The 57671-nt window shown below is 43.3% G+C and carries 54 protein-coding genes (1 of these 54 only partly in view); 12 read left to right on the top strand and 42 right to left on the bottom strand.

Going from position 1 to position 57671, the window contains the following annotated elements:
- Positions 1–215 precede the first annotated feature (215 nt).
- From UQ64_RS04590 to UQ64_RS04580, 3 genes are all read right to left on the bottom strand, one after another.
- Positions 216–1109 carry a polysaccharide deacetylase family protein gene (locus UQ64_RS04590; protein WP_060622322.1) on the bottom strand — a complete coding sequence of 298 codons (894 nt, stop codon included), beginning with the start codon at positions 1107–1109 and terminating at the stop codon, positions 216–218.
- A 126-nt stretch (positions 1110–1235) separates the two neighbouring features.
- Positions 1236–1829 carry an LOG family protein gene (locus UQ64_RS04585; RefSeq protein ID WP_060622321.1) on the bottom strand — a complete coding sequence of 198 codons (594 nt, stop codon included), beginning with the start codon at positions 1827–1829 and terminating at the stop codon, positions 1236–1238.
- Positions 1830–1917: 88 nt separating this feature from the next.
- A complete protein-coding gene (locus UQ64_RS04580; RefSeq protein WP_209445711.1) occupies positions 1918–3417 on the bottom strand; it encodes a stalk domain-containing protein in 1500 nt (499 codons plus the stop codon).
- A 249-nt stretch (positions 3418–3666) separates the two neighbouring features.
- Between UQ64_RS04580 and UQ64_RS04575 the strand changes: the two genes are divergently transcribed.
- Positions 3667–4338 (top strand): tetratricopeptide repeat protein, encoded by a 672-nt coding sequence (locus tag UQ64_RS04575; RefSeq protein WP_060622319.1) that lies wholly within the window; start codon positions 3667–3669, stop codon positions 4336–4338.
- Positions 4339–4434: 96 nt separating this feature from the next.
- Here UQ64_RS04575 and UQ64_RS04570 read toward each other — a convergent pair whose 3' ends face one another.
- The 8 genes from UQ64_RS04570 to UQ64_RS04540 form a co-directional block, all read right to left on the bottom strand.
- Positions 4435–5823 carry a lytic polysaccharide monooxygenase gene (locus UQ64_RS04570; RefSeq protein ID WP_082650988.1) on the bottom strand — a complete coding sequence of 463 codons (1389 nt, stop codon included), beginning with the start codon at positions 5821–5823 and terminating at the stop codon, positions 4435–4437.
- A gap of 299 nt (positions 5824–6122) precedes the next feature.
- Positions 6123–9284: an MMPL family transporter gene (locus tag UQ64_RS04565; RefSeq protein WP_060622317.1), complete on the bottom strand. Its 3162-nt coding sequence runs from the start codon at positions 9282–9284 to the stop codon at positions 6123–6125.
- Positions 9281–9736 carry a MarR family winged helix-turn-helix transcriptional regulator gene (locus UQ64_RS04560; RefSeq protein WP_060622316.1) on the bottom strand — a complete coding sequence of 152 codons (456 nt, stop codon included), beginning with the start codon at positions 9734–9736 and terminating at the stop codon, positions 9281–9283. Before UQ64_RS04560 ends, UQ64_RS04565 begins: the two co-directional genes overlap by 4 nt.
- Before the next feature lie 173 nt (positions 9737–9909).
- Positions 9910–10350: a GNAT family N-acetyltransferase gene (locus tag UQ64_RS04555; protein ID WP_060622315.1), complete on the bottom strand. Its 441-nt coding sequence runs from the start codon at positions 10348–10350 to the stop codon at positions 9910–9912.
- Between the two features lie 3 nt (positions 10351–10353).
- A complete protein-coding gene (locus UQ64_RS04550) occupies positions 10354–10833 on the bottom strand; it encodes a VanZ family protein (RefSeq protein WP_060622314.1) in 480 nt (159 codons plus the stop codon).
- The gene (gene rpiA / locus UQ64_RS04545) at positions 10830–11510 is read right to left on the bottom strand and encodes a ribose-5-phosphate isomerase RpiA (RefSeq protein ID WP_156417450.1); all 681 of its coding nucleotides are present in this window, start codon (positions 11508–11510) and stop codon (positions 10830–10832) included. Before rpiA ends, UQ64_RS04550 begins: the two co-directional genes overlap by 4 nt.
- A gap of 67 nt (positions 11511–11577) precedes the next feature.
- Positions 11578–11748, bottom strand: coding sequence for a hypothetical protein (locus UQ64_RS31560; protein ID WP_209445710.1), 171 nt, complete (start codon positions 11746–11748; stop codon positions 11578–11580).
- A 6-nt stretch (positions 11749–11754) separates the two neighbouring features.
- Positions 11755–12207 (bottom strand): hypothetical protein, encoded by a 453-nt coding sequence (locus UQ64_RS04540; RefSeq protein ID WP_060622312.1) that lies wholly within the window; start codon positions 12205–12207, stop codon positions 11755–11757.
- 235 nt (positions 12208–12442) lie between these two features.
- On the opposite strand from UQ64_RS04540, the gene fsa reads away from it, so the two are divergent.
- Entirely contained in the window at positions 12443–13090 is a 648-nt protein-coding gene (gene fsa / locus UQ64_RS04535; protein ID WP_042126959.1) for a fructose-6-phosphate aldolase, read from the top strand.
- A gap of 47 nt (positions 13091–13137) precedes the next feature.
- On the opposite strand, the gene bcbE is transcribed toward fsa, so the two are convergent.
- The 3 genes from bcbE to UQ64_RS04520 form a co-directional block, all read right to left on the bottom strand.
- On the bottom strand, positions 13138–14451 hold the full coding sequence (bcbE, locus tag UQ64_RS04530) for a bacillibactin exporter BcbE (protein ID WP_060622311.1): 1314 nt from the start codon (positions 14449–14451) through the stop codon (positions 13138–13140).
- Positions 14452–14582: 131 nt separating this feature from the next.
- Complete coding sequence (gene helD / locus UQ64_RS04525) at positions 14583–16934, bottom strand: RNA polymerase recycling motor HelD (protein WP_060622310.1); 2352 nt, start codon at positions 16932–16934, stop codon at positions 14583–14585.
- 162 nt (positions 16935–17096) lie between these two features.
- A complete protein-coding gene (locus UQ64_RS04520; protein WP_042187452.1) occupies positions 17097–18143 on the bottom strand; it encodes an FUSC family protein in 1047 nt (348 codons plus the stop codon).
- 187 nt (positions 18144–18330) lie between these two features.
- On the opposite strand from UQ64_RS04520, the gene UQ64_RS04515 reads away from it, so the two are divergent.
- Positions 18331–18864, top strand: a complete 534-nt coding sequence (locus UQ64_RS04515) for a hypothetical protein (RefSeq protein ID WP_060622309.1) — start codon at positions 18331–18333, stop codon at positions 18862–18864.
- Positions 18865–18962: 98 nt separating this feature from the next.
- Here the strand turns inward: UQ64_RS04515 and UQ64_RS04510 are convergent, their stop codons facing one another.
- A complete protein-coding gene (locus tag UQ64_RS04510; protein ID WP_060622308.1) occupies positions 18963–19604 on the bottom strand; it encodes a phosphatase PAP2 family protein in 642 nt (213 codons plus the stop codon).
- Positions 19605–19714: 110 nt separating this feature from the next.
- Here UQ64_RS04510 and hfq point away from each other — a divergent pair, with 110 nt between their 5' ends.
- The gene (hfq, locus tag UQ64_RS04505; RefSeq protein WP_060622307.1) at positions 19715–19936 is read left to right on the top strand and encodes an RNA chaperone Hfq; all 222 of its coding nucleotides are present in this window, start codon (positions 19715–19717) and stop codon (positions 19934–19936) included.
- Positions 19937–20060: 124 nt separating this feature from the next.
- On the opposite strand, the gene UQ64_RS04500 is transcribed toward hfq, so the two are convergent.
- Positions 20061–21167, bottom strand: a complete 1107-nt coding sequence (locus tag UQ64_RS04500; RefSeq protein ID WP_060622306.1) for a lactonase family protein — start codon at positions 21165–21167, stop codon at positions 20061–20063.
- 181 nt (positions 21168–21348) lie between these two features.
- Here UQ64_RS04500 and UQ64_RS04495 point away from each other — a divergent pair, with 181 nt between their 5' ends.
- Complete coding sequence (locus UQ64_RS04495) at positions 21349–21684, top strand: hypothetical protein (protein WP_060622305.1); 336 nt, start codon at positions 21349–21351, stop codon at positions 21682–21684.
- Between the two features lie 185 nt (positions 21685–21869).
- A complete protein-coding gene (locus UQ64_RS04490; protein ID WP_060622304.1) occupies positions 21870–23036 on the top strand; it encodes a peptidylprolyl isomerase in 1167 nt (388 codons plus the stop codon).
- Positions 23037–23111: 75 nt separating this feature from the next.
- On the opposite strand, the gene UQ64_RS04485 is transcribed toward UQ64_RS04490, so the two are convergent.
- Positions 23112–23306, bottom strand: a complete 195-nt coding sequence (locus UQ64_RS04485; RefSeq protein ID WP_060622303.1) for a DUF2188 domain-containing protein — start codon at positions 23304–23306, stop codon at positions 23112–23114.
- 73 nt (positions 23307–23379) lie between these two features.
- On the bottom strand, positions 23380–23979 hold the full coding sequence (locus tag UQ64_RS04480; RefSeq protein ID WP_060622302.1) for a nitroreductase family protein: 600 nt from the start codon (positions 23977–23979) through the stop codon (positions 23380–23382).
- Positions 23980–24187: 208 nt separating this feature from the next.
- Here UQ64_RS04480 and UQ64_RS04475 point away from each other — a divergent pair, with 208 nt between their 5' ends.
- Positions 24188–25603, top strand: coding sequence for a metallophosphoesterase (locus tag UQ64_RS04475; RefSeq protein ID WP_060622301.1), 1416 nt, complete (start codon positions 24188–24190; stop codon positions 25601–25603).
- 102 nt (positions 25604–25705) lie between these two features.
- On the opposite strand, the gene UQ64_RS04470 is transcribed toward UQ64_RS04475, so the two are convergent.
- Positions 25706–27226 carry a stalk domain-containing protein gene (locus tag UQ64_RS04470; RefSeq protein WP_060622300.1) on the bottom strand — a complete coding sequence of 507 codons (1521 nt, stop codon included), beginning with the start codon at positions 27224–27226 and terminating at the stop codon, positions 25706–25708.
- A gap of 96 nt (positions 27227–27322) precedes the next feature.
- On the bottom strand, positions 27323–27991 hold the full coding sequence (locus UQ64_RS04465; RefSeq protein WP_060622299.1) for a TraX family protein: 669 nt from the start codon (positions 27989–27991) through the stop codon (positions 27323–27325).
- 473 nt (positions 27992–28464) lie between these two features.
- Here UQ64_RS04465 and thrS point away from each other — a divergent pair, with 473 nt between their 5' ends.
- Positions 28465–30378 (top strand): threonine--tRNA ligase, encoded by a 1914-nt coding sequence (thrS, locus tag UQ64_RS04460; RefSeq protein ID WP_060622298.1) that lies wholly within the window; start codon positions 28465–28467, stop codon positions 30376–30378.
- A 98-nt stretch (positions 30379–30476) separates the two neighbouring features.
- On the opposite strand, the gene UQ64_RS04455 is transcribed toward thrS, so the two are convergent.
- The 7 genes from UQ64_RS04455 to UQ64_RS04425 all read right to left on the bottom strand — a co-directional run bounded on the left by UQ64_RS04455 (position 30477) and on the right by UQ64_RS04425 (position 36733).
- Positions 30477–31466: an aldose 1-epimerase gene (locus tag UQ64_RS04455; RefSeq protein WP_060622297.1), complete on the bottom strand. Its 990-nt coding sequence runs from the start codon at positions 31464–31466 to the stop codon at positions 30477–30479.
- An 85-nt stretch (positions 31467–31551) separates the two neighbouring features.
- Positions 31552–32268, bottom strand: a complete 717-nt coding sequence (locus UQ64_RS04450) for an MgtC/SapB family protein (protein WP_060622296.1) — start codon at positions 32266–32268, stop codon at positions 31552–31554.
- Positions 32269–32448: 180 nt separating this feature from the next.
- Complete coding sequence (locus UQ64_RS04445) at positions 32449–33240, bottom strand: SDR family oxidoreductase (RefSeq protein ID WP_060622295.1); 792 nt, start codon at positions 33238–33240, stop codon at positions 32449–32451.
- 113 nt (positions 33241–33353) lie between these two features.
- On the bottom strand, positions 33354–33746 hold the full coding sequence (locus UQ64_RS04440; RefSeq protein ID WP_156417444.1) for an SGNH/GDSL hydrolase family protein: 393 nt from the start codon (positions 33744–33746) through the stop codon (positions 33354–33356).
- A gap of 144 nt (positions 33747–33890) precedes the next feature.
- Positions 33891–34685, bottom strand: a complete 795-nt coding sequence (locus UQ64_RS04435; RefSeq protein ID WP_060622293.1) for an ABC transporter ATP-binding protein — start codon at positions 34683–34685, stop codon at positions 33891–33893.
- The gene (locus UQ64_RS04430; RefSeq protein WP_060622292.1) at positions 34678–35601 is read right to left on the bottom strand and encodes an ABC transporter permease; all 924 of its coding nucleotides are present in this window, start codon (positions 35599–35601) and stop codon (positions 34678–34680) included. The genes UQ64_RS04435 and UQ64_RS04430 overlap by 8 nt, the downstream gene beginning before the upstream one ends.
- 61 nt (positions 35602–35662) lie before the next feature.
- Positions 35663–36733, bottom strand: coding sequence for an ABC transporter substrate-binding protein (locus UQ64_RS04425; protein ID WP_060622291.1), 1071 nt, complete (start codon positions 36731–36733; stop codon positions 35663–35665).
- A gap of 324 nt (positions 36734–37057) precedes the next feature.
- Between UQ64_RS04425 and UQ64_RS04420 the strand changes: the two genes are divergently transcribed.
- Complete coding sequence (locus tag UQ64_RS04420; protein WP_060622290.1) at positions 37058–37993, top strand: C40 family peptidase; 936 nt, start codon at positions 37058–37060, stop codon at positions 37991–37993.
- Positions 37994–38086: 93 nt separating this feature from the next.
- Here the strand turns inward: UQ64_RS04420 and UQ64_RS04415 are convergent, their stop codons facing one another.
- Positions 38087–40813, bottom strand: a complete 2727-nt coding sequence (locus UQ64_RS04415) for a calcium-translocating P-type ATPase, SERCA-type (RefSeq protein ID WP_245237852.1) — start codon at positions 40811–40813, stop codon at positions 38087–38089.
- A 482-nt stretch (positions 40814–41295) separates the two neighbouring features.
- Here UQ64_RS04415 and UQ64_RS04410 point away from each other — a divergent pair, with 482 nt between their 5' ends.
- Positions 41296–41670 (top strand): hypothetical protein, encoded by a 375-nt coding sequence (locus tag UQ64_RS04410; RefSeq protein ID WP_060622288.1) that lies wholly within the window; start codon positions 41296–41298, stop codon positions 41668–41670.
- Positions 41671–41963: 293 nt separating this feature from the next.
- A complete protein-coding gene (locus tag UQ64_RS04405; RefSeq protein ID WP_060622287.1) occupies positions 41964–42821 on the top strand; it encodes a YitT family protein in 858 nt (285 codons plus the stop codon).
- Here UQ64_RS04405 and UQ64_RS32775 read toward each other — a convergent pair.
- The 5 genes from UQ64_RS32775 to UQ64_RS04385 all read right to left on the bottom strand — a co-directional run bounded on the left by UQ64_RS32775 (position 42728) and on the right by UQ64_RS04385 (position 48433).
- A complete protein-coding gene (locus UQ64_RS32775; RefSeq protein ID WP_167348455.1) occupies positions 42728–43066 on the bottom strand; it encodes a transposase in 339 nt (112 codons plus the stop codon). The genes UQ64_RS04405 and UQ64_RS32775 overlap by 94 nt on opposite strands.
- 221 nt (positions 43067–43287) lie before the next feature.
- The gene (locus tag UQ64_RS04400; protein WP_060622286.1) at positions 43288–43575 is read right to left on the bottom strand and encodes a stage VI sporulation protein F; all 288 of its coding nucleotides are present in this window, start codon (positions 43573–43575) and stop codon (positions 43288–43290) included.
- A 66-nt stretch (positions 43576–43641) separates the two neighbouring features.
- Positions 43642–45693: an ATP-dependent DNA helicase RecG gene (gene recG, locus UQ64_RS04395; protein ID WP_060622285.1), complete on the bottom strand. Its 2052-nt coding sequence runs from the start codon at positions 45691–45693 to the stop codon at positions 43642–43644.
- A 9-nt stretch (positions 45694–45702) separates the two neighbouring features.
- Entirely contained in the window at positions 45703–46566 is an 864-nt protein-coding gene (locus tag UQ64_RS04390; protein WP_060622284.1) for a DegV family protein, read from the bottom strand.
- Between the two features lie 82 nt (positions 46567–46648).
- Positions 46649–48433, bottom strand: coding sequence for a DAK2 domain-containing protein (locus UQ64_RS04385; RefSeq protein WP_060622283.1), 1785 nt, complete (start codon positions 48431–48433; stop codon positions 46649–46651).
- Between the two features lie 191 nt (positions 48434–48624).
- On the opposite strand from UQ64_RS04385, the gene rpmB reads away from it, so the two are divergent.
- Complete coding sequence (gene rpmB / locus UQ64_RS04380) at positions 48625–48813, top strand: 50S ribosomal protein L28 (protein ID WP_036686205.1); 189 nt, start codon at positions 48625–48627, stop codon at positions 48811–48813.
- Between the two features lie 102 nt (positions 48814–48915).
- Here the strand turns inward: rpmB and spoVM are convergent, their stop codons facing one another.
- From spoVM to def, 9 genes are all read right to left on the bottom strand, one after another.
- Positions 48916–48996, bottom strand: coding sequence for a stage V sporulation protein SpoVM (spoVM, locus tag UQ64_RS04375; protein WP_020431362.1), 81 nt, complete (start codon positions 48994–48996; stop codon positions 48916–48918).
- A 178-nt stretch (positions 48997–49174) separates the two neighbouring features.
- On the bottom strand, positions 49175–49840 hold the full coding sequence (rpe, locus tag UQ64_RS04370) for a ribulose-phosphate 3-epimerase (RefSeq protein ID WP_060622282.1): 666 nt from the start codon (positions 49838–49840) through the stop codon (positions 49175–49177).
- A gap of 3 nt (positions 49841–49843) precedes the next feature.
- Positions 49844–50749, bottom strand: a complete 906-nt coding sequence (gene rsgA, locus UQ64_RS04365) for a ribosome small subunit-dependent GTPase A (protein WP_060622281.1) — start codon at positions 50747–50749, stop codon at positions 49844–49846.
- Between the two features lie 125 nt (positions 50750–50874).
- Positions 50875–53118, bottom strand: coding sequence for a Stk1 family PASTA domain-containing Ser/Thr kinase (gene pknB, locus UQ64_RS04360; RefSeq protein WP_060622280.1), 2244 nt, complete (start codon positions 53116–53118; stop codon positions 50875–50877).
- Positions 53118–53891: a Stp1/IreP family PP2C-type Ser/Thr phosphatase gene (locus UQ64_RS04355; protein WP_060622279.1), complete on the bottom strand. Its 774-nt coding sequence runs from the start codon at positions 53889–53891 to the stop codon at positions 53118–53120. Before UQ64_RS04355 ends, pknB begins: the two co-directional genes overlap by 1 nt.
- Positions 53892–53897: 6 nt before the next feature.
- Positions 53898–54938: a dual-specificity RNA methyltransferase RlmN gene (rlmN, locus tag UQ64_RS04350; RefSeq protein WP_060622278.1), complete on the bottom strand. Its 1041-nt coding sequence runs from the start codon at positions 54936–54938 to the stop codon at positions 53898–53900.
- A gap of 151 nt (positions 54939–55089) precedes the next feature.
- On the bottom strand, positions 55090–56439 hold the full coding sequence (gene rsmB / locus UQ64_RS04345; protein ID WP_156417449.1) for a 16S rRNA (cytosine(967)-C(5))-methyltransferase RsmB: 1350 nt from the start codon (positions 56437–56439) through the stop codon (positions 55090–55092).
- Positions 56440–56558: 119 nt separating this feature from the next.
- Positions 56559–57494 carry a methionyl-tRNA formyltransferase gene (fmt, locus tag UQ64_RS04340; protein ID WP_060622277.1) on the bottom strand — a complete coding sequence of 312 codons (936 nt, stop codon included), beginning with the start codon at positions 57492–57494 and terminating at the stop codon, positions 56559–56561.
- A gap of 4 nt (positions 57495–57498) precedes the next feature.
- Positions 57499–57671: the 3' portion of a peptide deformylase gene (gene def / locus UQ64_RS04335; protein ID WP_060622276.1), read on the bottom strand. Its footprint extends 313 nt past the window's final position; the window shows 173 of its 486 coding nt (coding positions 314–486); the start codon falls outside the window, past its right edge; its stop codon occupies positions 57499–57501.

Here is a 57671-nt window from a genome sequence, read left to right as displayed (position 1 = left end):
GGATTGACCACGGGCTGAGGTCTAAAAAACTGATGATTGTAAGCCATAAGTTGATGTACGATCACATTCATTGGATTTCAAACTCCTTCCGTGACGTTCCTGAAATTTGCGTTTCTGCTTCATCGCTTATAGGTATTTACCCAGCTGCTCCAAAGTTTAAACAGTTTCATCACATTCTGATTAAACAAATTAAAATGATCCCTTTTTGCAATGCGCTAAATAGATCTTTGTAAATCGCGAATGTCTTTCCACGAAATAAGTTTGATTTGCTCATTATTTATCACTTGCTTAATATCAATATCATTTAGAAGAAGATATTCCAATTCTCTTTCTGTATAACATTCCGTTATCGCTATTAACTGCTCTGTTTTTTTAGATGGATGTATAGTTAACTGGGTTATTCCAGGTTTTAGATTCTTTAATAGTTCAGTTAATCTCCTTTTCATTTTGCTGTACTCAGCAGTGGGGTTAAAACAATAAGGAAGAGAAACTATATCATCGATTAATAGAATTCCCCTCTCTTTTGCTGAAGAAATTCTTTTTTGAAACAATCTCAATTGATCATTATTAAAAAATGGTTGGTCTAAGATCCTAATAGGTAAATTAAAGGGTAGACGGTACTTTTCACATAAATCAAATGTTATTTCTATAAAATCCCGCCCTGTGAATAACCCCATAATGCTTCCACCATGACTATCCAGATGAGTTGGATCAATGCCTTGTACAATTGCACTTTGGATCTGCGATTCCAACTCTAATTTAACCTCATTAGCAGCAGCGTTTCTTTCCAGAAGAGTGGCATCTTGATGAAAATACCCTTCCGCCGAAACTAAACTATTTAAATTGCTTTCTTTGAATACTGGTTGATACAGATGTTTCTCCCCGCTTGTTAGAGTTAGATGAATTCCAATATTCGTTATCCCTTTACTATTGCATATCTCCATTGCTTCATTTGAGTCTGGGCAAGGGATCATAATAGATGTGGATGTTATAGATTTTTCTTCAAATAAGTTAACAATAGCTTCATTAGTTCCTTTAGTTATTCCAAAATCGTCGGCATTAATAATTAACAAACGGTCGTCAATCCCAAACCCTAATTTTCGAATCATAATCCATCCCCCTATTAATGAGTGATTTTCAAAAAAATAACAATAAGGACGCAATCACTGTTAAGTGTTTGCATCCTTATTGTGTAAACCGTTCATTTGCTCCCTACCGTAGTAGAAACCTAGAATCTAACGTTGTGACGGGAACCTTGCTTTACCCTTTTCTTTATTACTATGATCAACTTGACCTCTCATCAGTTCAAGCAAATATTCGGGATCAGAGTTCATATCTAACATTTTCAACGCATTTTTTGGAGCAAACCCTTCACTCACACTATGAGTAATCATGGCTAGCAATGGATTAAAATAACCTCTTATATTCAGCAGCCCTATAGGCTTCTGATGAATCCCAATCTGCATCCAGCATAGGATTTCAAATAACTCATCAAAGGTTCCAAGACCACCTGGCAGGGCAATAAACGCATCAGCCATACCGCTCATAATGGCCTTACGTTCATGCATACTAGAGACCTCAATCAGATTCGTTAGCCCAGTATGCCTGATTTCATCATTAAAAAGATCCACCGGCATAATACCAACGACTTCACCACCATTTGCCAACACTCCGTCTGCCACCTGTCCCATAAGGCCATTTCTTGAACCTCCATAAACCAGCCTACAACCTTGTGCAGCTATATGATAACCCAATTCTCTAGCCATTTCCGCATATTCTGAGTTAAGACCTGGATTCGATCCGGCGAACACACATATTGTAAAAGCCATACCTATCCCTCCAGACTGGTTATTATGGTTCAATTGAGATAATTCACTTATTGTACATTAGAATATTTAAATAAGTGTTAAATGAAAATCATCTTTTTGTTTGCAATGTTAATTGATACAATGAACTATTCCACTCGGCAGTCACACCTAGAGCCTTTGCCAACGCCGCCGCTGGAACAAGTGATGTATAACTTACTTTAATCGCGCCTTCTTTAAAAGTGATTTTTTTGCCCTCTTTCGAGAGCGTCATATCTCCGTCCCATGAGAGGGTATAGCCCAGACTTTCCGCCACTTCCCTGATTGGTACTCTTACACTTCCATCCAAGAATATAGCAGACTGTACGGAGTCCATTTTCTGACCATCTACAATTACAGTAACAGGCTTCAAAATAGGAGATATAGTAAAAGGACGTGAATCAAGCGCACTGATTCCAAGCTGACCAAACATATTCGTCCCCCAGGCCACTGCTGTTCCATCCTTCAAAACTGCATATTTACTATTTTCCCCCGTGGCAAAAGAAACCGGATTGCTCAAGCCTTTAATTTGCTTAGGCTGAGTAAAGACCCATTTACTGTCGGTTGATGATTGAGTACTCCAAGTCCACACGGTGCCATCTTTTTTAACAGCTACAAAGCCGCCTAAATCCAGCGTAAGTTTGGAGATCGGCTTTATGACTGTGATCTTTTGCAGACCTTGCAATAAAGTGCCAGCTTCCCATACCCAGTATTCTCCTTTTTTATTGGCAACAAGGTTGTACCCGTCTTTTGTCTGAACAGATACAATATCCGTAAGGCCCGGCATCTTTTTCATCGTGATTTCGTTATAATTATTGCTGTCAACCGTTGCCCAGACGCCTCCCGTCTCAGTTAACGCCAGTATACTCCTCCAGTTCATAGAAACGGACTTTACATGATATAAATCCTTGACTGGGGTCGGCTTCTTCACCGCTTTTGTATTCTCTATTTGCGGATTAGCGCTCCAAGTCCAAAGGGTACCGTTAGTTCGAATTGCGGCCTGATAGTCACTACTACCGACCCACTTGACCTCACTTAAACCCTGAACCTTGGTAGCAGCAGGTAACTCTGTAAAACCTACATCAGTGGTTACTGGAGGATTCCACTGGAGTACGCTTCCATCCTTTCTCAAAGCTAAGGTATTGTGTATACCTGAAGCTATACTGACTACATCGGTCATCCCAGAGATAACCTGAGGAAGCAGCACCTTGTGCTGTTTAGTACTTATCCCATTGCCTGCTTCTGTAGCATTCTTGTCCCGGTAATCTCCCCAAGCTTTAACCGTCCCGTCTTCGTTCAGCGCTACATAATAAATTCCACCGATTTCTAACTGCTTCGTACGATCAAGCGCTGCTATGCTATGGGGAGTAATCGTCCACCCTTCAGGACCTGCAGTTCCATTTGCAAATTGTCCAAAAACATTGCTTCCCCAAGACCATACGGTTCCGTCAGTCCCCAGTGCGAAGGAGCTCCCTCCCCAAAATCCAGAAGTAGCAACAATCTCCTTAATTCCACTCAGCTTTGCGGATGAGGGAGCTGCGCTTATCACTTGCGGGACTGACATAACAGCCATAAAAGTAGAACAAACAACCAAACTAAACAGCCGTAGTTTCCTTGCTAATAAGTTCATCTTATTTTTCCCTTCTTATGATATTATTGTAATTATTATTCATCTTACACTAAGATGCTATTAAGCTGCTCAAAGTTGTATGATTTTTAAATCCCGGGATTCAGATTGCTTTGAATTATGTTATAATTACGCTGCCTTAGATCTACTCTTTTCAATCGCAATACCGGAACCAAATGATTATGGAGGGAAGTTATGCTTAAATTTATAGGTGTTTTACTGCTCTTCAGATTAGTGGGCAACCCTTTTCTGGCTATATTCATCCTGCTTCTTATCTTATATTTCTTGGATCGGCGATATGTGGGCATCTTCCCCAGCATTACAAAGCCCTTCAAAAGAATGCGTCAAATTTCCAAGCTGCGTACAACCATTTCTTTAAATCCTAATGATGTCTCATCCAAATTTGATTTAGCGCGGAGTTTGGCAGAACGTAAAAAATACAAGGAAGCGAAGGATCTCCTACTCCAAATCGAGGACCGTTATGAACAATCTGCCGAATATTGGGTAGAACTCGGACATGTGAATCTTAAGCTAGGTGCTTTGGAGGAAGGCGAGGCACAGATGCTTCGTGGTCTGGAGATCAACCGTAAGGCTCGATATGGACAGCCGTATCTTTGGTTAGCGGAAACTTTCCGCCATACGAATCATGATAAAGCATTACATTACGTTACTCAGTATCAAGAAATCCAGTCTTCTTCTTCTGAGGCGTATTATCTAGCTGGCTCCATGTATAAAGCGCTTGGCAGATCAGAGGATGCGAAACGAGCTTTCGAAGAATCCACCGCTGTTTATCGTTCACTGCCTAAATATAAAAAACGGCAGGAGCGCAGTTGGGCGTTGCGCAGCTTTTTCGCCAAGATGAAATAAATATATCGACTCCTTAACCCCAAAAAACGGAGATCATTTCTGATTATCAGAAATGATCTCCGTTTTTATATAATAAATTGGGGGTGAACGATGTTATTAGTTCATTACTTGTTTCCACAGTGACAATGCCGACTCCGGATTCCAGTTGGTATCACCATAACTTCTAAATGTCACTCTAGCTTCATAAAGGTTACCGTTGTATTCAACTTTTGTCCCTACAATGTACAACCCGGTTGCATTCCAAGCTGCTACATCTGGTAATACGGGTTTCACAAGGGTTGTGACTGTATATGAAGAGCTCTTATCTGAAACATTACCCGCAGCGTCTACAGCTCTCACATGATAATTGTACGTTGTGGAAGCTTGAACCATTAGATCCGTAAAGGAAGTTTCCTTGATTTGGGTCAATTCAACTCCATCTCGATACACAACATAATGATCAACACCTACATTATCTTGGGCGGCGTTCCACATTAGATTAACACTATTGTGCTTCACAGACATGGTATGCAGCCCCTCTACCATCGAAGGCTTCACGTTATCCGGTGTTTCCACTGGAGGTATAACCACTTCCGGGTTGGGCGTATTAACAACAATAATATTACTAGAGTTGGACTTGTTTCCTGCACGATCCACCGCAACGATATAATATGTATAGAGTTTATCTTGTTCTACAGTTATGTCTTTATAGCTCGTTGTTGAGGATATACCAACTTGCTTCGCATTACCAATGTTCTCACCGCGGTATATCATATAATGATCCACGCCTATGTTATCTGTTGCAGCATCCCACATAAGGTCTACACTGCTCGATTCTACACTCATCGTATGTAACCCAGTTACAGTTGACGGTTTCTCCGTGTCAGGTTCTACCCCAGGTCCAGAATCACCGTTCTTTAGATTTACATCAATCACTTGGTAGAAGGCATTCGCCGTATCATCAATATCCCACACGGCCAAAATAACATGGTATCCACTGCGGTCTGTTGGGACATTTACTCTATGTGTCACAGAACGCTCAGGCTGTTTACCGCCATTCTCAAAAGTTCCAATAAGCTCTAAATCGGAACGTTTAATCGGCGCATTAGGATTCCAGCCTTTTTTCGTAATATAGTAATGCCATTTTGTTGTTCTATGTTGTGCTGTATGATACCAAGTGATGTCATTTACTCCACCAACCATATCGTGCTTAATCCAGCGATCACTTGATTGTTGATCCAGAATTCCTCCGAACATGCCACCCGCAGATGCAATCTTCCCGTCCGCAGGACCCGCCAACGGGAAGCCCTTTGGTGCCTCAAGACTCTGTGGTTCATATTGAACAGAACCCACATTATTCGCTGCACCAAGCTTCGCACGACTTGCTGGTTCGGATACATAACCGTGTCCTAACGCTTTATCGGTGTCGATAAATCCTACTCCGGCAATAACCCCCGCTATAATAACAAATGGAGCAGCCTTCTTTGCGATACTGCTGTTCTTCATGCTTACTTTCATCATTCATCATCTCGCTTTCTAGTTGTAATTTGGAGACTTTGAAAACGAATCCAGAGTTATTATAATTTTCCGAAAACATAATAACAATAACCTAAAGAACCAGACGACAATGGATAAAAGACCTATGGCAATTGAACGGGTCCGTACTTTCCCCGCTGATAATGTCCCATCGAAGCGATTCATTCTTCTCAAAAAAAGCCAACCACCGATAAATAAATTTATCGGTGACTAGCTGCAATAAAACTACTTGCTATGACTTCTGATTCATAAATGGGGTTTAGTCCCATTTACATATTTAAATCCTGTTTGTTAGCTTCTCCGCTCTGTTTAACCGTAAATGGCCACCAATTCCCACGACCAAAGATACGTACCATAACAGGGACAAAGAACGGCAGGAATATTAATGCATACAAGGCTAATCCTACGAGCACCACTGTAGCGATCTGCATCATCGACAATACCCCAGAAGGATACATCGAAGCGAAGGTACCACCTAAAATAACTACAGCTGAAAGGATAACTGTACCCATATTGCGCATAGCGTGTAGAATCGCCTCTTTTGCATCCCAGGTTTTATTTTCGTTAAATCTGGCCATTAAGAAAATGCTATAATCCACACCCAGTGCGATCAGCATAACAAAACTAAAGAATGGCGTCGTCCAGGTAATCCCTTCAAAGTGCAAAAGGTTAACGAATATAGCCTCTGTAACGCCCAACGCTGAAAAGTAAGTGATCAATAGTGAAATAATAAGGTATATCGGCATTACGATTGAACGAAGCAACAACACTAATATGATGAAAATACCGCTCAGCATCAAGATTACTGTACGCGCATAGTCTTCATTGGAAATGTTCCGCAAATCGCTTTGGCTGCTTGTAACCCCGCTAATAGCTGTTTCAGCATTTTCAAGCTTCGTACCTTTAACTGCACGATCTACTGCTGCTTGAATATCCCCCACACTGTCTATAGCCTCTGAGCTGTAAGGATTCTCGGTGAAAACCACGTCCAATGTCATCACCTTACGGTCATCAGACAAGTACGTGTCAAATACCTGCGCTATACCTTCAGCTTTAAGCGCCTCCGCGGGTACGAAGAATCCGCTCAGCTCTTCATCCTTAGCCGCTTGAATCTGATTCAAGTATTCTTGTGCCGAGCCTAAGCCGTTTGTAATTTGCTTCAATCCATCAGCACTATCGCTTAGCCCAGTGGTTAAGGCTCCAATCTGCCCTGTCAATTCACCAAAGCCATCCGCAAGCTGCTTCTGTCCGCCTTGCAATTGATCAAGACCACTTGTGATAGATGGAATCTTATCTACGATCTGCCCTTGACCTGCTGCCGCCTGATCGAGTCCAGATTGCAGTTGACCGACTCCAGCTACAAGCTTAGCTAAACCTTGCGCAAGCGCGGTTTGCCCAGCCGCAGCTTTGGCATAACCGGCATTCGCCTCATTTAAGCCAGTAGCTGCACCTTTAAGCTGTTCTGAAACTTGACCAAGCCCTGCTGCTAGCTGTGCAGCACCCGTACCACTTTGTGCTACTGTCCCTTTGATCGTCAAATAATTTACATCCTGAACAATTTCCGGATAACTGCTCTCTAGGCCAGTGAAGGAACCGTCCAGTCCTTTTAATGCCTCTGCAACACCTTGTAGCTGCTTCGGAAGCTGCCCGAGTCCCTCATCCAGCTGGGTTAAGCCGCCACCGACTTTTTTATAGCCCTCAAGTAACTTCTCATTAGCATCTGCTAACTGTTTAGCACTTGCTGCTGCCTGCTGAAGACCAGCTTTGATCTCTCCTGCACCCGCTGAGCCACTCTTTATTCCGCTCTCAATTTGGGTGAGACCAGCGCCTAAAGAAACGATTCCGTCTTTGAGATCCGCTGTGCCCTCTGTCAACTTAGCACTACCTGCAACAGCCTCTGTAAGTTTAGGAGCATTATCGCTAAGCTGTTTACTTGCTTCAGATAAGCCGGTCTGAATCTTGGTCAATCCTTCGTTACTCTGATCCAGTCCATCAGAAAGTGTACCGACCTGATTAGGAATCAAGAAATCGCTAATCAGCTCACCTGTTGGACGAGACATGCTGCGAACGGATTTTACGCTATCCACTTTTTCCAGCTCGCGGCTGATTTTCTCCGCAAGTCCCAGATATTCTGAATTGTCCATACGATCATCATTCTTGATTACGATCTTGCCAGGCATCGATTCACCTGGTCCGAAGCTCTCCGAAATAATATTAAACCCTTTTACCGAAGCATATTCCGAACCAATTTCCTCCAAGCTGTTAAAAGACAGCTTACCGCTATAAGTAACTAGGAATGGGGATACGATTACTGCAACGATTAGAAGAGCGGCCCATGGTCTTTTTAAAGAAAAAGAACCTGCCCATCCCCAAATACGGCTCTCACTGTGCTCCAGCTTGCCACGGGAAGGCCAGAATAGCTTTTTACCAAGAACAGCCATAAAGAAAGGAACAATCGTCACGAGTGCCAGTAACATAACCGCAATTCCAACTGCAACAGCCACTGCTGAACGATAAAGGATGAATTTTGATAACCCAATCGCTACAAAACCTACGAACACCGCTAAGCCCGAATAGAAAACCGTTCCTCCAGCTTTACGATACGTGGCAATAATAGCACTTTTGGTATCTTCTGCGGTCATCATTTCTTCTTTAAAACGGCTGATCAGTAGAATGCAATAATCCGTACCAATCCCGAACATGACCGCAACCATAAAGATTTGAGTAAAGGTAGATAAAGGAAAATCATAACGATCCACCAAAAAAGCCACGACAGATTGGGATACAATATAGCTGATACCTACTGTCAGCAGCGGCACAAAAGGCGCTACGAACGAACGGAACACGACGAATAGAATAAGTAGGATAAAGACCACTGTAATATACTCCGACTTCTTTAGCCCTGCTTCTGAGCTTGCGATCATATCCTCTGTAATCAGACCTTCACTGGTCAAATAATGATCTGCTTTAACACCCGAGAGCATTTCATCCACTTTATCTGGTAGGGCAGTAACGGCCTCCCCTTCACCTTTTACGGACAACGCCACCATAATGGTCTTGCCATCTTTGGCAATCAGTGTATCTTTAAGCTCGCTTTGTGAAAAAGGATCGGTGATGGAATCTAACTGCAGAGCTTCCTTATTCGCAGCCAGCTTCTCAACGCCTTGCTGAATACTTGCTGTTTCTTCCGCACCGATTCCCTTCGGGTTATTGAACACAAGGGCTACTTGATGGAGTGATTCGCCTCCCTTGTCACTTGCCGCTTCCTTCATAATTTCTGCTGCTCTTGATGAAGGGTATCCCTCTGGAACGGTAACCTGCCCCTTCTCGCGGACAAGATCAGAGAACGACGGGGCCGTCGTCACTAGCACCACCGCTACAGCGAGCCAGATTGCGATGACCGCCCATCTTGCTTTTAGAATCGTCTTCATTGGCTCTTCCCTCCATTATCATTCTGAATTAGACTCGCCAGCTTCTCAAACATCATGATGAACGTCTCAATATCCTTCTTTTCAAAATGAAACAAATACGGGGCCACTACTTCATGGACTTGCGACTCAGCTGCTTCAAATACTCTTTTGCCATGCTCTGACATCGATAAATACACCTGACGGCGATCATTCTCGTCACGAGTTCGCTCGATAATGCCCGCTTGCACCAGCCTGTTGATTATTGCTGTAATGGAGCTTTTACCTACGCAAAAAGTTTCTGCTAGATATGTAGACGTACATTGTTCCTGAGCATGAATCAGACGCAGAATTTGATACTGATCATTCGTTGTATCTGCAGCAATGCTATCTTTAATTCTTGCGGCTACTTGTCTAGTCACCATCATATAAGCATCCATATAACGGTTAATCCAATGCTGAACTTCATCTTCCAAAGCTTCCTACCTCCAAATATAGTTCAACTGTAGAACAGTTTCATTGTCAAACTATAATCCCATTTATTTCAAAAGTCAACTTACAAGCCTGCTGAACAATTTATAGTGCGGTCAACAAAAAAACAGGCCGAGATTTCATCTCGACCTGCCATTGTATGTCTTCTAAAAACTGTTTATTCCTCATCCTCAATCTCTTCCACTTCATAGACACATCTCAGCGTTTCAATGCCTGCTGCATTTTCGCCAATGCTGTACACCATGAACCCAAGACTACGGTAGAAATCCGCAGCGATCTCACCTTCGGTTTCAGCTACCAGATAACGTGGCTGACGCGTAGTAAGCAGCTCCAGAATCATCCCCCGTGCATAACCTTTTCCTCTGTTCTCTGGCAATACAGCAATATGTCGAATATCCAAAGAGCCATCTTCTGTTTCTTCAAAGCCCACAAGACCAAGCAGTAATTCTTCCTCTTCCCAGCCATATAACTTAAGTCCGGCTTGTTCACTATACTCAGACGAAGTCTGCTGTAGGGCATTCGGATCATCAATGACCGCATAGGTCAACAGCTCATTCACCTCAGATGTACCAATGAGGGGTTTAAGATCAATCAACATTCTTCACATTTCTCCTTCTTTGTTACTTCTAAAGCTAATCACTCGAAACAATCCGTAGCCTGTCCATACACCCAGCATGTTTAATAGTAAATCATCAATATCGAAGCTTCCCACATGCAGCAGCATTTGCAAGCACTCCAAAAGCAGTATGCAAGGGACAGCATATAGCGAGATCCTAAGACAAGAAATCGGACATGTCTTCACTAATGGCGAAAGAAAACCAAATGGAATAAAAACTACAACATTTCCTAGCAGATTTACTAGTCGATTGATAAGTGATAAACCGTTATCCAAGTTGAAATAAAGTGACACCGTGCGAAATGGAACCAGATTATACTGAAGAGGACCTCCGGTATGTACTTCACGTCCAAACCCAATAAACATCCAATAGACAACAGTAGCACTATACAGAGTTAGCACTACCTGTGTCAATCCTTTTAGCGGCCATGAACGGTAAGTTTCTTTATGTCTGCGGTTAATCAATTCTTAGGCTGGGCTTCAATAATTTCGATACTTCCATCAAGTTTACCTACGATCGCCATCGCTGCAATTCCAATAAATAGGCCATGATCTACAACACCCGGGATGTTTTGGATGGTCAGCGCAAGCTTCGGCGCAGCTTCTATCGCTTCAAATCGGCAGTCCGCAATGTAATTGCCATTATCCGTCCTGTACAACTCTTCTCCGCTGCGACGCAATTCGGGTTGGCAACCCAGTTTGGCAAGCTCTGCCACAGTCCATTCCCACGCGAAAGGAACGATTTCCACCGGCAGCGGGAATTTGCCTAGCGTGCTTACAACTTTACCTTCATCAGCAATCACAATCATTCGAGTACTATTACTAGCTACAATCTTCTCACGAAGCAAAGCGCCTCCGCCACCTTTAATCAGCTGCAGACTGCTGTCTAGCTCGTCCGCACCGTCAATGGTCAGGTCCAGACTATCAATATCACCAAAAGCTACCAGTGGAATCCCAAGCTCTCGTGCTTGCTCCTCGGAAGCGCGTGAAGTAGCTACTGCGGTAATTTTCAAGCCTTCACTTACGCGTTCACCAAGCTTACGGATTGCCCAGTAGGCAGTTGATCCCGTACCCAGGCCTACCTTCATTCCATCTTCTACGTATTCCACTGCTTTTTCTGCTGCTAGTTGTTTAACGTTGATACTCATTAATAATACCCCCATGATATCTATTATAAAAAACTATAGTAAACTTGAAATCCCCAATTATTCAGGAGGATTCCGGAAACGCACTGCCATTCATTATTTTGCCGTAACAGAGACTATCTGGATCACCTACTTCAAAATTCACTTCCGTTACGGGTGACACTCTATTTCCCTCTTTTCTTGTATCCAATTTCGTATTATCCTTCTTGCAGCCGAAAAAATCAATAATCTTCATTCTGCCTTATGTATATTGTAGTTTCACTACATCCTCTAAATTTAGGATCATTTCTTTTTCAGCTTGGTTAGCAGCCCTATGTAAGTAAGACTTATGCTCAACGAAGGCATCCGAGGGGGATATCAATTTAATGTGCTCTAGTACAACACGTTCGACATCTGCCAGAACTAAATCTCCTCTACCCGCGCTAACTCTACATAGATTAATGATTGCTAAAGGCTTATTCACATCTACCTGCCCGCCGGATTCCACAAAAACAGTGTATTGCATTAAAGGAATTACGTCTGGATCTTCCACACTAGCAGTGCAAGATTGGTCAAAGATAGAATACATTAGTGCAGGATTGCGTGTTATAGTTCCTAATTTTTTCTGATTAGATACCAATTTGCTGTTCTGGTAGGCCAAGAATCCGGCAACTGATAACACGAGCACAAGCAAAATAACTAATATCGAATACATCTCATCACATCCCACCCAATACTCCATAATAACAATACCGATTATATATTATCATGGATAACTGCATAGACCAATCCTATATTATCTACACTTTAACATATGTGAGCGATATTCAATCTATAAAGTTATTTTGAAATATTCAAAATAACAGTTGAAACTTCGTTTGACATGTCTCATAATGAAAATATGAATATTGTTTGTCAATCCATATGGAAATCAAGGGAGGAAACTTAAAATGAAGTTTTTCTTGGACACCGGAAATATTGAAGAGATCAAACGTATTACTCGCCTCGGATTAGTAGATGGCGTAACGACTAACCCGTCGCTCATCGCTAAAGAAGGAAGATTGTTTAAAGATGTTATCAAAGAAATCGTAGCAATCGTTCCAGGTCCTGTAAGCGCAGAAGTAATCGGACTTACAGCAGAAGAAATGCTTAAAGAAGCATACGAAATTGCTGAGTGGGCTCCAAACGTTGTCATTAAACTCCCTATGACTGAAGATGGCTTGGAAGCTTGTTATGAGCTTACTAAAAAAGGTATCAAAACTAACGTAACGCTTGTCTTCTCAGCAGCTCAAGGCTTGATGGCTGCAAAAGCAGGCGCAACTTACATTTCTCCTTTCGTAGGACGTCTGGATGATATCGGTGTTGACGGAATGAAGCTGATCAAGGATCTAAAGACCATCCTAACCAACTATGGAATGACTTCCGAAATTATTGCAGCGTCCATCCGTAACATCGCGCATGTAGAGCAAGCAGCCCTTGCTGGTGCTCACATTGCTACCATCCCAGGTTCGCTCCTGCCTACCCTCTGGAAGCATCCGCTGACAGATAACGGTATCGAACGCTTCCTGAAGGATTGGGAATCCGTACCACAAGCATAAGAGTGTCTTTTATCTAAGGGCTATCCCGGAAGCTACGGCAACGTAGCTTAAGGATAGCTCTTTTTTCCATCTAAGGATATGGCAGAAGTCTGACGAACACGCTTTGACAAGAGGCCAGGATTTACCTGCTCCGGTTCTTTCACACCAGAATCTCCCTTGCTACCCTTGCTTGGCGTAACTGCAAATAAGGTCAACAAACCACCAATTGCCCCTACTGAAGCCATCAATGCAAACAAGACCCAGTGCCCACTGCTTAACAGGAGCGATACCACTGGCGGTCCTAAGGCTACCCCTATAAACCTCATACTGCTGTAAAGGGAGGTTATCGTGCCGCTATTCTCCTTCTCAATCCCCTCCGTGATTAAAGCATCCATACAAGGAAGCACAATTCCGATTCCAACGCAGCCTAAGCCCATAAATCCTACTAAGAAATAAATGTCTTTATTGAAGCCCGCAAAAATCATTGCAACCGTCAGTAATACCATGCCTCCAAAGCCCAGCCATTTCATTAACGTTTTGTTCTGGCCGATGATCTTCCCTGTTCCATATGACGCCAGACATAAGAGGGCAAGCGGTATCGCCAGCACAAAACCTTTCATCGCCCCATGCATTTTATATTTAGTTTCCAGCATTTCAGACAAATAGAATTGAACGCCAAAGGTCACAAACATACAAATGCCGCCTATGGCAAAAATAGCATACAGCCAACGTCCCTTTTTACGTAAAACACTCACAATTCCAGATAAAAACTCCCGAATCCCCTGTTTCTCAGGTTCATCCTTAGCCTCGGGCTTTCGAACTAGGAACAAAACTAAAAAAAATGAAATTAAACATAGAACAGGAATTGCAATAAATGGAGCAAACCAAAGCCAGATCCCAAGATAAGCGCCAAGTATTGGACTGAGAACTTTGCCAAAAGTATTAGAGGTCTCAATGATGCCCAGACTTTTGCTCACATCCTCTTCTTCCTTGAACAAATCCCCTATAAAGGGGATCACAATTGGAAAGGCACCCGCTGCACCGATTCCTTGCAACAGACGTCCCGCTAAGATCACCCAATAAGCGCTAACCCCCTTCATAAACCAAGCGGCTACCACGCAGACGACACCGCCAATTGCAGCAATGATTAAACTCGGAAGAATAACCTTTTTTCGTCCATAAGTGTCAGACAGGTACCCTGCAATAGGAATCATCACGATAGCCATCAATCCATACACGGTAATCAGCATACTGACTTGAAAAGCGCTAATGCCGAGTTCTTTAGAAATCTGCGGCAAAATAGGCAGCAGCATGGAGTTACCGAGGGTCATAATAAGTGGAATGGATGCCAGTGCAAGCAGATCCCATTTTCTTTCCTTCATGAACTGACCACCTTTGTCATTGATTGCGACTCTCTATATTGTGGTTTGTTCATCACTCTTTATTCATACATACAAAAAGACCGTCCCCCGCCAGTGCGAAAGGACGATCATTAAGACTAAAAGATTGGGCTTTACAGCGAATTTGCAATCATGGTCTTCGCTTTTACAGATGGAAGAAATCGGTTCGGTTCTCCTAGACTAAAAATATGCAGCAAGTGCATGGCCCTTGTGCAAGCAGTATAGAACAATTTACGCTCACTTTCTCGGCCATATCTTTCAGCTGAACCATCGTAGATGATGACAGCATCAAACTCCACGCCTTTAGCTAAGTAAGCAGGTAACACCAATGTTCCCTTTTGAAAATTCGGTGTTTCCTTCGTAACAAGCCTTACCGGTAGCCTGCTATGTAGTTCATCATGAACTCGTGAGCTTTCCTCCGCTGTCTTACAGATGACAGCCACATAATGATACCCCATGGATTGCAAATTCCGGATATCCGTTTCAACTGCATTCAGAAGCTCATCCTCGCTAGACACCACACTTAGCTGAGGTTCTTCTCCTCGTCGATTAAACGGTACTATTCGTTCCCCTCCAGGAATCATTGCCCGCGTAAACTCCACAATCTCATAGGTGGAGCGATAACTTCGGGTTAGCGAGATCACTTCTGTATTCTCTTCACCATAAATGCTTACCAAACTAGACAAATCACCAAGCACTTCACCTTGTGCATAGATCGCCTGATTCAGATCACCCAATACGGTCATTTTAGCCCTTGGAAATAAACGGCGCATGAACTCTAATTGGAAAGGTGAGTAGTCTTGTACTTCATCCACAATTACATGACGAATCAATGTGTTGGTACGGAAGCCTTGGCTTAGCTCCTTCAAATAAAGAAATGGAGTGGCATCTTCATAGGCTAACTCGTTCACCACGATAGATTTTAGCGTCTGCTCACAGATCTCATGCCAGATTTCCGGCAGAGAGTTATCACCATTTAAACGATCCATAAGCTCACGATCAGTGAATAGCATGCTGTACAATCCCTTAACATCCACAAAACGACCTCGCTTAGTCCACCCGCGCAGTGGTTTCAAGCGTTGACTGACTACATAACGGGATAACACTTCTTTTTCAGTATCAAAATCATCAAAACTATCTTGCGTGGCTTTCTTCTTACGTCGCAACATCTGATATGCTCGATGGTAATCACTGGAGTCTAATAGCTCAATTTGATCTTCAACCCATGAAGCATTTCTTTCCTCATGGCTAAAATCAGCGATTTTCTTAAGTAGCCAACGTGTCATCAGATCTACACGGTTCGCAAGCTTAATGGCTGGATCATAGGCATAGAAATGACGTTCCATTTCTTCTTTACTGACTATTGCTCTTCCTTGAAACATTAAAGGTTTGAACAGCATGCCCTCATGTTCCAGCATAGTAGCATACCGACGAATCGCATCGAGAAAAGGTACGGATGATTTATAAGCGATACCTTCTCTACGAATATCCACCTCAGGGCCATCAGGGGCATTCAATAGGCTTTCTGTCTGACTAAAGACATCCTCCAGTTGGAATTCATGTCCAAGGCGATGCTCTAGATACATCTGAAAGGTGGTTTGTTGCATATTTTCTTCACCTAGCTCTGGGAGCACGGTAGAAACATAGCTATTGAACAGTGGGTTCGGCGAGAACAATAGCATTTGATCTGCTTGCAGAACTTCGCGATATTTATACAAAAGATAAGCTACCCTCTGCAATGCAGCAGAGGTCTTTCCGCTCCCTGCGGCACCCTGAACAACCAGCATTCGGCTTTTGTCGTTGCGGATAATCGCATTTTGCTCTTTCTGAATGGTAGCTACAATGCTCTTCATTCGATCATCGGCACTATGGCTAAGCACCTGCTGCAAAAGCTCGTCACCGATCGTTACACCCGTATCAAACATGACTTCAATAACACCATCAGCAATCACAAACTGTCGCTTAAGATTCATTGTGCCGGATACAAGCCCACCAGGTGTTTCATAAGCTGCCGGGCCAGGAGCTCCGTCATAATATAAGCTCGATATAGGTGCCCGCCAATCATAGATTAAGAAGGTGCCATCATCCTCCATCAAGGATCCAATCCCTAAATAAATCTTTTCCGTTTCTCCATTTGGTGCTTCTGTAAAATCAATACGCCCAAAGTATGGAGAAACGAGTAGCTTTTTATATTTTTTTAGAGCTTTGCTCGACTGTAAATGATGACGTTCTCGTTCGTTCAAGATTTGGGATTGTTGGCGCAGACTTGTTGAAGTTTCCCCTAAATCATCTGGACTACTGAAGTTTACCGTTACCTCTTCCCAGAAGTCTTTCCGCATATCCACCACATCACTACGATGGAGTCCGAGCTCCTCAGATAGACGCCGGATATGGGCAGACAAAAGCTTAGTCACTCCGTTAACCCGCTGCTGTTCTTCTTTCCATTCAATTTCATGATTCTCCACTACATTTCATCCCCTTTTGGAAGGTTGATATTTCAAGTGAGGATACTCTTAATAGATGAATCCGGCCCCTCTGGGACCGGATTTGTTAATAAAATAAGAAGTATAAGTTTCACCCTGAACATAATCCTTATGCTTATATGTTGCACATCACACGGTTATGTTTTATGCTTCGCGATCCGTCTCTTTTTCCTCAGTCGCTATACGATTCATCTGATCTGCCACTTTATCCAGTCGTTCTAATTGATATCCGTAATCGTAAATAGCTGCGGCTACGACATACAATCGTAGTTGACCTATTTTCTCCGCATTATACCCCAGGATCGTTGAATTCAAAAATCCATCATTCTCGTCTCCCAAGGGTTCTGATTCATTGGTGTTCGGTTTTAGTTTATCTTCAAATTTCAGCAAAATCAGTTGATGATATTTGATTAACTGCTCCAAATGACTGTCAAACAATGCATCTGTCTCTTCACTTCGATCCGCTTGAAAATAATGCCGGTCCACAGCCTCAAGAACATCGAAGCCTTTTTGCAAAGAAGATAGAAGGTTCTTATAAACAACCATTTGTCTGGTCTGACTGTACTTCGCTCTCTTTAGCTGTTTCTGCTCTTCCTCAAACAAAGCGTACTTATCCGCTAAAGATTTAATGGATGACTCCAGTGCAAGTTTTTCATCACGAAATACACTTTCCTTCATCTCATGAGATACAGCCGTTCTTAGCAGCAAAGATAGGCTGGCAAAGACGTTCTCAATTTGCTTGATGTACTGTTTCCGTGGTTTCGGTGGAACTACTATAATATTGATTAGAAATGCAGAAACAATCCCTGTCAATGTTAATAAGAAACGATTCAGCGCGAACTGCCATTCACCAGAAGCCTCCATCACTGTTATAACGGTGACGAGTGTCAGGCTAATTGTATCCGCTCGGTTAATTTTCATACTAATCATAATGACAAGAATGCAGACCAACCCAACCGCAATTGGACTATTGGATAACAGCATTCCTCCCAGAAGGGCGAGTACCGCACCCATTGTAGTCGTCGTGAGCTGATCAAGAAAATAACGCCAAGAGCGATAAATAGATGGCTGCATAGCGAAAATTGCTGCGATCGCAGCGCCCACAGAAGATGGGAAATGTAGCAGTTCGGCTAAATACAAGGCAAGCGTGACTGCCATTCCTGTTTTAAATATGCGAGCTCCAAAAGCCAAAAATACCCCTCCTAAAAATAGGCCCACTCTGCAATATGGACATCTGCGAATCCCTCATCCTTCTAATTACCCAAGCCTAGAGTTAATGAATTTAAGATCATTTAAGCTCTCGCTCATGATTCTTTCAGCTTTCAGGGAATACTAATTCAAGTAAGTACCTATCACATATAACATACGAGGTGAGTGAATGAATAACAACATCAAAAAATTAGCGACCATCACAGCTGTTCTTTTCCTCAGTCTGTCTCCAGCTCTTGCTACTACTCAGAGCGCGTCAGCTGAGAGTGTAACCTCTGTTGCAGCTGATTCTCAACCTTCGGAAAAAGGTCATCGACCCCCTCCAGGGAAAGACGGGAAATTCAGAGCGGGCGGACATTTCATTATTTTCGAAACCGCTAAGCTGCTTGAAATGGATCGTACGGAGCTAATCAATAGCCTTAAAGCAGGCAAAACGCTCTCCGAGCTTGCCCTTGAGAAGAAAGGCTGGACGGAAGATCAATTTATTCAGAAGCTCAGTGAATCCGCAAGTAAGCGGCTAGACCAAGCCATCAACGAGGGACGTCTAACAAAAGAAGAAGCCCAAAAACTAAAGGCTGAACTTCCTTCTATACTGAAGAAAAAAATAGGCAAAATGGGTCATTTCCAAGATCATAAATCTTCGGAACATCATGTGATGAACCCTCAAGCAAAAAAGCCTTCGGCGTCCTATTTAGGACGGTAAGCGTTTATGCGAGAAATATAAGGATAATGTATAGCGTGAAACATATATATTCTTATATTTTAAAATAAAATAACTCACAAAGACGGGTATCTCATTTCTTATGAGGATATCCGTTTTTTATAGGCTTCAAATAGACCGATGGATAACATTAGCCAGGCGCCACTTGCAGCAAAACCACCAATAACGTCGCTAGGATAATGAACTCCCAGATAAATACGACTCCAGCCAATGCCCACTGTCATGAATACTGCAACCAATATTAACAGGATTCTTTCACTTCTTCGCGGCAAATGACGCCAAAGTAAATAGGCAATTACCCCGTACAAGGAGAAGGCTGCCATGGAATGTCCGCTCGGGAAACTATATCCGATCTCTTGGACAATACGATGGAAATTCGGACGTTCCCTTTGAAACCATAACTTCATAAGTGTATTCAATAGCTGTGAGCCTAGTCCAACCCATAGGAATAGAATTAGCTCAAGCCGATGTTTCATAAGAAAATAGAGCAGTGCCATCGTACTGACAGATATTCCAATCGCTACCTTAGAGGAACCGATCAGAGATAATCCTTTGGCAAATGTGGTCAGTCCAAGTGATTCAGCGGATTGAACCAAATGAATCGTATAGTTATCGAATGATGATACCTTATTCATATGAACTAGAATCGCAATAACGACGAAACAAGCAGCAAACCCTATAAAATGACGAAAACCTCTAGACCAGTTCTGATAATAAAGCATAAATACCTCCGTGTCTAATTTTGTGCCTGTCGATGACATTTCCTGAGTAGCTATAACCCGTGCTATAATTATTGAGAACTAAATATACAAAAAAATGGAGTGCTGCCAAAGTGGAGAGTCTAAAATTGCAGGAACGTTTGCTGAACCAGTTTATTTCCACAAAGGTGCCCGTAACGATTTTCACAACAAATGGTGTGAAAATGCAAGGCATCGTAACTTCGTATGATGCATTCACAATCACATTACAGGGTCAAGGTGATGGCAGACAGAATGTGCTCTTTAAATCTGCAGTATCCACTATTGTACCTCTTAAGCCCGTTTCACTCAAATAGCTCACATGCTCATTACACTTCTTCATCCTATTTTCAAAAATAAAGGGAACACCGGGCTACATATCCGGTGTTCCCTTTATTATTTTCTTAAATTGTTTTATTCACTCTTGTAAACGAGGTTCTTTTAAACAGGGAAAATCACAGGCTTCACACATACCGGCTTGGATACCTGAGCTGTATTACCAGTAAATACGAGACGACCACTGGTCTTTTCAATAGAGAACACTACCAGGTTATTAGCATCACGATTCGCAACAATTAGATAATCCCCATCTGGAGTTAAAGAGAAGTGTCGTGGATGTCCTCCATGCGTAGAAACATATTCAATTAGTGTAAGCTTGGCAGTAGCCGAATCCACCGCAAACACTGCGATGTTATCAGCTCCACGGTTAGAAGCGTAAAGATATCTTCCATTTTTTGAAGTAGCAATTTCGGCACAAGTATTCTCATCCTTAAAATCCTCAGGCAAAGTCGAAACTGTATCTACCGTATGAAGAGTACCTGTAGCACTGTCATATGTAAACGATGTTATCGTGGAATCCACCTCGTTAATAACATAAGCAGACTTTCCATCTGGATGAAAAGTAAAATGACGAGGTCCTGCTCCTGGATGAAGCGCAGTATCTCCCTGAACCTCTAGTTTGTTCAAGTCTCTGTTGATTCTGTAGGAACGTATGATATCAAGTCCAAGGTCAGAGACAAACAGATACTGCCCGTCCGGGCTGAATATAGCCGAGTGGGGATGCGGGCGATCCTGACGTTCAGGATGGTGACCATGCCCGGAATGAAGCGCGACATCCGTCAGTTGATTAGCAACTTTCCCTTCATCTAATGTGATCAAGCCTACACTGCCACCATGATAACTACATACAACAACGTATTCATCGTTTAGATCTCTAGAAATATGGCATGTTGTCGTTTGACCATTACCTGAAGCAGGCATTGAGGCTATACGGTTCAATTCGCTCAATTCCCCACTCTTAGCGTCGATAGCAAAAGTAACGACTTCACCCTCTTTTCCGCCCTCACCATTAGGCTTTTCTCCTATGGCATATAAACGCAGGGCTTCAGCATCCACATTAACAAAGGTGGGGTTAGTTAGGCCCTGAACCGAGTCGATTAACTTTAAGGTACCTCCTGTTTCGCCATCGAATTCAAATACCTGCACACCGCTTTCCGTGGCACTTGCATAGGAACCCGTAAACAGCAATAACTTAGTCTGCTTTTCCATCTCTATATCCTCCTCCAAAGTATTGCTATTATATAATTTACAATTTTTAAACGTTAATGACAAACTCTAAAGTAAAAAATGTGACAAATAGTTCAAAAATAAGGCTTTCCAAGGATTAGGGTTTGTGTTATAATGAAAGCGCTAACATTAGTCTTTTATTAAGTACAAAGGGGGAACATGAATGAGTAGCATCCTGCTGGAAGCCAGAAATGTATACGAGGACTTCGAGGTGGAAACAGACATTCTGTTCTTTAAGGTCGGAGACCATGATTTGGTCATTTTTCACGGCAGAAACTACAACATAAAAAAGAGAATGACTGCCGAGCAATTAAAACGATTGTTATCCAGTTCAACTTATTATCATGTGTACGGTGGCTGTTATGTCAATCTGAACAAGATCAGTTCTATCGAAGACGACTGCATTTATTTCGGAGAAAAGGGCCTATTCGCTAAAAACGTACGGGTCCCACGACGGAAACAAGAAAGTATTCGTCATCTATTGAAAGGACTGAAGTAAACATCTTATTCCCATAAGCCGGAAGGGCATGTTACCGATGCCATTTCCGGCTTTTTGCTTTTTATTAATAGAAACTTAAAAAGATCCTATCTTTTTTTATACTTTCTTAAGGTTTAGGATCATGATTTCTGTTAAAGTTGTAAATAGACAAGCAACACCTATATTGAAGGGAGTCATTACTAATAATGGATAAAAAAGATCTGAATGGAAATGAGAACTTAGAGAACAACGGTACTACGGAAGAAGAGTTGAACTCTTCCGATAATACCAATGAAGTAAATGAAGTGGAGGTCTTAGCTGCTGAAGAACCTGTGAATACAACAAAAGAGGAAAGTATTCCAGTAATGAACAAAGTCGGCAGTAACAACAATACGACCCCACCTGCTCCACCAGTTACTCCTAAAGGTAACAAGGGCTGGATGATTGTCTCTGTGGTACTGGCTGCGGCACTCATCATTGTACTGATTAAGCCTCCATTCCAAAAGGACGACAGCACAGCTGTTGCTAGCGTTAACGGAACTAACATTACTAAAGAACAGCTTTATGATAAATTGATTGAAGCAGGCGGAGAAAGCACGCTGCAAGCTATGATTACTACAGAACTCGTTGATCAAGAAGCTAAAAAAGCTAACGTAACTGTTACTGATGAAGACATCAATACTGAATTAGAAAACCTTAAAGCACAACTCGGCGGAGAAGATGCATTTAATGCTGCATTGCAACAAAGCTCAATGACCGTTGATGACTTGAAGAAACAAATGCCACTGCAAGTAAAACTGCGTAAGATTCTTGAGCCGCAAGTGACTATAACGGATCAAGAAATCAAAGACTACTATGAAGCAAATAAAGCTACTTTCAATGAAGAAGAACAAGTTCGCGCTTCCCACATTCTCGTTAAGACTAAAGAAGAAGCGGATGCAATTCTGAAGCAATTGAAAGATGGAGCAGATTTCGCTGAACTTGCTAAAGAAAAATCTTCAGACACTGGTTCCAAAGCTAATGGCGGAGATCTAAACTTCTTCAAACGTGGAGACATGGTTGCTGAATTCTCCGATGTAGCCTTTAAGCTTAAAGTTGGGGAAACAAGCGGTGCTGTCAAATCCGATTACGGTTATCACATCATTAAAGTTACCGACCATAAAGACGCTAAAAACTACACCTTGGAAGAAAAGAAAGATGAAATCAAAAAGACGCTTGTGTCTCAGAAGGTTTCCACTCTTTCCACCACTTGGTTGTCAGATACAACTGCAAAAGCAAAAATCACAAATTCACTTACGGATGCCAAAAAAGAAGCAACAGCTTCTCCTGAGCCATCTGCAAGCGCAGAAGCAGGAACTGAATCCGCTAAATAATACGACCGTAAAAAAGCAGGACAAGCGTCACTAGACGCTGTCCTGCTTTTTTTGTACCTATTTTCGAGCTGCTAATTAATGTCCTTTTTTACGGATCTGCTTATCACGGTTCTCTCCCCACTCTTTCGCTTGTGCGGTAGCAATAGAGATCGCCCTTCCCTCTTCATATCCGTCTTCTAGCAGTGCATTAGCAATATCAATCGCCTTATTACGAACAGGTGCTGTGAAGTTTTTCAGTGAATCTGGATAATCGTCTTTATTCCATGGCATACCAAAAACCTCCTTAACCAGACTATATAATTAATTAGCCTGGTCAAGGAGGTTTTAAACACTCTTTTTAAGCTTATTTGAAGACTTTAACGCGATCTTCAACCGGTTGGAATTGTTTCTCACCTGCTGGAGTTACAGTCTTACCAAATGGCATTTGAGCAATCAGCTTCCATTCTTGAGGAATGCCCCATGCTTCTTTCACTTCGTCATCAATCAGTGGGTTATAGTGCTGCAGAGATGCGCCTAAACCTACTTCAGAAAGTGAAGTCCATACTACGAACTGCAGAATACCTGAGGATTGGTTAGCCCAAACTGGGAAATTCTCAGCATATAACGCGAAGTTTTCTTGAAGGTTCTTCACTACAGCTTGATCTTCAAAGAACAATACGGAACCGTAGCCTGCTTTAAAAGATGCTAATTTTTGCGCTGTTCCTTCAAATTGTTCAGCTGGAACGATTTTGCGCAAAGTTTCAGTAGTGATATCCCATAATTTATCATGCTGTTCACCTAAAAGAACAACCGCTCTGGAGCTTTGGGAGTTGAATGAAGTTGGGCTATGCAAAACTGCTTGCTCAACGATTTCAATAATTTGAGCATCAGCTACAGTGGATTCTTTACTGATTGCATAGATGGAACGTCTTCCTTTAACCGCTTCAATAAAATTGCTAGACATATAATAACTACCTCCATTAATTTAAGTAACTTACTTTTGTACATCTTATCACCTTTTCTCTGAAAAAACAACATCTATTCACAACTTATTTTGTCGGATATATAAGTTACCTCGTTAAGTAACATCTCCTCTTCACTTTTCCGATATACATTACTGCTAAAAATAAGCTACAATAGTGCAGCAAAAGTACAGAAGGAAGGTTATATAAATGAATTTTTTAACAGATAAAGCTTTCATTCTACATAGAAAAACGGTTATTTTTTCTTGTGTAGTGCTCTTTTTCCTTAGCTTTGCACTTACTGGCTGTAAAGACACAAAATCGTCTAATGTAAACGCGGTGGAACTTGATCAAACTGAGCTTAAACCTATATCTTTCTGGGTGGCCACAGACACTCACTTTTTGGATAAGGATCTTCAGGATGGTGGGCAGGCTTTTCAGACCTATGTCACTGGAGGTGATGGAAAAATGCTGCCCTACAGTGATGAAATGGCTGAAGCATTGGTCTATGACGCTGAACAGGAAAAACCTGCGTTTATGATCCTCAGTGGTGATTTAACTAATAATGGAGAACGCAGTAGCCATCAAAAGTTAAGCGAAAAGTTGACACGAATCGAACAACAAGGGACATCTGTCTATGTCATTCCAGGCAATCACGACTTATTTAATCCTTGGGCTAGATCCTTCAGTGGTGATAAACAGCTCCTTACGGATTCAATTACAGATAAGGAATTCGTCAAACTGTATGCGGATTTCGGCTACAAAGAGGCTGTAGCACGTGATAAGGAATCACTAAGCTATATCGTCAAGGCTGCCCCCAACTTATGGATTCTCATGATAGACAGCAGTCAATATCTAAATAATCAGAAGTACGGGTTTCCTCAGACGGATGGGCGTATTGCTCCCTCTACTCTTTCATGGATGGATGAATCCGTTAAGCTTGCAGCCAAAGAACACGCTTCTGTGATCACAGTGATGCATCATAATTTATTAAGTCACACTTCTATGTCTGTTTCAGGCTTCAAGCTTAATAACAGCCAGGAAGCTATAAAATCCTTACGGAAGAATGGACTTAATCTAGTTCTCTCAGGACATATTCATATGCAGGACATTCAAGTAGATCCAGCAGACGCGAATCAAGATATAGCATCCTCTGAACAAATGCCAATCTATGATATCGCCACGAGTGCGATGGCCGTCAATCCGCATCAATATGGTGCCATGATCTTCGATCCCGTCTCGCGAAGCGTAAATTATAAAACAGCATCTTTGAACGTAGAAGGTTGGGCTGAAGCTAACCAGATTACAGATCACAATCTCATAAACTTCAAGTCATATGCTGAAGAAACATTTGCTGCTAACTCCTATGACAAAGCTATGAATCGCCTTAAGGAAAGTCCTTTAACGGAGTCTGAAAAAGAATCCATGGCAAAGGTAATGTCCAGGCTGAATGTACGATACTTCGCAGGAACTGCGAGTACCTTTGCTAAGGATATTAAAGCGTTGCCGGGGTACAAGCTTTGGGAGAAACAGCAGGACGGTTTCTTGGGAGGGTATGTCCAAAGTATGGCTGAAGAAAAAACATTTAGTAATGTTGACTTAGAGGTGGTTTTAACGAAGCAATAAATGGATGCCATATTTCATATGAAAAACCCAGCTCCACTCGCATTTCTGCGAAGTTAGAAGCTGGGTGTGTTTGTGTTATTTAGCCAATGAGGATCGAACTAACTATTTACGTGTAATAGTAATCCAACCATCTTCATCTACATACACAGTAGCATGAAGTGCTTCAGCAAGCAGACGTAGCGATACATAGGCATCACCATATTCGTCAACAAATACAGGCTCAGCAAGCTTCACTTTTTCGCCGTTAATTAATGCTTCGGGAGAACCGATTTTGAATACCAGCTTATCACCGTACACACCATCCGTTACGACAATGGCACGATTGACTGTATCCCATTCGACGGTAGCATCTAAATCTTCTGCCAAATACCGCAGAGGAATGTACGTCGTATTATTGTCAACGATCGGATAATAATATTCGTCGTCTGGCTCGATGACAATCGTTCTCTTGGTGATACCAAGATCGTCTTTCAATATACGATAAACATTTGAATTCGGATCAAAATTGTTCAAAGTCTCTGCAGGAGTCAGATAATCGGAAGAAACATCAAGTGCTCCTTCAGTACTGATTGGATCTGCCGTTACAGCACCACCAATGTTCCAAATCTGACTGGAAGCCTTAAGCGAGAAACTCTTTAATGGCATATCTTCAGTACCTGGAAGCGCCACTTTCAGATCAACATTCTGTTTACGAACATGTAGTCCACTGTCTACAAAAATGTCGACAGCAAGCTTAGTATCCTTACTCAGAACTTTCTTAAGCTCAGGGGTAGATTTGTAGAGACTGTCCAGTTGATTATCATATACCAGCAGTAACGCATCCACAGCCAATTTCGCAGCATCATGCAGTACGGTTACAACAGCTTCTTTATCCTCCAGAGGAATTTCACCAAAACCAAAATCTTGTAAATCACCGGATCCTTCTTCGTCCATAGCTTTGATCACTGGGTACAGATAGTCATATAGACCACCTACCAATTCTGTAAAGCCTTCCGTATCTTTAGAGATCGATTTCAGGAATCCTTTTAACAATGCTGGAAGCTCATCACCCGTCACTTCGGTATGTAACTTCGTCATATTCACCTGCTGACCATACACAGCCTCACTAACGGGTGTTACGCTAATTGCGCTTGGATTAGGAAGATTCTTTACCACAAACTTCGTTAGCAGCTTACTAAGATCCTCAGCTTTAGTCAGATCCAATCCAACTTCAGCAAAGACCTCATCATAACCTTGAACCGGGAAGTAAAACGGTTGTTTTGCTCCTTCAACAGTAAAGACTAAAGTTTGTTTGTCCATAAACAATGAGAATGGAATATTCAATTGTTTATAGCCGATCGATCCATTGGCAGATACATTACCATTTTCTTGTAACTTAGCATTACTAATACTCAGGGAAAAAGAATTTATGAGATCGACCATTTCCTTATCTTCCGCGCTAATTCCTTCTGAAGGCTCAGCGTTCATAGAAAACGTCATGCTGGATTCCGATGATTTAACATCGACATCCCCGATCAATGCCTTATTAACATCGAAACCTCCAACCGATTGACAACCGGCCAGAACAAGCAGCAGTGCGACAAAAGGAAGAAACCATTTTGTTCTAGCTATTACTCTTCTCATAGCAAGTCTCCTTTTTTAAGAATTTTTTTTGAAATCAATCCATTATCTCAGCAAAGGTAACTTTTGTAAATCAAAGTATTGCTTATTGTAAAAATTCTATAGATTCAACAAAGTTCGCCATTCGATAGAAACCCATTCATTGTAAATTACGCCTCTTAATATTGCTAAAATCAGTAAATGTGCAGGATAAAAAGACCACCACACCCAGCGTGGCACCCGATGACGCTCTAAATATCCCCAAAGTCCAGGCGTCAAAGCAATTAACAGCGTTGGCAAAATACTGAGCATTTGCACACTCCAATAATTATAAAACATATAGAATAGATTTAGTGCCAAATGTGCACCCACAAGCCAAAATGACTTCGTATAACGGAATATCAATACTAACAGCAGACCATAGGCATTATAGTCTATGGGGAAATAATCCATTAACGCGATAGCTGCAATGACGACTGGTATTCCAAGCCATGGAGTAGGAAGTTTATCCAAAATAACCAATACGATTGCTGATAACAAAAGCGTAAATACCACGTTCCATCCACCAGGATTAATCGCTAAATTGTATGGAATCTGAGCAATAATAGCGATTAAGAGCAGTCGGAACAAATATTTTGGTCTGGATGATGTATGTATATGCCCCTGTACAAGCCCGTAACAGTAGATTGGAAAAGCTATTCTTCCTACATATCTCCATGCAATATCTTCTGGAAAAAAGATATTGCCTATATGGTCGATTAGCATCGTCAGCATGGCGAGAATCTGCATATCAAACCTCCTTAAATAGGTTGATTTCATACATTCGCCAACGAGTACATCATCTCCTTTGCCAATACGCAATTGATGACTGCCAATAAAAGATATCTGTATTTCTGGTTTCTTCCCTCTTGACTTTATGGGGTGCAATTGAGTACTATGAACGAGCAACATCATATGGCAAAGATCAAAGACATGATTTCCAATACGAACTGTCCAGAGAGAGAGGTCCAGGCTGAAAGCTTCTCCAGTAAACGATTGTGAAGTTACCCCTTTGTAGCCGTGGCGCTGAATCCGTAGAACTAAATTTCGCGGTAGTATGTGCCACCGACTTATCCCCGATAACGGATACCAATGAGGTCCTATCCTTGTGATAGGTCGAATTAGGGTGGAACCACGAGCTGAACGCACTCGTCCCTTTCTGGGAGAGATGCGTTTTTTTGCGTTCACCACTAACAATTTTTGAGAAATGGAGGCTAACAATCATGGAGATCAAGGTAACACTGCAAAACGGAACAATTAGAGAGGTACTGCAAGGAACGACGATTAAAGAAGCAGCAGGTGCCATAAGTACCAGTCTGAAAAAAAGTGCTGTAGCTGGAAAAATAGATGGTAGATCCGTTGATCTACACCAACCGATCGAACATGATTGCCAGCTCGAAATTGTTACGTTAGATAGCAAAGACGGCCTGGAAATTTATAGACACAGTACAGCACATATCATGGCGCAGGCCATAAAACGTATATATGGAGACAAGGGTGTCAAGCTTGGCATAGGTCCAGTAATCGAAGATGGGTTCTATTATGACATTGATATTGAGACATCTTTATCCAGTGATGACCTTGTTGCAATCGAACAAGAGATGGCGAGAATCATTCAAGAGAATCACCCGATTGTTCGCCGTGTGGTTTCCCGCGCTGAAGCAATTAAGCTATTTGAAGCGCTGAACGAGCCCTTAAAGCTAGAGCTTATTCGTGATCTGCCAGAAGACACAGTATTATCTATTTATGATCAAGGTGAATTCTCGGATCTCTGCCGAGGGCCACATCTTCCCTCTACTGGCTTGGTTAAGGCCTTTAAGCTGTTGAATGTCGCAGGTGCCTACTGGCGTGGGGATTCCAATAATAAAATGCTGCAACGTATTTACGGAACTGCTTTTCCTAAGAAAGCTCAACTTGAAGAGCACTTACTCTTTCTTGAAGAAGCTAAAAAACGTGATCATCGTAAGCTCGGCAAGGAACTGGAATTGTTCATGTTCTCTGAAGAAGCCCCAGGCATGCCCTTCTATCTTCCCAAGGGGATGACTATCCGAACAGAGCTTGAGAATTTCGCCCGTGAATTACAGAGACAGAGAGATTACGATGAAGTTCGTACACCGCTGATGATGAACAATCGGCTTTGGGAGCAGTCCGGGCACTGGGATCATTACAAAGACAATATGTATTTCACAGATGTAGACGAAACAAAATTTGCGCTCAAGCCGATGAACTGCCCAGGTCATATGCTGATCTACAAAAACGATCTGCATTCCTACCGAGAGCTGCCAATCCGTATTGCGGAATTTGGTCAAGTTCATCGCCATGAGTTCTCTGGGGCGCTTAACGGGATGATGCGTGTTCGCACCTTCTGTCAGGATGATGCCCATCTATTCGTTTTGCCAGAACAGATTGAGGGTGAAATAAGCCGTGTAATCTCACTGATTGACCATATTTATCAAGTGTTTGGCTTTGAGTATAAAATTGAATTATCTACTCGCCCGGCAGATTATATGGGATCAGAAGAACTATGGGATCAGGCTGAACAATCTCTGCAAAATGTATTAGACAATCTCGGGATTGAGTATCGTGTGAATGAAGGTGATGGCGCGTTCTACGGACCTAAGATTGATTTCCATATCTTAGATGCGCTAAAACGAAGCTGGCAATGTGGAACCATCCAACTAGACTGGCAAATGCCAGAGAAATTCGATCTTACCTACATCGGGGAGGATAATCTTAAACACCGCCCGGTCGTAATCCATCGTGCTGTTTATGGTTCGATTGATCGTTTTATGGGGATTATTACGGAGCATTATGCCGGAGCGTTCCCGCTATGGCTTGCACCTGTTCAAGCGAAGTTATTGCCCGTCTCTGAGAACTACGTTGATTATGCATTTCAGGTGAAGAAATCCTTAGAGCAAGCCGGCATTCGTGTAGAAGTTGATATCCGAAATGAGAAGCTGGGATATAAAATTCGTGAAGCTCAGCTGGAAAAAGCACCCTACATGCTCGTTCTCGGTGAGAATGAGAAGAACTCTTGTAGTGTATCTGTAAGAAAACGTGGTGAGGGTGATCTTGGTTCAAGAAGCATCCAAGAGATTATTGAACAGATTAATGAAGAAATAGTTAGTAAAAAATAAGGTCCTACTCCTAGTTCAAACGTTAAAGGGCAGTCTATTCGTAGATAACTACGATTAGACTGCCCTTTCTTAATCACATATGATAATTCACAATCATGCTATTTCACGTACAGACGGCTGCTTTCTTCCCAATATTCGCCTGGTTTGAGACTAAACAAGCCGATCTCATCCGCCGGCAGATCCACCATTGGCGCATTTACCAAGTTGATTTGTGGCTCAGGACAGAAGAATTGTTCAGAAGCACCATTATTCCAGATCATCCACTGCTTGTACGAAGTCCCTACATCATAAACTAAAGTGACTCCAGCTTTGCTGTCGGTAAGCTCCATCCGGTTACGTCCGTTCTGAGCTACAGCCGTATAATGGTTGTCCATCGGTGCGAAATAAGGATTCACACCTTCATCACGAAGCTGAGCTTCGCCCGGCTCCAGCTCTTGGAATTTACCAGTCGGCAGCATACGGTCATTCAGTTCCCAGCGATTACCGATTGTAGCTTTCACAAGATAATCTTGTGGTGTGCTTCCTGGTGCGAATGGTGCATTAATCGCGGTATGGAATGCCAGCAAGCAAGGCATCACATCATCTCCATCATTATGCACTTGCACTTGTTGAGATAATCCACCTTCACCAAGGGTGTAACGCAGTTTCATTGTGTATTTAAACGGCAAGTATTGATAAGAAGGATGATTCTCATCCACCTTGATGAATACGGTTACGAAGCTTTCGGTCTTACCGCTACCGAACTCTTCCACTTCCCAAGCCGCCGTATGTAAAAATCCATGTAAATGGTTGCCCGTTGCGACTTCATTTACTGGGAGTTGATAAGTTTGACCATTCCATGGGAATTTGCCATCTTCATAACGATTCGGAGGAAATAATACAGGAATACCATGGATGCCTGGACTTGCCTTGAAGGCTTCCATTTCCTCAGCTCCCGGTTCATGCAAGAAACGGTAACCGTTTTCGGTATCTCGGAAACAGATCAAGTTGCCACCGATACCTGGTAGTATAGCTGCCTCATAACGGCCAGCTTTCAACCAGATGGCTGCTTCTCCTTCATATTGTCCTTCATATGCTGTGATAGACATATTAATATGTTCTCCCTTCCAGTGTCTGATAATTGCCTCTACATGATAGATTACCACATCTGGTCATGACGTGACATGCCCTTTTTTACAGCTGTTCCACTTCAACGCTCATTACATGATCAATTTTCTTCACATCATAATAGATCTCTGTTGCGTAATCTTTATCCGGTGCTGAGATTACCATATCGATCATTTGTCTTCCATCTTCTAAATCCTTAATTTTCATTCTGCGGATCGACCGGGATGGACTTCTAGTACTTCGTTGGGTACTAACCTGAGGTCTCTCAATTTTTTGGATCACTTCAGTAAGTACAAAATTAGCTTCCATGATGATTCTCACCGAAACTTCATGCTTGTTAAGCACTTCAGGGCCAATCGAACGAATTAAATGAGGAACCAAATTCACCGCAAACATTAGAAGAATAACCGCATATGCTGCTTCAATATAGAATCCTGCTCCCACAGCAATACCAATCCCCGAAGCTGTCCAGATGAGTGCTGCCGAGGTCAGACCTGATATCGCATCACCGCCTCTACGCAGGATAACACCAGCACCCAAGAACCCTATCCCACTGACAATTTGAGCAGCGAGGCGCATCGGATCCATATTCGGATGCTCTGGACCTGCAAACTTATCAAAGGCATGAATAGACACTACTGTTACAAGACAAGAGGCAATGCTAATGACCATACTGGTCCGAATCCCCAGCGGTTTCTGCTTGATCTGTCGGTCAATCCCGATGAACAGCCCGAACAGCATGGCCACTAATAGCTTAATTAATGATTCAATATGAAAATCCATAGTTCATTCTCCTTTCTCCACAGATACTCCATTATAACGGAAAATGGAGATAAAGATTAGCTTTATTTTACAACAAAAAACGGCATTCCTATCCTCAATGTATATGCGCACTCGATCAATTTGATCACGCATAACGAAGAGGATAGAATCCGTTTTAATGGAAGAGATTATTTACGAATATTAACCATGGAGCAACGATTCTGCACCGTCACAATAAATCTCAGTTCCTGTAATATGATCCGAATCCTCGGATGCCAAAAAAAGTGCCAACTTTGCAACTTGATCAGGACGTCCAGGACCTTCCTCTAGCGGCTGATCTCCTTCCGGAAATTCAACAGGAATCTTTACCTCTTTGAGATCCTCAGATGGAAAAGTGTTGTCATCTATATTCGTCTTAATAGCCCCAGGACAGATCGCATTTACGCGGATTTGAAATTGAGCCAGTTCTAATGCTGCCATTTTCATAAAAGCAACCTGGCCTGCCTTTGAGGTACTATAAGCAGAAAAACCGATGTTGGAAAATACACGATTTCCGTTAATGGAGCTGTTAATCAGGATGCTGCCTCCGCTCTCTTTTAGATGCGGTATCGCATATTTAACAGTCGCAAAGGTTCCACGAAGGTTGATGTGAATCGTCTGGTCCCAAGACTCGATATCCATCGTTTCAATGGGTGTCATTGCTCCATTAATCCCTGCGTTAGCAAAAACAATGTCAAGACGCCCCCATTTCGCGGCCGCCTTGTTTATTGCTGCTTCGACCTGCGGGGGTTCAGCAACGTCGCATTCAATTACGAGGGCTTCTCCACCTTCTTTCTCTACTTGTTTTCTAACCTTTTCTGCATTCTCGACGGTTCTGTCTAGTAAGACAACTTTGGCCCCGTTTCGAGCGAACTCAAGCACGGTTGCTCGCCCAATGCCGGAACCACCTCCTGTTACAATAGCTACCTTACCTTCCAGCTTCTTATTTGCCATGGCTAAATATCCTCCTTCTTGTCATGCAAGCCTTCCAGTTAAGTTCTTTCCTTAACCTTAACCTCGCATACAGTAGTTGAATCGATAGATCATTACTTATTCCAAAGGATTATTTATTCGCCTTCCCGAAGATGGATGATTAGATCATTTATTCCGGCCTCACGTATGCCTTCTACAATAAGATCAGCGAGCAGACGCGCTCTTAAAATCTGAAAATGTGTATTGTCCTGTACGCCAACTGGATGCAAGATAAATTCTCCAGGATAGCTCCACATGAACAGATTCTTCGTTCCTTCCACTCCATAGGCTTCAAAAAGCTTTCGACTCTTCTCCGCCAAATCGATCAACGGGATCTGCTCAGTCTCGGCCAACTCTTTTATTGCCTTTAAATAATCACCATGGCTGTCAACTATAGCTTCTGCATAATCAAATCTCCGCCTATGTACAGCGGTCACCAGAACCGGGTAGGCTCCCGCTTCCTTGGCAGCTGTAATCATCCGCAGCAAATATTATTTATTATCAATCTATCCTATCATAAATGATATTGAAGCAATTGGGAAAACTTACAACAAAAAAGGACTTGAAATGAAATCCAAAATCAGACTTCAATTCAAGCCCTTATATCGAGCTACTGTCACTGCTACCGAAGACTAACTAAGCATCATTCGATCATCTGCCAGCTTATGACCACTAATGGTTTCAAATTCCCCCAGTAGGCGTTCTACCGTAAGATCCTGTTTGCGTGTTTCGTCTATATCAAGGATAATACGTCCCTTATCCATCATTATTAGACGATTGCCAAGACGGATAGCCTGCTCCATGTTATGGGTAACCATTAGCGTAGTCAGCTTCATCTCACGGACGATAGACTCTGTCAGTTTAGTGATTAGCTCCGCTCTTGAAGGATCAAGTGCAGCTGTATGTTCATCTAACAGCAAGATTTGCGGTTGGGTGAAGGTTGCCATTAACAAACTCAGCGCCTGTCTCTCCCCACCAGATAATAATCCTACCTTAGCTCGTAGGCGATTCTCCAATCCGATCCCGAGGCGACTTAACTCCTCACGAAACATCGAACGTCTCGCTGCGTTTACTCCAAAGGATAATCCTCTGTTCTTCCCTCTTTTATAAGCCATCGCTAAATTCTCTTCAATCGTCATTCGTGGAGCCGTACCTGCCATAGGATCCTGAAAAACCCTGCCGATCCAGCGACTGCGCTGATATTCTGCTAAGTGGCTGATAGAATTCCCTTCAATACTTGCTGAACCGAGATCCGGCTTCATTACCCCAGAAATAATATTCATGAGCGTCGATTTACCTGCGCCATTGCTTCCAATAATCGTAACAAAATCGCCGGGGAGAAGCTCTAAATCAATACCTAGCAGTGCGATCTTCTCATCCGGTGTGCCAGGATTAAACAGCTTAGATACGTTATCAAGCTTAAGCATCGATGCCGCCTCCTCTCTTGCTGCTAAGCGCTTGATCAGCTAATTCAAGCGAACGCTTACGCGCCATATTCTTCTGCTTCAAGAAACGCTGAATCGATGGGAATACAAGTGCGAAAATAACGATAATCGCCGTAATCAATTTAAGATCCGAAGGTCTCAACCAAGGTACATACAAGGCTAACGCAACTACGATTCTGTAAACGATAGATCCCAGAACAACTGCCAATGTCGCACGGAATACACTTCCAGCCCCGAAGATAGCTTCACCAATGATTACCGAAGCTAAGCCGATCACAATCATCCCTATACCCATTGAAGAATCCGCAAAAGTAGAATACTGAGTAATCAGCGCTCCTGAAAGTGCCACCATTCCGTTGGATAAACTGACTCCAAGAATTGTCGTATTATCAGTGTTTACACCCAGACTACGGATCATTCTTGCATTATCTCCGGTAGCCCTTAAAGCAAGCCCAAGATCAGTACGCAAGAATAAATCCATCAGAACTTTCACAAATAAAACAACAAATGGAAGAACAAGAAGTGGATTGATGGACGAGAACAACGTGGTATCACCCATTAGTGACCAGTTAGGCTTACCGCCAAATATTCGCAGATTGATGGAATAAAGTGCGATCATCATTAGAATACCGGATAACAATCCATTAATCTTTCCCTTCGTATGTAGTAGACCCGTACACATTCCTGCCAGCATCCCACCTGCAATAGCAGCAAGCGTGGCTAACCATGGTGCATAGCCATTGGTAATCATAACGGCAGCAATGGCACCACCAGTGGTAAAGCTTCCATCTACAGTCAAATCAGGAAAATCCAAAATGCGAAAAGTAATATACACCCCTAAAGCCATAAATGCATAAAGCAGACCCATTTCTACGGCGCCGAGCATTGATTCATACATAGAAGTTTTCCTCCTTCAAGCGGCAAGGGGCGTCCTCACGGAATCGCCCCAATATAATGTCTTATTGAATAATATTGTTAGCTTGATCGGCTACTTCTGCTTTCATCGCATCCGTAACTTCTATGCCTTGTGCGGCAGCAGCTTTGAGGTTAAGGATAAGATCAAGCTTTTCTTGCATCGTTACTTTCATATCTGCTGGCTTTTTACCATTCTTCAAAATGTCCACTGCCATTTGTCCTACTTGGTAGCCATGATCGAAATATTTGAAACCAACGGTTGCAAATGCGCCTTTTTCAACGGTATCTCGGTCACTAGAGAAGAATGGAATTTTCTTATCATTAGCCGTTTGAATAATCGTATCCACAGCACTCACTACTGTGTTATCCAAAGTAATGTAGAATGCATCTACACGACCCGCGAGTGATTCAGCAGCTTGCTTCACTTCAGAAGTATTCGTGATGGCTGCCTTCACAAGCTCAATACCATGTTTATCCAGCTCTTTCTTAGCAATATCCGCCATAATTACAGCATTCGGTTCACCTTCGTTGATAACAATGCCCAGCTTCTTTACATTAGGAAATTGAGTAGCTATGAATTGCATTAATCTATTGATAGCTTCGGGATTCGTGTCCGATACTCCTGAAACATTTCCACCAGGGTGCTCCAGATCAGTGACGATCTTCGCATCGAGTGGATCAGTCACTGCTGCGAACAGAATTGGGGTATCCTTACTTGACTTGCTAAGCGCTTGAACAACTGATTGAGCGGAAGGTGTCGCAATAGCCAATACCAAATCATTCGTGTCTGCAGCAATCTTCTGTGCAATGGACAAGTTATTCGCTTGGTCAGCTTGAGCATTCTCAAGGTCAACCTTCAAGTTCTCTCCTTCAACGAGTCCAGCATCCTTCAAAGCAGCGAGAATACCTTCGCGTGTAGCATCAAGTGACGGATGTTCCACATATTGCGAAATTGCGATTTTGTAATTTTTGGAATCAGAGGCTCCAGCATTTGTTGACTTATTACCCGTGTTTGTTGCATTGCCTGAGTCTACAGCAGCATTATTATTGCCACAGCCAGCAGCTACCAGCATGAAGCATAAACTTAACCCCGCCAAAATGTTTCTCTTTTTCATCAAAGTACCCCATTTCATTAGATTATTAACGCGTGCATCAAAGTGAGCGACTCAGCATTATCACTTTTATCGATAAAAGCATTAAAGCATAAGCTTACACGTACCTCACAATAATGATGGAAATCTATTAAACCTATATTATATGGAGGTTGTTTATCCGTCAATCACTTATCCAACTTCCATAGATTACAAATTTCATAGCGCATAACTCACCAATATAGGAAGGACTTGGTTATGTCTTACAGTGATTGCCTTGGTCTGCATTACATAAAAAAAAGCCCCCTGCACAAACTTAAACTACAGTTTGAACATGGAGCGTGTCATATGCCTAATAACCACAAAAAATTACTAACTACTGCTACTGTATTGCTCGCTGCCGTTTTATCAAGTACCGCATGCGGCTACTCTTCACAATCACAGAAACCCAAAGTAAACGCAGTAACTCCTGATGGCATGCAAGCTTCTAGTTATTATGAAAAGTCCGCCATCACAGACGCTCAAGGAAAGTACTGGATTCCACTCCAACCTGCGATTGCTTCACTTGGCTATCGAATGAAAGATGATGCTACTCATGGTGGATACACCAAAATCGGTTATAGTGATGTTATGTATATGTTGCGACCTGGCTCTACTCAGGTCTTCTCCCTTGGGGAAAAAATCACACTGCCGCAGGCACCGAGACGACAAGAAGGTCAGATCTATATCACTCCTTTGGCTTTATCAAAATTTCTTCAAACGGAAGTAGGTTGGAATCCTCAGTCCGGTGAAATCAACATTGCCACACCGACCGACCATGAAAATATTATTAAATCTCCATCTGCTAAATCATTGAATGGATCTAAGCCATTTCGCATTCAAAGTATTTCTGAAGCAGACAAAAAGGAATTAGTTTCTTATGCCAAAAAATTCTTAGGTGTGCCTTATGAATTCGGTACAGGCCCTTATGAAGAGACCAAGAAATTTGATTGCTCTTCTTTTACAAGGCATGTATTCAAACCATTCGGAGTAACCCTACCGCGGCTAGCCAAGGATCAAGATAATATAGGTTCTCGCGTACAACGCAGTGCGCTAGATGTGGGAGATCTTATATTCTTCACCGTTCCAGGACGCTTTGAAAGTGACGCTATACCAGGACATGTCGGTATATATATTGGGGATGGCAAATTCGTACACACTTGGGGTGATCCCGGTGTTCAGATCAGTGAGCTCGACTCAGGGTATTGGAGCAACGTAATTCTGCACATGCAGCGCATTATGTAATCCACATTTACGACTTATAAGCACATATGAAGAAAGCCTGAATCCTTCGCTATTGAAGGGTTCAGGCTTTCTTTCTGCTCCATAAAGCGAACTCTAATCCCAGTTCTTACCCTTACCGCTTAAACGTACAAACAGTTTTACAAACTCTACAATCACTATTATCGCCAGAGCTGCAGCAACTACAATTCCCCATTGTAATCCGCTCAAATGTGAGACACCAAACCAGTCATTTAGTCCTGGGATGATGATCACAAGCACTAACATTAATGTAGAGATCAGTGATGCCCACAGCATATATCGATTGCTGAACCAGCCAATCTGGAACAACGATTTCGTATTGGATCTGACGTTAAATGCATGAGAAATTTGCAGTAATCCTAATGTAGCGAATGCCATCGTAACCGCAATTCCCTCATTGTAATGCGTATGTGCCCACTGGTATACAAATAGCGTAAGCGCCGCCTCTAATATACCCTGGTAGATGATCCCGATTCCCACACCACCAGCAAAGATACTGCTACTGGCTTTGCGTGGTTTCTTCGACATCAAATCATCCCCCGCCTTCTCAAGTCCAAGAGCAAGTGCCGGTAGGGTATCGGTAACAAGATTAATCCACAGGATATGAATCGGCTCGAGAATACGCCAGCCGATCATTGTCGCAATGAATAGCGTAAGTACTTCCCCAAGATTTGCTGAGAGTAGGAACTGGATTGCTTTACGGATATTGCTATAAACCTTCCGACCTTCTTCAACAGCAACAACGATGGTCGTGAAGTTATCATCTGCGAGCACCATGTCTGAGACGCCTTTGGCCACATCCGTTCCTGTGATTCCCATTCCCACGCCGATATCTGATGATTTGAGCGCAGGCGCATCATTCACTCCGTCACCAGTCATGGCAACAATCTTCCCTTTTTTTCTCCAAGCCTTAACGATTCTAACTTTATGTTCAGGGGAAACACGCGCATAAACCGAATAATCAGTGACTTTCTCAGCAAATTCCTCTTCACTGATTTTATCCAGCTCACTGCCTGTCAATACACCTGTTTCATCTTCGATAATACCTAGTCTTTTAGCTATTGCCGCTGCGGTATCTCGATGATCTCCTGTAATCATTACAGGTCTTATCCCCGCTTTACGACAGATGGCTACCGCATCCCGTACTTCCTCACGTGGCGGATCAATCATTCCGACCAAACCGATAAATACCAGCTCTTTCTCCGTAGTATCCGGTGAAATATTGGTCGGTAGCTGCGGTTCATCTCTGAAAGCAAATGCCAATACTCGCAATGCATCGTTCGCAAGCTTAGTATTACTTTCCATGATTTGTCGTGAATGTTCCTCTTTAAAGGGGACGATTTCTCCATCCACATAGATATGACTACATTTGGACAAAAGTACATCTGGAGCACCTTTCGTTAACACACGATAACGTCCATTTTCAACTTCATGAATCGTCGTCATCAGCTTGCGATCGGAGTCAAAAGGCAGTTCGTTTTTACGTGGGAATTTCTTTTCTAAATCCCTTTTATCAGTACCAATACTGAGCGCGTAGTCCACTAATGCAGTTTCCGTAGGATCACCAATAATCGCTTTACCACTCTTTGTGTGCGGGTCTTTAGCTCCTTCATTCCCTCCAGATTCCTTAGGGGACTTTCCTTCGTCAATACTGGAATCATTACAAAGAGTCATAGCCTGAAGCAATAATTCGCCACCTGGCGTCCCTTCAAGTCCTTCAGCAGCTTCTTTCGTAGTTCCATTGACATGCACTTTTTCGACAGTCATCTTGTTCAGTGTCAAAGTACCTGTCTTGTCAGAGCATATAATTTCGGTGCTTCCAAGCGTCTCTACAGCGGGTAGCTTGCGAATGATCGCTTTTCTTTTAGCCATCCGCTGCACTCCGAGTGCCAGGATAATCGTAACAATCGCTGGTAATCCTTCAGGTATTGCTGCTACCGCAAGTGAGATCGAGGTGAGTAGCATATCCAGCAGCTCTCTACCCTCCATAATACCGACGGCAAAGATGACCACACAAACACCTAGAATAATAAAGGTGAAGTATTTTCCAAGTTCATCTAATTTCTTTTGCAGTGGAGTAACATCCGTGTCTTCCTCTGAGATAAACCCGGCGATTCTGCCGACTTCTGTCTGCATTCCTGTAGCTGTGACAACGCCAACCGCTCTACCATAAGTCACATTGCTGCTCATATAAGCCATATTGGTGCGATCCCCGATGACAATATCGCTTCCCTCAAGTACACCTACTTTCTTTTCTGAGGGCAATGATTCTCCGGTTAATGCGGCCTCCTCTGTTTTCAAAGAAGCAGCTTCTAACAGCCTAATATCCGCCGGAACTACGTTACCAGCTTCCAGCAATACGATATCCCCTGGTACGAGGTCTTCACTTTTAATCTCAGAAACCTGACCTCCACGCCGCACCTTGGCATGCGGAGAGGACATACTTTTTAGGGCATCTAAAGCTTGCTCCGCTTTATTTTCCTGAATAACGCCAAGTACCGCATTCAGGACTACTACCAGCAAAATAATGATTGTATCTGTCCATTCTCCCAAAACTCCAGACAAAACTGCTGCCACGAGCAAAATAAAGATCATGACATTTTTAAATTGCTCTATAAATTTTCCTAGCAGTGATTTGGTCTTCGCTTCTTGAAGTACGTTCTTCCCATACTTCTCCAGAAGTTTAGCTGCTTCACCGGAAGACAAGCCATCTTTCCGAGTTTCCAGCCTTTTGAGCACTTCTTCCTCGCTCAGTGTATGAAATGGAATCTGCTCCTGCAATTTTTGTTCATTTGAATTCAAGACCATTGCCTCCTTCCGGGATTGAGATTCTGGTAAAACCTCTCATATGAGTTTTACCCAAAAAAGGCATAGTGATTCTAGAACGTTATGTACAATTTTAGAAATTCAACTGTTCAGTCTTCAAGATCCATTATTTCTAGTTCTAAACGATTGCCTTCATTAAACTGAAACATAACAAAATAACTATTCCTTGCTCTCGGATCACCTGATCCACTGCAGAATTCAGTCTATTGGTTGATTGCGATAATTATAATGAATTCGTTGAACAAAACCGTTAAAATCGCGCGAATTTCTCAAATATATCGCTCCTGACTTTAAACTTGATATTAAAAGATATATTTACTACGAATTACGTTAATTATCCTCGTCAATTTCTTGTTTTCTTCACCTTTGAAAGAAGCTTTTTCTCAAAATAATTTGGAATCATGCAAAAAGGTATGTTATGCTTTTTATACTATATACAGTTGGGAGGTGTTATTTTAGTGCAATATATAGCGCGTATGTCATTGCCTTGGCTTCTTCGGTTACTTTTAGTTGTGGGGCTGATTTCCTCATTTCCACCCCCTTGGTCTGGAAGTTTAACGACTACGAAGCAAGAACATACATCTCCCGAAATTGAACACTATGAACGCAAATTTACACCTCCAGTCCGGACAGTTCCCAAAATGATTCCACAAATTGGAACAATCAAAATATATGAACAGTGGGGACAGCGTTCCATTGCTTTAACTGCAATACTCCCTATGCTTTCAATCATATTCCGTCCGGTAATTTATAAATTTATGCTTCGACTGCGGCTGTACGTGCTAAAATTCACTTCTCATTTCGTGGCTTTGCACCCTACTCAATTTATTTGATAATAAATTGATATTAACGAGATACTTGCATAAACCGAACTTGTTAAGCGTATTGAGAAAATTTGGTATTCTATTTCGTGATTTCTTCGGGGCTATCTTCTTCTTTAGCTTCAAACTAACGGTAGATCCACTCACCTGCAGCAGTCTCTTTTGACAAAGGAATCGAAATGGATTTATAAGATATTAGATAAAGTATTCAATTTGAGAAACGGTATGCTGTAAAAATATCCAAAAAAGCTGCTGTAGTATTCGAACATAATAAAGTTGTTTCCCCTGCCAAAGGAGGAAAAGTATTGCAAATTAAGACAAAGCAACATAAACAACTACGGAAGAATTCGGTATTCCGAGTTCTCACCGTTATTGCGGGAGCACTACTTGCCGCTGTAGGATTAGAATTATTCCTCATACCACATGGGCTTGTGGTTGGTGGAATCACAGGTTTATCAGCATTATTCGCTCATACCACTGAAATGCGGCTTGGATTGTTTTTGTTTCTGTTCAATCTGCCTTTTATATTTATGTCTCGAAAGCAAGTGAATCTTCGCTTTGCTCTGTATACCGTTCCAGGATTAACTTGCTTGACCATTGCTTCTCTTGCTCTCCACCGTTTTCCTGCAGTGATTAGTGATCCTTTACCTGCTGCAATGGCAGGTGGCATCTGTTTAGGGCTCGGTATCGGGATATCTGTCCGATTCGGTGGTGTGAACAAACATGCCAGTGACCAAGGATATTCATTTCTGAGTGGTGGACCTCCAAAGTCAACGGAAGTCGTCATTATGATACTGAACTGTGCTATCTTGCTTATTGCAGGCACCCTATTTGGCTGGGAGCAAGCAATGTACTCCATTATTGCCTACTTATTGGCCTTCGAAGGTGTGAGATTCTCACTCCGAGGGTTATCCGATTCTCGAGCTGCGTGGATTACCAGCAATCGTTGTATGGATATCCAGGAAGCGCTCGAAAACTCACTAAGCCGAGAAGTTGGGCTTGCTGAAGGCTCAGGGCAAAATGGAGAGCTTAGCACATTGTTTTGTCTCATCAACAAAATGGAAGAACATCAGTTGCGGACGATCGTCCTTGATTGTGATCCTAACAGCCAAATTGTGTTCAAATCAGCTACTAGTAATCGAAGATTGATTAACCTGCACTGATAACAATAGCGCTTCTCCAATAATAGGAGAAGCGCTACTTTTGCATTTGGGTCTTTCTTTTTTAGCAATTCTCGTAGAATCTCGATTTCGAGTTCCTTCTCACCAAGTGTCATTGGTATTTCTTCAAGTGGAATAGAGTCACGGTGATCCCTGACCCATTGACGTATAGATTCTGGATGAACATCATAGATACGAGCAAGAACTCCAATTTTAATACCAGCCAATGCCTCTCGAACAATCTTCATCCGAGTTTCTTCTTTCAACCCATACCGAATCATCTCCCTTATTCTTATATTAATTTATTTGGATAGGAAGACTCTAGTTTAATTAGGGGGCCTTGGGGCTTTTGTAGCAAAAAAAAAAGAAACTGCCCATAAGTAGCATTCACCACTTTAAAGACAGCTTCTATTTCTTTAGCTAGCTAAGGATCAACCTCAGATCTACCGTAAACTCGCTAGTTACTTTCCTAACGGAACATTCCCCACAAACGGATCAGGTGAAAGGTGTTGTTCGGATCAATTTTCTGAGCAATAATAAATTTCACAATTTGGTCTTCCTGTGTCGCGGTCAATTTCTCGTTCAGTACACCTGACGCATTCCGTACCAGCCTGCGAACAACCGCAGTGTCCTGTAGCTCTTGTTTCGAGACGCCGTTAATCATATTTTTAATACGATCTTTGACTGTCGCGTTTTTCATCTTCAGCTTGATGCGTTCCACGAGCTGAGGGCTAATTCCGAATTGTTGATAACCCAAGTGTAGCACCTCCCGTCATATCCAATCTTCCACAGTATATGAGGCTTAGGTGCTAGATGTGCCTACTTAGTCAATTAATTCCCCTTGGAAAATTTGCTCGCCTTGTAAATAATGCCGGAGAGGGGCATACTCAGGTGACGTCCAGAACTTCTCATCCTTAAGCAGCTCTGCCACATCATCACGCGCCTGCTCTAACACTTCAAAGTCAGCTGTCATATCCGCTAAGCGGAACTCTGGTAATCCACTCTGCTTGGTTCCAAAAAAGTCACCTGGCCCACGCAGCTCCAAATCTCTCCGTGAAATCTCAAATCCATCATCGGTATCGGTCATGGCAGTCATTCGTTCACGCCCGATTTCAGATTTCGGATCAGCTACCAGTACACAATAAGAGGCATGCTGGCCTCTACCAACCCGCCCGCGCAGCTGGTGCAGCTGAGATAATCCGAACCGGTCAGCATCCATAATAATCATCAGAGTGGCATTAGGAACGTCTACACCAACCTCTACAACCGTCGTGGACACTAAGAGTTGCAGTTCATTGTTATAGAACGCTCGCATCACTTCATCTTTTTCAGCAGGAGACATTTTCCCATGCAACAGCCCAACTTTATAATTAGGAAAAGCTTGGCTCATCTGAATATGCAGATCAATGGCATTCTGCACATCCAGTTTCTCCGATTCTTCAATGAGCGGACAGATCAGATAAGCCTGGCGTCCCAGCTCTATTTCGCGTTTAATCAGATTCAGGACACGATCCATAAGATCATGCTTGACCCAATAACTGGTTATTGGCACTCGACCTTTCGGTCTTTCCGATAGCGTGGATACATCCATATCTCCAAAAACAGAGATCGCGAGTGTACGTGGAATAGGCGTTGCAGTCATCGTAAGTACATCCGGATTATATCCTTTACGCCGTAATACGCCTCGCTGGTTTACACCAAACCGATGCTGCTCGTCCGTAACTACAAGACCTAGATCACGGAAAAATACATCCTCTTGAATCAATGCATGCGTTCCTACAACGATATCGAGCATCCCCATTTGTAGAGAAGCTAACAATTCTTTACGTTTCCGTCCAGTTACACTCCCCGTCAATAGTCCAACCGTAATTCCAAACGGCTCAAACATCTTCGTAAGTGAGCGCATATGCTGCTCCGCTAAAATCTCAGTGGGCACCATAAGCGCACCCTGAAAACCAGATCGCACGGTAGCAAAAAGCGCCACGGCCGCTAACACCGTTTTGCCGGAACCAACATCACCTTGAAGCAGACGATTCATGCAATATGGTGATCGCAGATCATGTAAAATCTCCAGCTCCACCCGTTTCTGAGCATCTGTAAGCTCAAACGGTAAGCTGCGTACAAACTGACGCACGGTTGCGTTATCTACGGTATGGACTACACCATCCATCCTACCGCGATTAAGGACCCGGAACGCCTGCATCTTCAACTGGAACAGGAACAACTCCTCATACACCATCCTGCGGCGTCCCTGCTGCCCTTCACGGGTATCCTCTGGCCTATGAATGGTAGCAATCGCCCTTTTACGGGGCATAAAATCATATTCTCGCATAATAGAGTGTGGTAGTATCTCAGGAATTAGATCTTCATACTGCTGAAGTGCCTGATTAATACTTTTCCGGATCCAAGACTGCGTGATCTTACCACCGACAGAATAGACCGGCTGAAGGGTTCCTGTCTTCCCTTCCCCGCGATCGGGGAATTCATAATCCGTCACCGTAATTTGATTTCGCTTCTGATCCCATTTACCTGTGAGTACAATTTCTCGTCCCACAGTAAGCTGCTCTCTCACATAATGACGATTAAACCATGTAGCTGTGAACATCCAAGGCTCTGCAACCATTTTACAACTAAGTCGTGACTTGCCTCCAAATCGCTGCAGCACAGGGATACCGATCACTTTAGCCTCTGTAGTCACTTTATCCCCATGTTTCGTTTCACTTAGCGAGCGTGGTCGATAATCCTCATAACGGAACGGATAATATTCTAATAAATCCTTTACTGTAAAGACGCCAAAGGCGTGAAGCTCACTTTGCTTTTGAGCACTCACGCCAGTTATATTTTTTACTTCAATTTGATTTAATGACAGTGTCATATTCATCCCTCATTTTGCAGGCCAAATGAATACAGCTAACGTACCGTTTCCGACATGGCTGCCCACGACAGGGCCGACGTTCGTCAGCACTTTCTCTTCTAGTGTAAAATGCCCTGACAGCTCTTTCAGGAACTCTTCACCGGAAGCCGGTTCAGCCGTATGACCCACGGCCACATTGATTTTGTCTACACCTTGAATATCCTTCTTAAATAATTCAATCATACGGGCAATAGCCTTCTTACGGCCTCTAACTTTCTCCACCGCATATATTATTCCTTCTGCATCAATAGACAGGATCGGTTTAATATTAAGAAGTGTTCCCAGAATGGCCGAGGCTTTTCCGATTCTCCCGCCTTTTTGTAAATATTCAAGTGTATCTACCAAGAAGTAAAGCTTACGAGATTGGCGGAGACTTTCTACAGCTTCAAGAATCGCTTCGGGACTCTTATCCTCAGCTGCCAATCTGGCGGCTTCCACCACCATAAATCCAAAACCGTAAGAAGCGGAGAGGGAATCAACTACAGTGATCCCTTCTCCCTCTTCCTCCAACATCGATTTAGCTAATAGGGCAGATTGGTACGTACCGCTCAGTCCTGAAGAAATATGAAACGAAAGAATAGAACTTCCCGGGTAACGTTCCAGAATATCTTGGTACACATTCATGTATTCAACCGGTGAGGGTTGAGAAGTAGTAGGCAACTGTGACGAGCGGGGAAGGCGCTCATAGAACTGCTCCGGAGTCATATCCAGATTGTCCCGGAAAGCCTCTTCGCCGAACATTAAGGTCAAAGGGACGACCTCAATGCCATACGTTTCCGCCATTGCTGGCGGGATATCAGATGTGCTGTCGGTGACGATGATGGTACGATTCATGGATTATCTCCCCCATACTATAATTTTGCCAACTACGTAATTAGCAAGTTGCTCTTGAACAGTTAAAGAACCCTCGTATTACCTATGGCTCTACGGAGAAAAGATAATAATAAAGAGGTTGGCCACCCTCATGAATCTCTACTTCCACGTTAGGGTATGTCTCCTCAAGCCACTCACTTAAGGCATCTGTGACCTCAGAATCGGTTTCGGCTCCAATAAGGATCGTAACGATTTCATCGCCATTCTCAAGCATGTTGGACAACAGCGCCTGACTTGCAGCTAAAAGATCATCTGCGGCAGCGACGATTTTGGAATTCGATATTCCGATGAATTGCCCGGATTTAATCTCCAGATCATCAAAGCTTGTATCACGGACAGCATTCGTAACTTGTCCTGACTTGACTTGTGAGATTGCTTCTAGCATATTCCCGGAATTAGTCTCCACGGAATCTTCTTCTTGGAAAGCGAAAGCTGCAGCGATTCCTTGAGGAATGCTTTTACTTGGAATAACCGTAATCTCACGTTCGCCTTCCAATAGATCCTTAGCTTGCTGAGCAGCAAGCACAATATTGGAGTTATTCGGAAGGATGTAAACATGCTTCGCAGATATAGAAGAAATCGCGTTTACGAAATCCTCTGTGCTTGGATTCATAGTCTGACCTCCAGCAAGGACAACGTCCACACCAAGGCTTTTGAAAATTTCTGCTATTCCAGCGCCTGATGATACAGCAATGAAGCCATAAGGTGCCAAATCATCTGCTGGTGGTTCGGCTGGAGATGATTGTACACGACTCTGCTCATCCGGCATATCAGCGAAAACATCTGGCATAGGTGCAATATCCATGCCCGCGGTTAGCAAGTCACGGTGCTGCTCACGCATGTTTAGAATGTGAATCTGCGTAATCTCTCCATAAAGGAGCGCCAGATTCAAAACTTCACCTGGAGACTTAGAATGCACATGCACTTTAATGGTTTCATCATCCGAAATTACAATAATGGAATCACCATTTACTGACAACGCTTTCCTAAAGGTTTCCTCATCAAAATCCGTTCTCACATTACCGCCTAACTGGCGATTAATGAAGAACTCCATATCATATAAAAATTCTATGTCCTCTGTAGAAAGCTGTGATTGCGCAGAAGACTGTACAGAAGACAGATCGCTTTCAGTTTTCTTTAACACCGGTACAGGTGCTGGTGCGACTGATGCCTGAGGTTGTCCTTTTACAGTTTCAGACACACCGGAGGTTCCGCTCGTCAGATGCTGGTGAAACCCTTCATAAATGTAGACCAGACCTTGACCGCCAGAATCTACAACACCAACTTGCTTCAAGACAGGCAATTGTTCAGGTGTATAAGCTAAGGCTTCTTTTGCTTTGGCCAATACCTCTGTCATCAGCTCTGTAACATCTGTAGTTCGGCGAGCATAGTAGACAGCATGTCTTGCAGCCTCTTTAGCCACTGTAAGAATAGTTCCCTCTACAGGCTTTACAACTGCTTTATAGGCTGCGTCCACTCCGTTTTGCAGTGCAGCAGCGAATTGCTGTGTGTTCAGCTCATCATGTTGAGCTGCAGATCTGCTAAACCCTCTGAACAACTGGGACAAAATAACACCGGAGTTCCCCCGAGCGCCCATTAATAAGCCCTTAGAGAGTACACCTGCACATTGGCCAACTGACGTTGTATTGTTTTTCTTCAATTCATTCGCACCTGCGGTCATCGTCAAATTCATGTTTGTTCCGGTATCTCCATCTGGAACCGGAAAAACATTTAGGGAATTGACGTGTTCTGCATGCTGTTGCAGCTGATCCGCTCCAGCCAATACCATAGCGGTAAAATCTGTTCCGTTTATAGAACGCTTACTCAATTGAGAATTCCCCTTCCTAACTTCATGCCTAATCATTCTATGATTAACAGGACATAATGCACTAATTTACATTGTACTATAAGTATTAAAAGAAATAAATGTTTTTGAATCGGTTGACGTAGCAAAATTTGCTGTGATATTATAGATAAGTATTGTTTTATGCAGGTGTTAGGAATAAGGAGGTGTAATCTATGTCCCGCAAATGTGCAGTAACAGGCAAGAAACCGAGCAGCGGCAACCACGTGTCTCACGCCAATAACCGCAACCGTCGTTCTTGGGGAGTTAACGTTCAGAAGGTCCGTATCCTCGTGAACGGTAAACCAAAACGCGTGTACGTCAGCACCCGTGCTTTGAAAGCCGGTAAAGTTGAACGCGTTTAGTCTTTTGCAATTTTAAAGACCGAGCGATCACTCATATGAAGCAAAAAGCACCCTTTACATTTGTAAGGTGCTTTTTTTCATGTTTTCTGTTCTGTTCCAAGCTCAGCTCTTCTGAAATGTGTTCAAAATCGCTTTAACAAAACCTCCCAAAAACCTTGGCAGCTTAAACGTGTAAAATTTCATGGTTTACCCTCCCATCAATTCATGCCGTACGCAGGAGACTTTCCTCTTGTTCTAACGGTAACGTACTGCAGTCCTCCCTGCCAAAACAAAAAAAGGCTACATGAGATTTCTGCTCATGTAACCATATTTATGCGTCAAGGACTTGGCCTATACCTTAAGTCGTAATAGCCTATTTTTTTTAACGAAGTGCCGCTTCCGCTGCTTCTCGAATCTCAAGGATCGCTGCAGCACGATCACTCCGGCCAAAGACAGCATTTCCTGCTACCAAAACATCCGCTCCTGCACCGACAACGAGTGGCGCCGTAGCTTCCGAAACACCACCATCGACTTCAATAAGTAAATCTGGATTGACTTCATTCGCCCATTCTCTTATTTGAGTGATTTTGCGCAAAGTGTTAGGAATGAAAGCTTGGCCACCAAAGCCTGGATTGACGGTCATCACGAGAACCATATCCACATCCTCCAGCACCTCACGCACCGCTGATGCCGGAGTGCCCGGATTAATAGCTACTCCTGCCTTAAGTCCCAGTTCCTTAATCTGATGCACCACACGGTGTAAATGAACACAAGCCTCAGCGTGGACAGTAATCACACTAGCGCCTGCGGCAGCAAAATCAGAAATATAACGTTCTGGAGACTCAATCATTAGGTGAACGTCCAGTGGAAGCTTGGTATGTAACGAGACCGCTTTTACAATTGGTGGACCAAGCGTTATATTCGGTACAAAATGACCGTCCATTACATCCACATGGATCCAATCTCCTCCACTGACCTCAGCTTCTGCAACTTCTGAACCTAGACTTGCGAAATCGGCAGACAATATAGATGGTGCTATTCGTATCATGACTTAGTACCTCCGCTTTTTATCTTTCATTTCATTAAAAAATAATTTGTAATGTTCATACCGGCTATCAGCGATAGTTCCAGCTTTCCATGCCTCGATGACTCGACAGCCTGGTTCATGCTGATGACTACAACCACGGAATTTACAATCCCCAGCATAGTTAGCAAATTCACGGAAACAAGTAGAGAGCTCTTCAACCCCAAGCTCAAGAAAATCAAGCTGACTAAAACCAGGGGTATCCGCTACAAAGCCGCCCCTGCCAATATCCATCAGTTCTACATGGCGGGTAGTATGACGACCACGGCCCAGACGTAAGCTGATCTCACCTGTCTCCAGTTTAAGTCCTGGCACAATCCGATTCAATAAGGTCGACTTCCCTACCCCGGATTGTCCGGCAAACACACTGATACCACCAGTAAGTCGCTCTCTTAGTTCATCACTGCCAGCTCCTGTAAGTGAGCTTGTAACCATCACTTCATAACCAATATCTTCATAGAGCTCTTTAACATACTTAGTGGCTTCACCATTGTCATTAGCCAAATCCTGTTTGGTCAGAACAATTAAGGGTTCCAGTCCTGAATGCTCAATATGAACTAGAAACTTGTCCAACAGATTCAGGTTCATATCAGGTTCCCGCACAGAAAATAACAGAACGGCAAGGCTTACATTCGCTACAGGTGGACGAATTAACTCAGATTCTCTAGGGAGAAGCTCATCCACCATCCCTTCACCATGCTCAGTCAGCATATAGATCACTCGGTCACCTACAAGAGGAGCGATCCCCTTTTTCTTAAGTATGCCTCGGCCTCTGCATTGAACTGAATCTTCCTCTGTTGCTATTAATCCTTCACGAAGCGGTTTTACGTAATAATATCCGCTTAACGCCTTTACTATTATTCCTTCAGGCATACATAGTGAGCCTTCCTCTCCTGATTTTGCGAAAATGACCCAAGTTGATAAAATCCCCGGGTCACTTCGCTGCTACAACTAATCAAGTACTTCTACTATGATAAGTTATCGCTTTTATCTTTAGATTAGTCGTTGTTTTTATTATTATGCTTGTCATCATTTTTATTACTGTTCTTGTTGTTACCATTATTGGTCGATTCATTATTCACCGAATTGTTCGTAAGGAATCCCGTCTGATTGACTGATCCAGTGTTAGTAGACCCTTCGTTGTCTGAACTTGGAGGCAGGATCTCAGGTTCAATGGTCGGTTCAGCAGTAGGTGTCGGATCTATCGGTGTCTGAGTCGGCTGCGGAGTCGGAACCGTCGGTGGTTCAGGTTCTTGCACCGTGCCATTCTTCGCATCAATATACGGGATCACATAAGTGTCTAAAAGCACACCATCTCGGGTAACAATAACAGAACCATCTTTATTCGGAGCAAGTACCAAATTGACGGACAACACTTGGCTCTTTCCAATGGTACGCGTTCCCCAATCTTGTTTTTCATCATTATTGCGCGCATCAACGAATTCAATTCGAATCTTGCTCTTCTTGCCATCCTGTGCAGGGGCTACTGGCACATTAAAGGTATAATTCAGGGCTTCAGGTGGATAACCTGAGCTTAAGTAAATCGTAATCGCTGTTCCAGGAGGAACTGCGGTACCTTTTTCAAAAGCCCAAGTCTTCGTTACCTTACCTTCATCAACTGTGAAGCTGGATTCTTCCTTAACATCACCTAGCACCAGCTTGGATTCTTCCAAAAGCGCCTTAGCTTCACTCTCCGTCTTACCGATGAGGTCTGGCATCGTGACACTTTCTTCCCCTTTGCTAACGTAGAGGGTGATTGAAACCGTCTCAGGATCAAACTCGCTGTCAAAGGCTGGGTCTGATTTTATAACCTTACCCACCTCCATATTTTCATCGAAGAGAGGTGCATTCTTAATTTGATTCTGGGGTACACCCTTTGCCATCAGTGCTTTAACCGCTTCGTCGAAAGTGGAATTCGTTACATCTGGCATCTTAGTTAATGGTTTCGCCGTATTCACAGTTAGTATTAGGGAGGCTCCCTTTTTCACTTTGGCGTCCTTTTCCCTACTTTGCTTCATGACCACATTCTCTTCGAAATTCGGACTGTAGTCATACAGTATAGGATCAGCAACCTCAAGCCCTAAATCCTCAAGTTCAGTCTTCGCTTGTTCCAGCTGTTTACCGACCACGTATGGCACCGATACCTCCGGAACAACTAATTGGGATTTAACGTACCAAACGAGACTGCCCATAGCCAGCAGTAACACTAAAGTTAAACCAATCCATAATGCAGGTTTAGTCCATTGTTTTTTACCTTTTTTCACAGGTACCGGATCGTCATCGTCATCTTCATCAGTATCCATCCGGTCGTGGCGATGATTACGATTTCCATTGCTTCTTTGGATCGGTTTAATCGCTGGTATTACCCGCGTTCGATCCTCATCTTCTTCATCGTTAAAAAGAACTTTTGCTTCACTACGCCGCTCAGGCAACAAGCAGGTTTCTAAATCCTGCAGCATTTGCTTGGCAGACTGATAGCGCTCTTCCGGATTCTTACGCATCGATCTTAGAATTACATTCTCAACGCTTTGCGGAATCAGTGGATTCAAGAGCCTAGGCTCTTCAAACTCTTCTTGAAGATGCTTTAGAGCTACGCTAATCGGGCTCTCCCCTAAGAATGGAAGACTTCCGGTAAGCATTTGATAGAGTACAATTCCTAATGAATACAGGTCGGACTTCTCTCCTGTTGAGACACCTTTAGCATGCTCTGGTGAGAAATAATGAACGGAACCCACTACAGAGCCTGTCTGAGTAATGGTTGTAGATGTAACCGCACGAGCTATTCCGAAATCTGTTACCTTCACCCGGCCATTGCGCCCAATCAATATATTATGTGGTTTAATATCCCGATGAATAATTTGATTCTGATGAGCGTGATCAAGGGCATCACAGATTTGTGATGCGATCCGTACGGACTCATCAACCTGTAATGGCGCTCGTTCTTTTATAATTTCATTAAGATTCTTGCCCTCAATATATTCCATGACAATATAATGAATTTCGTCTTCCTGTCCTACATCGTAAATACTAACCACATTCGGATGAGACAAAGATGCGGCTGATTGCGCCTCACGCCTAAAGCGGCGGATAAATTCCTCGTCATGCACAAATTGATTACGCAATACTTTAATGGCGACGTTTCGGTTTAAAAGAATGTCATGTGCTCTATAGACGAGCGCCATTCCACCTCCGCCGATCCGTTCGATGACTTGGTAACGGCCGCCCAATTCGTGACCGATCATCAATCCCACTCCTTTGTTTCGGGCACAGCGGCCTCTCCATGATGTTCTAACAAAGCGACGCTAATATTATCGCCGCCGCCAGCAAGCAGTGCCAACTGAAGTAAGCGGTCCGCTCTTTCCTCTAACGGTATCTCATGTATACCCGCTACCTTGCCCAAATGCTCATTGGTAACAAAATTACTTAAACCATCACTGCACAGAAGCAAAAGTTCCCCGGGTAGCAGGGTAACAGGGGCTAAATCAGCCACCACCTCCGCATCTGTTCCAAGTGCTCTCGTCAGCACATTCCGTCGCGGATGATTATCTAATTCCTCCACACTGATCTGACCGTTCTTGAACAGCTCATTGACTAGCGTGTGATCCTCGGTTAATTGAACTGCTGCACTGTCTTTTATTAAATAGGCTCTGCTGTCTCCGATATGGCCAATATATCCGATTGAACCATTCATGAGAGCAGCAACGACAGTAGTACCCATGTTGTGATACTTTTCGTCACTGGAAGCCTCTTTGAAGACAGTGCTGTTAGCTTCCAAAATAGCAGCTGACAACGCATCACGCAGGGCCTCGTCCTGAAGTTCAGGCTGCAACCCGTCTAGGGTATTCCTCATCGTCTCCAAAGCAAGTATGCTCGCGGTTTCACCAGCCTGATGTCCACCCATCCCATCGGCTATTATGCCGAGTGTATAACCGTGGCGCGTCGCGCCGATCCAGACCGAATCCTCATTGACAGAGCGTACTCGGCCAATATCGCTGGCATGAACTGTTCTGATCAAATATCCTCACCCCAACTCCATATGTTTGGCACGCAGCTGTCCGCATGCGGCCGCGATATCATGGCCTTGCTCACGGCGAATCGTAACATTCACACCGTTGTCAGCCAAAATACGTTGAAACTCAAAGATATCATTGCGTGAAGTACGTACATATTTCCGCTCTGGCACGTGGTTTACCGGGATCAAATTGACGTGGCACAGCATGTTCTTAAGCACACCCGCTAATTCCTCAGCATGCTCCGGCTGATCATTCACCCCGCCGATCAATGCATACTCAAAGCTGACACGACGCCCCGTCTTAGCTTGATAATAACGTAAAGATTCAATCACATCATCAAACGGATAGCGGCGGTTTACTGGCATTAGCTTCGAACGCAGTTTATCGTTAGGTGCATGAATCGAAATCGCCAAATTTATCTGTGTATCTTCTTCTGCAAATTTATAAATGCTCGGCACAATACCACTAGTAGAAACAGTAATATGCCGTTGTCCAATATTCAGGCCTTTCTCATGAATCATAAGACGCAAGAATCTCATTGTTGCATCATAGTTCTCAAACGGCTCGCCAGTACCCATGATAACAATACTGCTGACACGTTCGCCGCGTGCATCCAAGATCTGTTGGGAACGTACAACCTGGGCTACAATTTCACCCGCAGTCAAATCTCGTTTCAATCCACCAAGCGTTGAAGCGCAGAAGGTACAGCCGATCCGGCATCCTACCTGGGTAGTTACACAGACGCTATTGCCATAATTATGTTTCATGATAACTGTCTCAATCGCATGATCATCATGCAATCCAAACAGGAATTTTACAGTTCCATCTTTCGATTCCATTTTAGTAATCTCAGTGAGTGCTGCAATGGAGAATTGCTCATCCAGCTTCTGACGAAGCCCTTTAGACAAATTGCTCATGGCTTCGAAGTCACTTACACGTTTTACATACAACCAATCAAAAATCTGTCCACCACGAAAAGCAGGCTCACCGTTATCTTTCGCCCATTGTTGTAACTCTTCTAAAGAAAAATCATATATTAAAGGTTTCATTATTATTAGCACCTGTTCTTTCATAAGGATATGCGTATTATTTCTCATTCTTCCTATTTTAACACAAATTTCAGAGACGGTAAAAGAAATAGCCCGCCGTACGGTAGCCCGGCGGGCGAAAGATACAACAATTGTCAGTAAATTTGCTATATTATAAAACTCTTTGAAGCATAGAGATATAAAACCCGTCGCTGCCATAATGATGTGGCAATAACTGAATTCCCTCACCTTCAGCCAGCGCGGTACCTTCCATTCTATCCCACAACGGGGAAGTAAACGTTATAGAAGTGAAATCAGGATTTTGCTTCAAAAAAGCAGCGACTACTTCACTATTTTCCGTTTGTTCAGTCGTACAGGTACTATAAACCAGAACACCACCCGGCTTCAACAGTTTTGAAACCGACTGCAGCAGCTGTCCCTGCAATGATGCTACACTCGCAACATCCTCAGGTTGCTTACGCCATTTGAGATCTGGCTTACGGCGAATTACACCAAGCCCAGAGCAAGGCGCATCCAATAGAATTCTGTCGAAGGATTGATGCTCTAAGGTATGCTCTAGCTCCAGAGCATCTGCACTGCCTGTTACAACACTGTCGAGACCTAATCGCGCAGCTTGATCTGAGATAAGTTTAGCTTTATGCGGATGCAAATCGTTAGCGAAAATAGATCCTTCATCTTTCATCAGCTCGCCCATATGCGCTGTTTTGCCCCCGGGCGCGGCGCAGCAGTCAAGCACTTTCATTCCAGGCTCAGGTGCAACAGCTTCAGCTACAAGCATGGAGCTTTCATCCTGAACAGATAAATAGCCATCACGATACCAGGAGGAAAGAGCCAGATTACCGCCGCCTTTTACAACAATACCATATGGACTAACTTCAGAAGCAGAAGCTTGCAGACCTTGTTCAATCATCTGACTCAGCAGCGCTTCACGGCTAATCATCGTTGTATTTACGCGTACACTGACAGCAGGCGGCTCGTTATTGGCAGCGCAGATGGATTCCGCAGTGTCAGCACCATACTCGGTAATCCAGCGCTTCACTAACCATAACGGATGGGAATACTGAATGGATATCCGCTTCGCCGGGCTCAATCCATCAGGTATAACTGGTAGATCTCCAGCACGCAGCACACTACGAAGCACGCCATTAACCATACCCGAGATTCCTTGATGGCCTTTTTTCTTAGCTATATTTACAGCCTCGTTTACAGCTGCATGAGACGGAATGCGATCCAGATACATAATTTGATATAAGCTTAGACACAGTAAATTACGCACCCATGGCTGCAATTTAGCAATCCCTTTGCTAACAAATTCCTCGAGCACATAATCAAGTGTATTCATTCGAGAGATGGTACCGTAGACAAGCTCTGTAACTAATCCAGCATCTTCTCTGCTAAGTGCAGACTTCTGCAGACTGCTGTTCAGCAGTAAGTTGCTGTAAGCGCCTTGCTGTTCGACCTTAACCAGTATATCGAGTGCGATATCCCGGGCAGAGGTTATAGCAGCTTTACCTGTATTTCCGGGACCGCCTTTTTTACCAACCACTGCTTTATCCTTGCCGTTTCTGTTGCCGGAATTACGATTTACTGTTGATCGGCCTGCACCGTTACCACCCGCGCTCAACCTAGCACCGTCCCTGGTTTCATGACACCGCCACGGCTAAAATCTGCAGCACTCATCGCTTTCTTACCAGCAGGTTGAACAGTAGTTAGCAGCAGACTTCCATCTCCAGTCTTAACCTCGACACCATGTTCAGTGACCGAAAGTACCGTTCCTGGCGCACTGTCAGTTGATTTCTGCTCAGCAGGAATTTTTGAAGCCCATACTTTGAAGGTCTCTCCATTCCAGAGCGTAAACGCGCCGGAAAAAGGTACTAATCCACGAATTCGATTATAGTTATCACGTGAGCCAGCGTTCCAATCCAAACGCTCATCCTCACGATTTAGGTTAGGTGCAAAGGTTGCTTGACTATCATCTTGCGGAGTCGCTGAAACAAGGCCGCTTACTAAGCGCGGCATTTCAGACTTCAAGAGATCACGTCCGGCAAGGCTAAGCTTCTCGAACATCGTACCGGAAGTATCCTCATCCTCGATAGCCACCTCGACGCGCGAGATCATATCTCCAGTGTCAAGTCCTTCAGCCATATACATCAAGGTAACGCCGGTAACTTTCTCACCGTTAATGATACTGCGTTGAATCGGTGCGCCGCCCCGGTATTTAGGAAGCAATGAACCATGAACATTCACGCAACCATTACGTGGCAAATCTAATACCGCTTTAGGCAAAATCTGACCATATGCAGCGGTAACAATCAGATCAGGCTCATATGCAGCCAGTTCTGCGACAGCCTCAGGTTTACGCATCCTTTCAGGCTGAAGCACAGGTAACCCGAGAGTCAATGCGGCTTCTTTAACTGGTGAAGGAGCCAAGATCTTTTTTCGTCCCTGCGGTCGATCTGGTTGGGTGACGACCGCTACAACTTCATAGCCTTCATCCATCAGCATTTGCAAGCTTGGCACCGCAAAAGCCGGGGTTCCCATGAATACAATCTTCATATCCTCACTCCTCAGTCTCGCTCAGTTCAGCAGTCATCTCGTATACTTTTTCAGCGATATCCGTAAACAGTACTCCGTTCAAATGGTCAATCTCATGTTGAAAAGCCCGCGCAAGTAAACCGCTGCCGGTAATCGTAATTTCTTTTCCCTCACGGTTTAGACCACGTACGGTGACTG

Origin of the sequence: Paenibacillus etheri, assembly GCF_001012825.1 — a bacterium.
Lineage (GTDB): Bacteria > Bacillota > Bacilli > Paenibacillales > Paenibacillaceae > Paenibacillus_AQ > Paenibacillus_AQ etheri.
Note: the sequence above shows the minus strand (reverse complement) of the source record. Positions and strands in the feature narration are given on the sequence as shown.

Excerpts from the sequence above, each read along its gene's own strand:
- UQ64_RS04590 (WP_060622322.1), bottom strand. The coding sequence starts at position 1,109 with ATGATTCGAAAATTAGGGTTTGGGATTGACGACCGTTTGTTAATTATT.
- UQ64_RS04585 (WP_060622321.1), bottom strand. The coding sequence starts at position 1,829 with ATGGCTTTTACAATATGTGTGTTCGCCGGATCGAATCCAGGTCTTAAC.
- UQ64_RS04580 (WP_209445711.1), bottom strand. The coding sequence starts at position 3,417 with ATGGCTGTTATGTCAGTCCCGCAAGTGATAAGCGCAGCTCCCTCATCC.
- UQ64_RS04575 (WP_060622319.1), top strand. The coding sequence starts at position 3,667 with ATGCTTAAATTTATAGGTGTTTTACTGCTCTTCAGATTAGTGGGCAAC.
- UQ64_RS04570 (WP_082650988.1), bottom strand. The coding sequence starts at position 5,823 with ATGAAGAACAGCAGTATCGCAAAGAAGGCTGCTCCATTTGTTATTATA.
- UQ64_RS04565 (WP_060622317.1), bottom strand. The coding sequence starts at position 9,284 with ATGAAGACGATTCTAAAAGCAAGATGGGCGGTCATCGCAATCTGGCTC.
- UQ64_RS04555 (WP_060622315.1), bottom strand. The coding sequence starts at position 10,350 with ATGTTGATTGATCTTAAACCCCTCATTGGTACATCTGAGGTGAATGAG.
- UQ64_RS31560 (WP_209445710.1), bottom strand. The coding sequence starts at position 11,748 with ATGAAGATTATTGATTTTTTCGGCTGCAAGAAGGATAATACGAAATTG.
- UQ64_RS04540 (WP_060622312.1), bottom strand. The coding sequence starts at position 12,207 with ATGTATTCGATATTAGTTATTTTGCTTGTGCTCGTGTTATCAGTTGCC.
- fsa (WP_042126959.1), top strand. The coding sequence starts at position 12,443 with ATGAAGTTTTTCTTGGACACCGGAAATATTGAAGAGATCAAACGTATT.
- bcbE (WP_060622311.1), bottom strand. The coding sequence starts at position 14,451 with ATGAAGGAAAGAAAATGGGATCTGCTTGCACTGGCATCCATTCCACTT.
- UQ64_RS04515 (WP_060622309.1), top strand. The coding sequence starts at position 18,331 with ATGAATAACAACATCAAAAAATTAGCGACCATCACAGCTGTTCTTTTC.
- UQ64_RS04510 (WP_060622308.1), bottom strand. The coding sequence starts at position 19,604 with ATGCTTTATTATCAGAACTGGTCTAGAGGTTTTCGTCATTTTATAGGG.
- UQ64_RS04500 (WP_060622306.1), bottom strand. The coding sequence starts at position 21,167 with ATGGAAAAGCAGACTAAGTTATTGCTGTTTACGGGTTCCTATGCAAGT.
- UQ64_RS04495 (WP_060622305.1), top strand. The coding sequence starts at position 21,349 with ATGAGTAGCATCCTGCTGGAAGCCAGAAATGTATACGAGGACTTCGAG.
- UQ64_RS04490 (WP_060622304.1), top strand. The coding sequence starts at position 21,870 with ATGGATAAAAAAGATCTGAATGGAAATGAGAACTTAGAGAACAACGGT.
- UQ64_RS04485 (WP_060622303.1), bottom strand. The coding sequence starts at position 23,306 with ATGCCATGGAATAAAGACGATTATCCAGATTCACTGAAAAACTTCACA.
- UQ64_RS04480 (WP_060622302.1), bottom strand. The coding sequence starts at position 23,979 with ATGTCTAGCAATTTTATTGAAGCGGTTAAAGGAAGACGTTCCATCTAT.
- UQ64_RS04475 (WP_060622301.1), top strand. The coding sequence starts at position 24,188 with ATGAATTTTTTAACAGATAAAGCTTTCATTCTACATAGAAAAACGGTT.
- UQ64_RS04470 (WP_060622300.1), bottom strand. The coding sequence starts at position 27,226 with ATGAGAAGAGTAATAGCTAGAACAAAATGGTTTCTTCCTTTTGTCGCA.
- UQ64_RS04465 (WP_060622299.1), bottom strand. The coding sequence starts at position 27,991 with ATGCAGATTCTCGCCATGCTGACGATGCTAATCGACCATATAGGCAAT.
- thrS (WP_060622298.1), top strand. The coding sequence starts at position 28,465 with ATGGAGATCAAGGTAACACTGCAAAACGGAACAATTAGAGAGGTACTG.
- UQ64_RS04455 (WP_060622297.1), bottom strand. The coding sequence starts at position 31,466 with ATGTCTATCACAGCATATGAAGGACAATATGAAGGAGAAGCAGCCATC.
- UQ64_RS04450 (WP_060622296.1), bottom strand. The coding sequence starts at position 32,268 with ATGGATTTTCATATTGAATCATTAATTAAGCTATTAGTGGCCATGCTG.
- UQ64_RS04445 (WP_060622295.1), bottom strand. The coding sequence starts at position 33,240 with ATGGCAAATAAGAAGCTGGAAGGTAAGGTAGCTATTGTAACAGGAGGT.
- UQ64_RS04435 (WP_060622293.1), bottom strand. The coding sequence starts at position 34,685 with ATGCTTAAGCTTGATAACGTATCTAAGCTGTTTAATCCTGGCACACCG.
- UQ64_RS04430 (WP_060622292.1), bottom strand. The coding sequence starts at position 35,601 with ATGTATGAATCAATGCTCGGCGCCGTAGAAATGGGTCTGCTTTATGCA.
- UQ64_RS04425 (WP_060622291.1), bottom strand. The coding sequence starts at position 36,733 with ATGAAAAAGAGAAACATTTTGGCGGGGTTAAGTTTATGCTTCATGCTG.
- UQ64_RS04420 (WP_060622290.1), top strand. The coding sequence starts at position 37,058 with ATGCCTAATAACCACAAAAAATTACTAACTACTGCTACTGTATTGCTC.
- UQ64_RS32775 (WP_167348455.1), bottom strand. The coding sequence starts at position 43,066 with ATGAAGATTGTTCGAGAGGCATTGGCTGGTATTAAAATTGGAGTTCTT.
- recG (WP_060622285.1), bottom strand. The coding sequence starts at position 45,693 with ATGACACTGTCATTAAATCAAATTGAAGTAAAAAATATAACTGGCGTG.
- UQ64_RS04390 (WP_060622284.1), bottom strand. The coding sequence starts at position 46,566 with ATGAATCGTACCATCATCGTCACCGACAGCACATCTGATATCCCGCCA.
- rpmB (WP_036686205.1), top strand. The coding sequence starts at position 48,625 with ATGTCCCGCAAATGTGCAGTAACAGGCAAGAAACCGAGCAGCGGCAAC.
- spoVM (WP_020431362.1), bottom strand. The coding sequence starts at position 48,996 with ATGAAATTTTACACGTTTAAGCTGCCAAGGTTTTTGGGAGGTTTTGTT.
- rpe (WP_060622282.1), bottom strand. The coding sequence starts at position 49,840 with ATGATACGAATAGCACCATCTATATTGTCTGCCGATTTCGCAAGTCTA.
- rsgA (WP_060622281.1), bottom strand. The coding sequence starts at position 50,749 with ATGCCTGAAGGAATAATAGTAAAGGCGTTAAGCGGATATTATTACGTA.
- pknB (WP_060622280.1), bottom strand. The coding sequence starts at position 53,118 with ATGATCGGTCACGAATTGGGCGGCCGTTACCAAGTCATCGAACGGATC.
- rlmN (WP_060622278.1), bottom strand. The coding sequence starts at position 54,938 with ATGAAACCTTTAATATATGATTTTTCTTTAGAAGAGTTACAACAATGG.
- fmt (WP_060622277.1), bottom strand. The coding sequence starts at position 57,494 with ATGAAGATTGTATTCATGGGAACCCCGGCTTTTGCGGTGCCAAGCTTG.